Below are 57,671 nucleotides of genomic sequence, written 5' to 3'. Positions count from 1 at the left end.
TTTGGCGCCGCCAACTTGGATCACTTTTAAACTAGTCAGATCATGTTGGCTGGCTGATGCATGCTGTAACCATAATTGCAGGGCAGGTGGCACAAGCGCAGTGTGCGTGATGGCATAGTGCTCAATCAGGCTAAAGCACACAGCTGGGCTTGGATCGCTGGCTAAGATCACCGTGCCGCCAGCAATAAACACACCTAACGCCCCCGGTGAGCTTAATGGAAAGTTATGTGGTGCAGGTAGGGCGCACAAATAGCGTGTCTCTCCATCTAGCTTGCAGATCTCTTTACTGGCAACCACAGAATATAGATAGTCATTATGGGTGCGCGGGATCAGTTTGGGTGTGCCTGTACTGCCACCAGATAGCTGGAAAAATGCAACGTCTTCAGGGTTGAGATCAGGGGCTTCGAAAGCATGCTTATGCAAATAACCCTGCTTAAGTTCACTATTGCCTTTGCTGTGATCTGTGATGATCTTATTCAAACAAGCAAAGCGATTAAATAATTCATGCGTGAACTGCTCATCACCAAATAAAGCGTGTGCAGAGGAGACGATCATGGCTTTGGGCTGCAAAATCTCACAGTAACTTTGTAATTCTGTGCGCTGATGATTGAACAGAGCGCATACCGGGGCAACGCCCAGTTTGATCAAGGCAAAGTAAGTGATGTAGAACTCTATGCAGTTAGGCAGTTGCACGACAGCAGTATCACCTTTTTGCAATCCCTGTTGAGCGAGGTAGCCTGCAAGATTATCACTGTAAGTATTTAGCTCAATGTAACTAAGCTGGCGCTGACCATCCGCCACGGCAATGCCTTGGCTATTATTCTCAAGCTGATCAGATAAAATACTGGTCAGCGGTTTATCTTGCCAATAACCTTTGGCTCGGTACTGTTGAGCCAGCTCAGCTGGCCACGGAGTATATTCAATACGCATAATATTACTTGTTAAACTGAGTATAAGCTTGCTGAACAGACAATGCGTTCAGCATGGTTTTGAGTTTCGCCTCTGTCTCTAGCCATTCAGAGCTAGGATCAGAGGCGGCGACAATGCCAGCACCTGCGAATAATTTGGCAACATGTGCTTTGAGCTCTCCACATCGGATCACTACCACCCACTCACCATTACCGTGCTGATCGCACCAGCCGATGATCCCAGAGAAGAGGTCTCGACCATGACCTTCAAGATCCAGAATATGCTGATAAGCAGGCTTAGTGGGTTTGCCACACAGTGCGGGAGTAGGGTGCAATTGATTGGCAAGATCTAAAATATGGGTGGTGGGATCTTTTAAATGGCCTGAGATCACCGTCGATAAATGCCACATGGTGGCGGTGTGCAGCAATGAGGGCTCTGCTGGGATCGATAAGTTGTCGCACACAGGCTCCAATAATTGACGCATGTCATCAATCACGACGGCGTGCTCGTACCTGTCTTTCTTAGAATTAAATAACGCTGAGCGTCGCTGTGCTTCGACTTTGCTGCACGGATCTCTTGGGATAGATCCTGCTAATGGGTTACTGGTTACCGTTTCATCTTGTTTTCTAAGTAGTAGTTCAGGGCTGACGCCCATCAGCACAGAGTCATGTTCCGTTGGAAATGCAAAGTGATAACCTGACTGGCTTTGTGTCAGTAATTGATTTAACACATGTTTGCCATTGATAGGGTGTTCGAAGCCGAGCTCAACCTGTTTGCTGAGTACGATTTTTTCTAGCAGACCTTTGTCAAACAGGTGCTTTGCTTCTGATACGGTTTGCTCAAAGTGTGCCCTGTCTTGAAGGTACCGGATCTCGGTAAGCTTATTTTCTTGATGATTGCTATCAGTAGTTTGGGTATTTAGCCACTGACTGAATACGCTTTTATCCCATTTGGCAACTTGCTTGGGAATGATGAACTGTGCTGTTTGATATTTGCAAAAAGGCAGAACGCCAAAGGCAATCACGTTCTCGCTGTCGTCTTGGTTTGCTTGTAATTGTGCTTTTAGCTCATTGACTAAATAGTCTGTGTTGGCGATGGGGAGATTAAAACGATGTTTAATGCCATGGCCAAGCAAACAGCTTTCACCGGAAACAAATAGACAATCTTGATCTAGGTGGAACTCACCCAAAGACTGAGCCTGCGCTAAGTTAGATATTTCGCCTGCATGCATAATTAAACCTTTTTGCGTTGTCATTAAACTGCTGCCGATAAAGCGGTCAGCCGTGAATGTGTGTTAAAGACGTGTCAATCACAAAAAGATTTAGTGCTCTGGTGCATTGCGACCTGTGCCTGTCATTTGGGCAAGGTATATTGAAAATAAATTTTCTATTAAAAACGCTTTATGATCAGTAGGATAACTCTTAGGTACTGGTTTTGTCGACGAGCTGGTTTTTACAGATGATAGGAGGGAATATAAATCTGCTCTTTGCTGTGAATTTTTACGCTGGCTTGTCGTCCTGTATCTAGTCCTAATCTTGAATTAACAAAAGAGAAGTAACGTGCTTGCTAATCTAATTCGCGCCACCTGGTGGCGATTTATGGCAACAGCCATTACCAGTACTTTGTTTGGCTTAGCCAGTGTTGCCTTAGTTGCGCTGATCAATGAAATCATCAATAGCTCGCCTGATGCGCGCACTGAGCAGTTTACCTACTTTGCTATTTTGGCTGTGGTTGGCGTCGTATTACAGCTTTGTTCCAAAGTATTCGCAGAGCAACTGACTGAGCAAAGTCAGGCGACTGTGCGTAGTCAAGTGGCTGAGCATGTGGTGAATGCCGAGTTTAATGATGTTGAGGCGCAAGGCGCTGGTAAGATTAAATCTTGCTTAACCGAGCATAGCTTACGTGTGTCAGAGTTTTTCCAACGCCTACCGGGTATTTTGACCAACGCCATGATAGTACTTGGCAGCTTTGCGTATATGGCTTGGTTAGATTGGCGGGTGTTTATTTTTGCAGTACTTACTTTAATAGTGGGCTCAATTGGTTACAGCTTAGCTAATGCGACTGCGTTTAAAAAAGTCACCGAAGCTGCAAAGATTCAAGACGCTTTATACGATCAATTTGATTCTATTTACGATGGTGCAAAGGAACTCAAACTACATAAATCAAAGCGTCGTATTTTTGTTGAGCAGGTGATTGGTGACACGATTTCATTGTTGCGTAAACGTCGAGTGCAGGGGGCGACCATCTATCATTATGCGGCTTCTTGGGGCGGCTTTAGTATTTTTGCATTTATTGGTGGCACCTTGTATTTCCTTGCAGGTCAAAGCACGGATGAAACCAAGGTAATGTCGGGATTTGCACTGTTGTTTTTATACATGCTTACGCCGCTTGAAGTGATGCTAGCGGCGATCCCAAAAGCGGCCGCAGCCAAGGCCTCTGCTAATACGATCACTGAAATGAGGGCGCAGTTACGTTTAATTGCTCAGCAATCGTCATCGTCGCTCACTGAGTTTAAACAGATTGAACTAAAAGCGCTGAGTCACGGTTATTATCATGAGCAGAGTGACGAAGTGTTCGCACTGACACCAATTAACTTAACGTTAAATCGCGGTGAGATCATTTATCTGGTTGGTGGTAATGGCAGTGGTAAGACGACGTTTGCTAAGCTTCTGTGTGGATTATACCCTGCAAAAGAAGGTGACTTGTATGTGGATGGTAATCACGTCAATGATGCGCAGTTAGATGGTTATCGCCAATTATTTAGTGCTGTATTTAGTGATTTTCATCTCTTTGATAGGTTATTGGACTGTCAGGATAAGGTGCTACAAGAGAAAGGCAATAAGCTGATCGAAAAGCTGAATTTACACCATAAAGTGGCGATTAAAGACGGTGCATTTACCACCCAAAAGTTATCTCAAGGACAGCGTAAACGTCTTGCTCTGGTGGTGACTTATCTGGAAGACCGACCATTTTATATCTTTGATGAATGGGCTGCTGATCAAGATCCCGTGTTTAAGGATGTTTTTTATAAAGAGTTACTGCCTGAATTGAGTGCAAAGGGGAAGACCGTTTTTGTGATCACCCATGATGATAAATATTTCCACTTGGCAGATAGGCTACTGCGAATGGAAAATGGGTGTTTGACAGAAGCGAAAAGTGATCTGGCAAATCAATTGGCGATGTAAAAAGGCTTATAGAGTAAATAAAAACGATGCAATCGCATCGTTTTTATTTTCTGAGTCACTTAGCCGAGATGCACACACTCGGTGAGCACCATTTCATCGCTACTTTGGTAATACACAGTTATTTCGGTGCCAACAGGTAAAGTTGGGTGCAAACTGGCCGTTAAGGCAAAACGCAAGTGCTTAACATCGTGGTCAATGAGCTTTGCAGCATCAAAACCAAAGAATTTTTGCACCACGTTATACAGCGCCTTATAAATACTTTCTTTTGCAGAAAACACCAAAGTCAGTGGTTTTTGATGATCTTGCCCCAGTGCTGCAAAAGCCGTCGCTTCATCATCCCGTAAAATTTGGCTACGCAGCTCATTTTCTTGTTTATCAGACATCATATGTTCTATGTCAATGCCAAGGCCTAACACGTCCACTTTGTCTGTGGTGATTGCCATTGCGACCCCTTTGCTGTGAGTGATTGAGCCATTAACCCCTTCAGGCCAAATAGGCGCGCGACTTTCGGCGCTTTGTACCACATAATGAGGGCGTCCAAGTTGCTGTATTGCGTTGGCGGCACACACGCGCCCTGCAAGGTACTCGGCTTTTCGCTTTGCCACGGCACGGCCTAACTTACTGGGTAGAGGTTGGTTAAAATGCGCAAAGTCAGCGTCCTGATATCGCTCTGGACTAAATGCCATGCAGTGATAAGCAAAAGGCAATTGAGGTTGAAATGGTGACACGGGCATAATGTGCATGTAAGACTCCTTGGCTGAACCGCCTTAGTGTCTCTGATCACCTTCGTGGATGCAAGCTAGGTAACTGACAGATTAAACTCAGTTTTTACTAGTCTTCACTTTCATAGGCGATACAACTGGGGTACTGCAGCACAATAAATTGCGTGGTTTTTGGATAGTAAAGCACGCACTGCTTTTCGCGAAGTTGTAGTTCAAACGCGCTAATGGGGAGCGCTGATAATTCGGTATAGCTCATACCTGCCGTATTTTTAACGGCAGATTGACCATACGATAACAGCAGTTGTGGTGTGTGAGTAAAAACATCAATAGCGAGGGTTGGTGCACTCCCTCCTTTTAGTTTTACAATGGCATCACCGAGTTCTTGTAGTACAGTGGGGGTAACCTCTGTGAGCAGTGCTGGTTGTATGTTATTAGTATCATGGCTATTGCTACAGGCACTGATAAACAGTGCCGTTACAGTACTTATGAGCAGTTTTGCGTTCATCACTTATCCATTTTTATATCTGTATATATAGCACCGTGTTTAAGCGGCTGGAAAGGAACAGTAAATGGCGCAACGTCGTTCATAGTGTCTGGCGCTGTGGCTGTTTGCGAATAAGATGTACGCCCTTGACGCTCAGGGACAGGGCAGTTGCCTGTGGCGATATGATGCAGTGCCCCAGCAAATAGCCTTTCACTTTTATCACCCAGATCTTTACTAAAATCATCATCTAGACGACAGCCTGGTACTTGGGCATCAAGGCCTGTTTCGCCAATCACGCTGGCCTGTGGTGTAATGATGAAACCATCTTCGTAATCACCAAACCCTTTTGCGTTAGCGGATTTGTTTTGAATGGTATAGTACACTGTGCCGCAGTTCTGCTCAGGAACAAACCCAAACGGCTTACCTCGAGTGTCGTCACCAATTAAGATAACTTCAACATCGATACCACGCAGTGCGTTAATGACACTCTCACTGGCAGACGCTGTGTCACCAGTTGCGAGTATGTAAACACGCTCCATCTGCGGCGATGGAAGTTGGTCGTTATTAAATCTAAGCGTTGTCCAGTTAACAGACTGATTGATAAACTCAAGCGGCTCATTTTTACTACTTTGCTTATCATTATGAGTTTTGATAGAGAAGTTACGGCCATTGGACTGGCTGCCTGCTATCATGTAACTGAGCTGTGATGCTTGAATGACAATACCACCGCCATTGTAGCGCATATCCAAAATGAGCTCGTCGACATTTTCTTGGTTAAATTTTGCAAATCCGTCAATTAAGTCATCCTGTGCACTCGCAACAAATTGATTAAATTGCATATAACCAACTTGCTTGCCGTGATGCTCAAATATTTGGGTGTTTTTCACTGGCACAAGTTCGAGATTTTGTGCCGTCATCGTAATCACTTTTTCCTGCCCACTACGGTCGAGCAAAGTGAGTGTAACGACTTGATTTGGTTGCGGCGCAAAGGCGGTGAGAATTTGTTCTCTGTCTTCGTTTGTGAAAGTTAAAAAATCTATGTCGCCTACCTTAAGTAGTCTGTCACCGCGCTGCACACCGGCATCGGCGGCTGGGGTATTATCATTCACATAAGCCACATAAGCCATACGAGATTGTGGAATAGTCCATGAAAGGCCAAAACTTGCGGAGACGCCGTCTTGTGATTCTTTTTTATAGTCTTCATAACTTTCACTGAAATGAAATTGATCTTTGTCTTGACCACTGGCCGTTTTCTGGAATGTTTTTAATTGAGCAAAGTAAGCGGCAACGGTTGAGAAAGTATTTGGATCATTATCAATCACCTCGTCATACCAAAGATAGGTTTCATGACTAAATGAACGCAACCACATTTTTTCATGCATCATGGTGCCAGCAACATCAGGGTATGCGGTATTCTCAAATGGGTCAATGCCACTGCGAGGCGATTCACAGCGGTGTGCAAACTGCGAAGAGGGAGAAAATTGACCAGCTTGCCAAGTCGGTGCTGTGGTATCAGGCGTGGTTGGTGTGTTTACTGTGTTGGTACCACCAGAGCCGCCACAACCCGTCATTAGGGTTGATGTGAGTGCCATGCCAAATGCGAGGTATAACGTGTTATTGCTCAATCTCATATCTATTCCTAACTATTTACCACACTGCTCTAAATGACTAGACCTGAATTAACGTGTGATGCTTTCAGTTGCACTTGCAATATTAATATTAGAACCAAACTATCAATTGCGGCTTTGGATTACAATTTAATTGGCGCCTGTTACCAATTTAAATACACAGAGATGAAAATTTTTATGTTATTGGGCACGTTGATGCCCAATTTGGGACCAGGCCTCGAATAACTTTTGTTGTTTGTCGCTGATCGCCAAGCCATAGGTTTGCTGCATATAAAAATAGGCGTGTGCAATTTGCTTGCGGGCTGCTGGAGGGGGCTCAATAACGCGTTGCTTAAAATTAACCTTCACTGCGCAATTGCCATGTCTAAAGGGTGTATCTGGCAACATACCAAAACGATAGTTACTGCGATCCCCATTTATTTCCCCAATTGCAGGGGCCAAGTTATTAGGATCGGCCTCCATACGACGAAACAGGGCGTTGACTTTACGACAGTTGGCGCGACCTCCCTCCTGCCAACATTGCAGTTGATGGCCGAACTCCCATGCTGGCACTATGTGTTCCCATTCAATTCGGGTTGCACGGCTGTTGGGCTTGCCATTGCGTGTAATTGGTTTTCTTGGCTGATAACCGCATTCTTGTGTTATTGGGATGAGCTTTTTTCCCTGTTGGGTGATACCACATCCGCAATATAACGTCTTAGCTGTATCACTGAGCTGCGAAGAGAGATGTTTTTTTGTCTGATAGAAGCTGGTGAAAGTATCTGCCGCCGCTGGATGTGAGTAAAACAGTAAAAACAGCAAGCAACTTAATGGTACAAAGGGCATGTCTCTCACCTCAGGTGAACGTCGAAACTGCCCTTAGATTATCCTATTTTTCTGCTCAATTGTAGTTAGTTAGGTTGACGGCGTCTGCGTCGCCAAGGGGGCGATTGCAATAACAAGATAAACCCTGAAATACAAAACAGTACGCTGGTAGCAGAGAAAGAAATGAGCAGTGGGTTATTAAAGTCATCTCTTTCGTCATAGTCCATGATGTGCAGCATCCAAAAGAAATCAAAAATGCGCCATATTGTACTGCGCACAGTGATCACTTGACCGCTATCACCGTCAAGGTAGATAGTTGTGCTAACGCTGTCAGCAAAAACAACTTGCCAAATATCTTTTCGATATTGCACTTCTCTTGGCCCTTCTACCAACAATGTCGCGTGTGCAATTTGGGCCTCGCCTAGATAATGCGCTTTGGCCTGTTGTTCAATTGCCGTTTGGCTGGGTGCTTGAAACAATGCACCTGTTTTACCATCAAAATAAGCACTTGTATGACCATTTAATTTGATGATTGGGGTATCTAAAAAGTGTGTGTATTCAATGCTCTTAAGCCCTCCAACTTGTTGTTTTAGGCTGTCTAAGCTTGCGCTGTAATGCAATGCATTGAAAGGGTTGTCTAGCTGTCTATTGGCGAGGTGCTTGCCATGTACCATTTCTAACGGAATGGCACTCATTACAAGTCCACCAAGTAGCCAAGCAAATATTTGCAGAGCCAGTAAATAACCAAGGTATTTGTGTATTTTTCTGGCGGGTTTTAATGCGGTTTTGATCATTGCTCTGTTTTTTAGTCAAAATTGCTGATAGCTTATTGAAATTGGCGTAAAATCCACAGTGACAAATTGTCGCACCCAAAAGTATGACTTATTGTGTACATTGCAAATGTCTATGCTAGCGTGCAGACAGAGTATAAACATAGGGCCTAAGGTCCGCTCAAAGCAAGGTAACGCATTCGCAATGTCAGAAATCCAATTTTTAAATGTCGACTTAGAATTAGAATCCAAACATGACATCTCCGCTTTGGTTGCAGATTTGAAGCGCAATGCCGTTGTATTGCACTATGACAAAGATGAGTATCGTGAGCTTGCGCGTATTGAAGCCAGTGTTGAAGTGAGTAGTCCAAATAAAGCGATAAATCATCTTTGTGAACTCATTGAGTCATGTTCAAAAGCGGCGCTCAAGCAGTGGCTTAGTTGTAAAAAGCGTACATTTGATATTGGGTTTGTATCCGGTGAAGCACCAAAATGTTATTCACAAGCAATTGATGTAGATACTTTATTAAGGATCTCTGCGATTGGCGCAGGGATTGAAATTACCCTTTATCCTATCGAAAAATAACCCCTCTTTGCTACTGGGCCTCACCGTTCGAGGCCTGTTTGATCACTGCTTACCACATCCATGCTTACTTCCAACTACACTACAAAATTTTTTTAATATAATAAAATCAATTTCTTAGGTGATCTATCTATCATGGTGATGGCTTTTACGAGAGTTAATTTTAATGAGACCAAGCTCAATGCGGTTAATTATTATCCATAATGAATTATTGCTAAAAGATTTATTATCTCAGAATTCATAAAGCCAAAGTTTTATCCATAAAATTCATGCATATAGTAAAAAATTAAAATTTTACATGTTAATTCATTATTAATTTCTTGATAAATTAAGTGGGCTGTTTTAATGTGGCTATGCGAGTAAACACACTTTAATCGCTGCTTTTGAGTAAACACACGGATTATTTCAAGGAAATGTTATGCATAGGTTACTAAAATTAGCCTCAGTGACTATAGCTATGGCTTTAATGAGTGGAAAAACACTAGCACAAGCGCTTGATGCACAGTCAAGTTTAGAATCTTCGTTGCATTCAGTTGATAAGTTTAATACTGCAAGTTTTCAGGTCGCCGACATTAAACGCGTTGTTGCTAAAGCCGTTGCCCGAGATATTATCAGTCACGAGCAGGCTTGGTTAGGACAGTTAAATAGTTTCAATAAACTTAATCTCTCAAGAATGATGCTCTCCAGTAATGTGTCAGCACTTGGCTCACAGGCCAGTGGATTGACGCGTCAATTGAAAGGCTTACCAAGTGGCGGTGATCAGGTTTATCAAGTCCGTTTAGCCGATGAAGCCATGCTGGATGCTTGGCAACAAGGTCAGTCACCTCTAGTTGCATTTGCGCCTCGCGGTGAAGATACACAGTGGCTACATGTAGAAGCTTTTGATAAACATGGCCAGCTCCATTTACTCGATGCGACACGATTACCACAGCAGCCAGTATTGGTGGTTGAACTTGATAAGCAAATCGTTCACAAGGCGGGGATTGCGGTAATGCGTGAGGTGTTTACTCAGCACCAAGCCCAGCATTCTTCCGTGAATGGCACTGCGGTACTCAACTCATTACACGCTGATACAGCTATTTCTACTTCAGTGATCAATCGTATTCGGCTCAATGATGACAAAGAGCCTTGGATATCCGGAGCGGCAGAAGTCTATGCGATAGTTAATGGCGTCAGCCCAAGCAGAGATGAACCTGTGCTCGATGTTGTCGATTTGCCGTATCTAGATCATGATGGACAAGACTATACGCCGAACCAAATTTTAATTCATTGGGAACGTTATCGTTGGCAAGCGGCTGATGTTTTGCTGATGGAACACGACGATAATACTAACTACCAAGAATTGGCAGTGGCTTTTTTAGATGTGGTCACTCAAGCGATGAAATTGATCCCCAACCCCAAAGTGCAGGGCTATGCCATTATTCCTCAGTTAACCAATGAACTGATCAAAGCGATGCCGAGCCACTGGTTTAGCAATGATGATGACTATGTTGATGTGTTTTACACCCTATTTGAAAACCACAGGTACTCCAATTTAATGGGGGCCAGCAACAATGCCAAAATGACTTTATCTCCCTTAACGATAGAGCCTAGGTAAGTGCGCTTTTAAATCGCAGCGGTGGTGGAAGATCGATTCGATTTATAAGTTAGGAACACGGTTACCTTACCTACTTTAACACTCACGTAGACTCTGCGCTGAGTATGTTATGCGGCCTAATGGAATGGGCCGCTTTTTTCTTTTTTTATGTTTACCAAATTAGGTCGACAAATTCAGGGTGATCCACATAAGGGTTGCGATTGCCTTGATATTCATAGGCCGCTTGATTACGCGCGCGCTCTATCTCATCGACAGGATCCTGCTGATGCCAACGTTTAAGCATAGTAATCACCCAAGTTTCATAGACAAGCCCTGACGTACCATTGAGCACATCACTGCCGTAACTTGATTTGGTGTGCCAGCTGGCAATGACATTTTCATAGCGCGTCGCCATATAGAAATAAATTCGCGCAAAGTCACCTTTGAAAGTATCAATGGGCTCAAATACCGTACCGCTATAGCCAATGCCTGATGCGCTCCCGACTTTACTGCCATTAGAAGAGGTGTAGCTGGCATTGCCTACTTCACCAAATGGAAAGCTATTGCGCTTAGCATTTACATAGCCATCGGAGGCAACAATATGGTGTACGTCTGAGTTCATTGGCTCCACTTTGCCACCAAACCAACTTTTTGGGAAAGAGTGTTCACGGTTATAGCAGTCTCCTTCACCACGATAACTGCCACACTGATCGCCCACCGCAACAAAATTAATGGTATCAGAACTTGTTGGCCGCTCAGAATAACGATCAAGTACAGAGTTATCTTTTTCAAAATAGCGGTCGCGTTCATGTTGGTCGATGAAGGACCATAAAGCACCATAGCCTTGGTTGTTGTGGTTTTTAATGATGGCGTGTAGCTCTGACTTGAGGGCAAGACCAGTTAAGCCAGCGGTGGTCGCATAATAGCCTGTGGGGTCTTGGCCGTTGCCGCCGTCATTACCTAGGGTAAATTGCTTTTGTTCTTGGTTGGTAAATTGCCCACCAGATATCAGGATTTGACCATTATGGAAAAACTCGTAACGGCCATTGCCTTGTGAGCAGCAAATCCCATCACCGTAGCTATCTAAAATCGTGAAGGTATAGGTATCATCGGTTAAACACAGGGTCTCTGTGATGGTTTGATTATTACTGTAACCACTGCCATTTTTTATGACTTGTCCAGCTTTGTTTGTAAGTTGCCAGCTGGTTTCGCTCGCGTAGTTATCTGTTTTGAGTGTAAAGCTTACCGTATTGTGTTGGCAGTTTGCTGGTGGGGGAGGTGGTGGCGGTGTCGTTGCAGTGCCTGTGCTGTAGTTGTCGACATACACGACTTCGCTACCGTCAAACCCAGTGATATCGTAAAACCGCAAGCCAACTTCAATGTTTTTTGAAGTACTTGCCTTGTATTGATAGTTTATTTGTTGCCATTGAGCTGTTAGCTGTGGGTTTGAATATCCTCGATAACCATCAACATATAGACGGGCTTTCACTCCCCCTTCGGTGTGATAAACCCAGGTGCTGAAGTCATACGTTTGCCCTGCAACAACGGCAATGCTTTGGCGGAAATCTGTATTGCCTTGTGTTGCAGTATTAACGGTAATAGCGGCTGCTGTTTGTCCAGCTTGAACAGGCGTTGTGACTGGGGATGTTGTGATCCCAGAATCAATGGTAGACCAATTACTCGGTCTATCGTATTGCCATTGTTCAAAGTTTCCGTTATTGATTTGCGCTTGGCTTCCTGCACTAAAAATAGTAGCTAAAACAGCTGGTTGGTAATATTTTCTTATTGTCCTATAAATTTTCATTATGTTCTCTTATTGTGTTGGGCTGATAAAACACGGAAGAAGAACTGCACCCCCGTTAGTAAAATGTTAATAAAAAACAGATCAAAAAATAAACACTTCTTTTAATCTGTTTTCGTTGGTGTTTTTTTCTTTTCATAACTAAAAGGAATAACAAAGCAGATACTGTTCTTTTTGTTGAGGGATAGGAACAGTATCCTGCATGCTATTAAATGACCTGCACACTAAAGTGCCAGAGCAAGTAAATCGAAATGGGTTACGGGGAATAAACAATGTTGTTAAGTCAACTGAGTGCTGCGGCAAGTCCGCTTTCACAAGAACAACTGCAAAAGTTACAGGGGTTAGTGGCTGAACTAAACCCTATTCAACAAGCTTGGGTGAGTGGTTACTTGGCTGCAAATGCCAATACTGCGGCGCTTGGTGGCGTGCTTGGTCAAGCTGCGGCACCTGCGCAAGATGCTGCGCCATTAACTATCTTATATGGTTCGCAAACAGGCAATGCGAAGGGCGTTGCTGCTCAGCTAGAGGCACAGGCTAAATCACGTGGCCTAGATGCTAAGTTAGTGAACATGGCGGATTATAAGCCTGGCAACTTAAAGAAAGAAAAATTCATTGCTGTTGCTGTGTCAACGTACGGTGAAGGTGAGCCGCCAGAAGACGCTGAAAATCTACATGAGTTTTTAGTCGGCAAAAAAGCACCTAAATTAGATGGCGTTAAAATTGCGGTGCTAGGCTTGGGCGATTCAAGTTACGAATTCTTCTGTCAAACGGCCATTGATTTTGAAGAGCGTCTACAAAAGTTAGGTGCTGAAAGTGTCGTTGCACGTGCTGATTTAGACGTTGACTATGAAGAGCAAGCTGAGGCGTGGATTGCATCAGCACTGGATGCATTTGAGCCAGAACTCAAAGCGCAGCAAGCTGCTGGTGGCGCAACAAATGTTGTGAGTGCCCCGTTTGGTGCACCGCAAGCTGCACATAGCCAGTATACAAAGCAAAATCCATTTACCGCTGAAATTTCATCGGCGGTGAAAATCACCGGTCGTGATTCAACCAAAGATGTACGTCATATCGAAATTGATCTTGACGGCTCTGATATTAGCTATCAGCCAGGCGATGCATTAGGTGTGTATTTCTTAAATGATGAAACACTGGTTGATGAGGTACTTAGCACATTAAATATTGACCCTCAGAGCGAAGTAAAACTGGGTGATGACACCTTCAGTGTGCGCGATGCACTGATTGAAAAACTTGAACTGACTCAGTCATATCCTGGGTTTGTTGAAAAGTATGCGACGGCCACTGGGAATGAGGAATTGGCTAAGCTAGTAACAGACAAAGCAGCGCTGCGTGAATATTTAGAAGCGCGTCAAATCTTTGATGTTATCAAACAAAACCCAAGCGAGATTGCAGCGCAAACATTGGTTGAGTGTTGTCGCAAACAACAAGCGCGCTTGTACTCTATCGCGTCGAGCCAAGCTGAGGTGGAAGAAGAAGTTCATCTCACGGTTGGTTTAGTCGAATTTGAAGCATTTGGCGAGCAGCATTTTGGCGGTTGTTCTGGTTTCTTAGCGCATCGCGTTGAAGAGGGCACGAAAGTGAAGGTGTTCAGTGAGCACAATGATAACTTCCGTTTGCCAAGTGATGATAACACACCTGTGATCATGGTTGGTCCAGGTACAGGTATCGCGCCATTTAGAGCATTTTTACAAGAGCGTGATGCGCGAGAAGCTGAAGGAGACAATTGGTTGTTCTTCGGTAACCCGCACTTTACACAAGATTTCTTATACCAAGTAGAAATTCAAGGGTATGTGAAGTCAGGATTGCTAAGTCGAGTTGATTTAGCATTTAGCCGGGATCAGGCAGAAAAAATTTACGTTCAAGACCGCTTACGTGAAAAGGGCGAAGAAGTTTTTGCTTGGTTAGAAAAAGGAGCACATTTCTATGTGTGTGGCGATGCTACACGTATGGCCAAAGATGTGCATCAGGCGCTGTTAGACATCGTGAAAACCTATGGTGGCAAAGATGATGAACAGGCCGAGCAGTATTTGAAAGAGTTGCGTAGTGCTAACCGTTACCAAAAAGACGTCTACTAATAGACGTCATCACGCACTTTTACCGTCACTGTATAGAATTTAGGAAAAACCATGAGCAATCAAGATTTTAAGCCCAATAGTAAGCACGATCCTGAGGCGAAATTTGCTGATAACGAACGTTTAAAAACAGAAAGTCAGCACTTACGCGGTACCATTGAAACCGATTTAGGCGACCAACTAACTGGTGGCTTTACTAAAGATAACTTCCAGCTGATCCGTTTCCACGGTATGTATCAGCAGGATGACCGCGATATTCGTGCTGAGCGTACCAAGCAGAAGCTAGAGCCGTTGCACAACGTGATGTTACGTGCACGTATGCCTGGCGGTATTATTAAGCCTGAGCAGTGGCTTGCCATTGATAAGTTTGCAGAAGAGAAAACGTCTTACGGCAGTATTCGTCTGACAACACGTCAAACATTCCAGTTCCATGGAGTGTTAAAGCCGCATATCAAAGAAATGCACTTAACCTTGCATGATGTGGGTGTCGACTCAATTGCAACTGCGGGTGACGTAAACCGAAATGTATTGTGTACAACGAACCCAGTAGAGTCAGAGCTTCACCAAGAAGCGTATGAGTGGGCTGCGAAGATCTCGGAGCACTTACTGCCAAAAACACGTGCTTATTTAGAGATCTGGTTAAATGGCGAGCGCAAAGATTCAACAGAGCTAGAGCCAATTTTAGGGTCTACTTACTTGCCTCGTAAGTTTAAAACCACGGTCACTATCCCACCGAATAACGAAGTGGATGTGCACGCGAATGACTTGAACTTTGTTGCGATTGCTGAAGAAGGCAAGTTAGTTGGCTTCAACGTACTTGTTGGTGGTGGTCTTGCAATGACGCACGGTGATGTGAACACCTACCCGCGTCGAGCTGATGACTTTGGCTTTATTCCACTTGAGCATACGCTAGCAGTGGCAGAGCATGTTGTTGGTGTGCAGCGTGACTGGGGTAACCGCGTAAACCGTAAAAACGCAAAAACCAAATATACACTAGATGCATTTGGTATTGATGCGTTTAAAGAAGAAGTAGAAAAGCGTGCTGGCGTTAAGTTTGCTGAGAGTCGTCCATATGAATTTACTCACCGTGGCGATCGCTTCGGTTGGGTTGAAGGTATCGATGGTAAACACCATCTGACGTTATTCTTACAAAGTGGTCGTATACTTGATTACCCAGGCCAACCACTGAAAACAGGTTGTCGCAAGATTGCAGAGATCCACAAAGGTGATTTCCGCATGACTGCAAACCAAAACTTAATCATCGCGGGCGTGGCTGAAGAAGACAAAGCTGAAATAGAAAAAATTGCCCGTGAGCACGGCTTAATTGATGACACGCATACCGAACAGCGTAAGAGCTCAATGGCGTGTGTGGCACTTCCTACTTGTCCACTTGCGATGGCAGAAGCGGAACGTTACTTACCTGAGCTGATAGAAAAAACAGAAGCGCTATTAGCAAAACACAGCATTCCAAACGATGACATCATCATGCGTGTGGTGGGTTGTCCAAATGGCTGTGGCCGTGCGATGTTGGCGGAAGTGGGCTTTGTTGGTAAAGGTCCAGGTAAATACAATGTGTATCTTGGCGGTAACCGTGAAGGTACGCGTGTTCCTAAGCTTTATCTAGAAAACGTCAGTGAAGATGTTTACCTTCCTGCGCTAGATGAGTTGATAGGTCAGTGGGCTGCTGAGCGTCAAGCGCAAGAGTGCTTCGGTGATTTTGTGATCCGCAAAGGTATTGTTGCGGAAGTTAAAGTTTCAAAAACAGATTTCCACGCTTAATAATAAGGGCCCGATAGGGCCCCATAATAGGACAAGCTATGAGCGAATTTAAGCAAATATTAACCCTAGATAAAGCAACACAGCAGGCATTGCTTGCTGATGCGAATGGCATGCTGGCACAAAAAAGTGTCGAAGAGCGTGTTGCTTGGGCGCTTGAGAATCTGCCAGACACCCATATGCTGTCGTCAAGTTTTGGCATTCAAGCAGCGGTGATGCTGCACCTCGTATCACAGCAAAAAAATGATATTCCTGTGGTCTTAACTGACACCGGTTACCTATTCCCAGAAACTTATCAGTTTGTGGATGAGTTGACTGAAAGGCTGAAGTTAAACCTCAAAGTTTATCGCAGCGAATATAGTCCAGCTTGGCAAGAAGCTAAATTCGGTAAGCTGTGGGAGCAAGGTGAAGAAGGTATTAAACACTACAATACTTTGAATAAAGTTGAGCCAATGACACGTGCACTGCAAGAGTTGCAAGTTGGTACTTGGTTTAGTGGCCTTCGTCGTCAGCAATCTTCGACGCGCTCTGATAAGCAGATCCTAGAAATTAGCCGAGGTAGTGTAAAAGTTTACCCTATCATTGACTGGCATAACCGAGATGTTTATCAGTACTTAACTAAGCATGATTTACCTTATCACCCGCTTTGGGAGCAAGGGTACGTGTCTATGGGCGATGTGCATACGACACGTAAACTAGAGCCAGGTATGACGGAAGAGGAAACTCGCTTTTTTGGTCTTAACCGTGAATGTGGTTTACACATTGATGGTGATGGCATCTAAATGCTTTATGAGCCGCAGCATAGGTTGCGGCTTTTTTGTTGGCTTTTCAAAACCACGCAATTCTACCTGCCATTTTCAACTCATTTTCTATTGATAATTTTTTGCCCAATTGTCAAACTGTGCGCAATACCAAGCTATACTTTACAAGTGTGGCCTCAAGTGAAAAAGGAGTGCCGAAATGAAATCCGCAAGTTATATGTTAATTATGATGATGTTAGTTGGACTGGCGTCATTATTTATCATCAAGCGTCCTGACGGTAAACCCTATCTCAGTATCGATATGATTTTTGGCAAAGCACAGCAAGAAGCAAATGCGTTGTTCGATAAATCAAAGCGTGAGCTTAATGATGCGGTCAATAGTGCAAAAGGGATGATGGATGGTGAAGCGCCTAAAGCGTCACAGGCGACCATTTATAAATGGCAAGATGCGAAGGGAAACTGGCACTATTCAGATAGAGCAAACACCCGTGTTAATAGCCAAGTCCATACTTTGGACCCGACGAAAATAACCATTATGGCGGCCGAGAATACCGATATTTTGAAGGAAAAAGCACAGAATACAGACGGCTTAGAGGGTAAAAACGGTATTAATAGCATGAACCCCAGTGAGGTGAAAAAGCTGGTGCAAGATGCGCAAAATGTACAAAAGCTAATGGATCAAAGAGCGAAACAGCTTGATGATACATAAAATCAAAATGATGATAAAAAAGGCGACATAGATGTCGCCTTTTTTATGCAGCAATAAGCTGATCTGCGACAGATTGAGCCAGAGAGAGACTGGCTGTCAATCCAGGCGACTCAATGCCAAATAAATTAATAAGGCCAGGAATGCCGTGAATATGCCTATCTTCAATGATGAAATCTTGTGACCCTGTTGTTTGTAACTTAGGTCTTATTCCCGCGTAATCAATTTGCAATTTACTCTTTTCAACCTGCGGCCAGTAGCGCTGTATGGCTTGATAAAACTTATCTAAAGCGCTGTTATCTATTACGTAATCAATGGCGTCGATAAACTGAGTATCTGGTCCAAAGCGTAACTGGCCTGCTAGGTCAATGGTGGCGTGTATACCGAGTCCATGCTGCTCTGGCACAGGATAAATCAGGTGCTTAAATGGATGTGCCCCTTGGTAGCTAAAATATTGTCCGCGACAATAGTGAATAGGCGGTATCTTTGCACTGCTTAGCCCTTCAATTTTTGCCGCATTGTGCTGCGCAAATAGGCCGCCTGCGTTTATCAAGTGGGTGCAGCTGAGCGTGAAGGTTTGACCCTCACAATTGAGTGTTACCAAAAACCCCTGCTGTACTGGTGTGGCGCTGATAAATTGTGTATTTGTTACAAAGTGCCCTTGGTTTTGCTCCAGTTGACCTATCAAGGAGAGCATCAACTGATGACTGTCGATAATGCCGGTTGAGGGTGAAAAGAGCCCTTCTTTGGCTTTTATCTGCGGCGCTTTTTGTTGCAACTCTGTTTGGCTTAGCCAGTATAGGTCGTCTACACCATTTTTCTCGGCTTGCAATATGAGCTTTTCCAGAGTCTGTATTTCAGCATCGTTTTGCGCTGTGATGACCTTACCGAGCATTTTGACCGGCACGCCATAGTCTTTACAGTGCTGATAAAGTTGCGCTTTACCTGCGACACAATGGCGCGCTTTTGCACTGTCGGTGGGGTAATAAATACCAGCGTGGATCACTTCACTGTTACGACTGCTGGTGTGCTCTCCGAAATGTTTTCCTTGCTCAACCACGAAGACTTCTTGATGTTGGCTAAGCTTAGCAGCAATGGATAAACCGACGACACCAGCACCAATGATCAATGTATCAATATGGTCCATGATGTTTAGATACTTCGCTGCTTATCTGGACGCTCAATCACAGCAGCAGTCATACGTGACACACAGCATAACTCGCCTTTAGCATTGGTGATTTTCACCTCCCATACTGAGGTGCGTTTACCTAAATGCAGTGGCTTTGCTATGGCGCGCAATGTGCCGTTTCGAGAGGCTTTTAAATGATTGGCATTGATCTCTTGGCCGACACAGTAAAAGCGCTCAAAATCAACGACAAAGTTTGCCGCATAGCTAGCGACTGTCTCAGCTAAAGCAACATTGGCACCGCCATGCACCATACCGATTGGATTGTGGTGATGGACGGTCGCAGGCATGGTGGCCACTAAATAGTCATCGCCAATTTCATCGATTTCGATGCCAAGGGTGGCCATTAATGAGCCTTTACCGTGTAAGCCTTTATCTAGAGATTGGCAAAGTTCCTTGGTAATGGGTTTAAACCAAATGCTCATTGATTGAGAACTCCTTGTTATCCAAAAGAAATAGGTTTACGGCCTGTCTTACTGTCGACCTGCCCCTGTTTTTTACGCTTTTTATTCCCGCTTTTACTTTTATTTGCTGTACTTTTTGTGGCGGCTTTAGGCGCTTTAGGTGGTGTTACAGGCTCGGGAGGACGTGGATTGGGGATTGCATCTTCAGCGAGCGTCAGCATAAAGATCTCACCATCAAAGTGCAGTGTATCACCAGAATAGATCTTCCTGCGTTTTTGTGTGCACAATTCATTATTCACAGCAATGTAGCCGAGAGTGATCAGCTGCTTGGCTTGTCCGCCAGTTTCTGCGAAATCGAGTACTTTGAGTAAATTACAAAGCTCGATGGGTTCTTCTTCAAGTTCAATTTCAACGTATTCTTGATTCATATCACAACTCATAATGCGACTTTGCGACAGTATACCGCGCAGTTAAGATGAATGACGAAACTTTTTCGTGATTGTTGTGGTCTTTAATGTAATTGCAGCATTTGGTGTGTATTTTGCTTGCAACTTTGATTGATTCCATTTTGACAACACAGGGAGATCAACCATGGGTATTCGCTCTAAACTAAAAAAAGAGCTGATGAATTTGGACGCACTAGGTTTAATGACCGCCGATGACGTGCGTGCTTACCTTAATGTTCACCTTAAGATTGCGCGTGATAAGTTCTCGCTGATCTCACGTTTCAACACGCATCACAGCCAAGTCCAAGCGGGTTTGCCGAGCACTGAAAAGGCGTTGAAATTTGAACGTCATAGATTATTTAAAGATGTGCTTTACCCAAAAACGGCGGTGCAAAAGTGGCTTGCGCAAGCCAGTTAGACATGCGGATGAGTATGACCTTAAGGTGCACCAAATTTGGTCATAGGGTGCACTCGTTTGTGTCGAATATCACAACACAGCCTCAAACGGCAGGTACTTTATTGGCTTTTTGTGTGTACTCTAAACTTAAGTTGATGTTTTCCAATGCCGGCTTGAAGGGCAGTTGATAGCCTTCGATGGCGACCACAGGAAATTCATTCAGCAGCTGCGCATACATTTTTTGCGTTTGTGGGAGCAATAAAAAGTCGATAAATGCCAATGCATTCTCTTTGTTTGGGGCATGTTTCGCGATGGCTGCCGTGGTGGTAGAAACGGGCGTTGTCCCATTTGCCATTTGCAAAAAGTGCATTGCAAGTTGCGAGGCAATTTTCACTTCCTGCTTATTATTCGACTGTTTCATCATATGCCAGTAATAATGATTTGCCAGTGCATATTGGCATTGTCCTTTAGCCAGTCCACGTAGCTGATCTCTATCGCCACCTGAAGGGCGCTTTGCTAGTAGTTTATTGGCGTTTTTTATCCATTGAGTATCTTGTTCACGATTGCCTGATAGTAAACTGGCAAACAAGGTTTTGTTATAGCTATGACGCCAATCTCTAACACAAAACTTGCCCTGCATTTGAGGTTCACTGAACTGCGCAAAGTAGGTCGGAATAAATGAACTGGGTGTGTCGTTTTTTCGGGTGAATAGTGCACGGGTTCGCATGGAGAGGCTCACCCAGTGCTGATCTGGATCTTTAAACACATCAGGCAGAACAGACCAACCTTTTAACTCTGTCATTGGCTGCAGTAGCGCGCGATGGGCACTAAGTTGCACCAAATCGGAGCTGAGAATAACATCTGCTCGAGACTGTGCACCGTCGGCTTTTAGACGTGAAAGTAAAAAGTGAGACTTGCCATTGACCAAGTTTACTTTGACCCCACTGTGTTGTTCAAAAGCTTGCAGCATTGGCTTGATAAGTTCGTACTTGCGGAACGAATAGACGTTAAGCTCGTCATCATTGGCTAAAACTTGGGTACTTAGTAGCAAAAACGGGTAAAAACAACAAAGTTTACTTTTAATCATCGCAAATAAGAATTATTATCAAGTAGTGCAATGGTACAGTGTTATGAGCGGATGTCTAGAGTAAAAAAGTGGGAAAAATTCTTTCAATCACCAATTAAGTTTGGCGGTTGGATTTACAGCATATACTTGTTCGTGATCTGCTATATGGCCGTGATTTTCCACGATCATTACACTCAGCGCAGTCACCATCAGCTTGAGCAGCAAGTGTCGCAATATCAATCTAGAATGGGTGAGCAACTGCAGCGTTTTGCTCATTTGTTATATTCGATAGAAGCTTATCTAAGGGCAACGCCAGAGATCACGCCGGAACAGTTTTATCATTTAGCCCAATCTCAATTAGCGGGTTTAGAGCTTGAGTTAAGTTTGGAATCCTACGCCATTATAGAGCGGGACCAAGTTGCTGAGTTGGAGCAACAATATCGTGAATTGGGCTTTTTCGACTTTACGGTACACTTGCCGTACACGCAAAGCATTCGCTACTTAACCATGGTAAAGACCGCGCCAGTGTCTGAGTTTGGTCATTTGCTAGGAAGTGCCGTAGCGATATCGGATACGCTATCTGAGCGTCTAAAAAACAGTGAGCTACAAGCAGTGAATTGGCCGATGTCTGATCGTTGGAGCGTTGTTATTGAGCAATTTCACAGTGTCAGTATCGCGAAGGCATTGGGTATAGGCTTTGAGCTACAACACTTATTGGAAGGCTTATTCAGTCAAGTTTACCAAGACAATGGCCATCAAGTTAGAGTACTTTCTGGGGATAAATTACTGTTTACATCAGATTGGCAAAGCCATCATCAATTATCCGATAAGCAACCGGGTATCATTGAAAATATGGACTTTTTTGGTCATCAAATTGAAATTCACCTCTATACGCAAGAACAGCTTGAGCCTTCATTTTTCAATAATTATTCGCTGATCATCGCCATGGTAGTATTAATTGCGGCTGCGCTGGGGTTGATGGTGTTGTTTCAAGTACGTTATTTATCAAGACAGCATCAAACAGTGAATACACTTGTTGAAGAGCGCACGGCAAGTTTGGCACAGGCGAACGATCAATTAAAACATGCCTCTGATAAAAGGCTATTTGCACTGCAACAGCAAATTGTTGCTGAGCGCAAATATAAAAGCTTATTTGTTAACAGTAGTGAAGGCTTATTTGTATTGGATAAACATGGTGTGCTGGTTGATGCGAACCCCGCTTTTAAAGCATTGCTCATCGGTCAAGCGTCGCCATTTAATGGCCTTAAACTCAGTGATTTAATGCTTGATAGTGACTTTGCAGCGACGTGGCGCAAGATGGTCTCAAGGTTTGAGCAGCACGATGAATTGGAGTGGCTAGCGGGTTCAAACCATTCTAGTGGTGTTTGGTTGCGACAGACTGGCTCATGGATCTGTCATAGTCATGACACCATCTATGAAGGCCGTGTGACAGATATTACGCAGATCAAGCTATTTAATGAGCAGCTCAAATATAAGGCTCAACATGATAGCTTAACGGATTTGCTAAATCGGCAGACTTTTTTACAGTTGGTTGAAACTTGCCGAACCCGCAACTCGGGTCAATTTGTTTTACTCTATATCGACCTAGACCGCTTTAAATTGATCAACGACACATTGGGTCATCTTGCTGGTGATAAGTTGCTGGTTGAATTTGCTGCTCGGATGCGAGAACTAGTTGGCAGTTATGCGGATATTGCGCGTTTAGGTGGCGATGAATTTGCTGTATTGCTTGATGCTAATGCATTGCAGGCGCCTTTAGAGCTGCTGCTTGAAGATATTTTAGTTGCCGTGCGAGAGCCATTTAATTATCAAGGGAGCAAGCATTCGGTCAGTGGCAGTGTTGGTGTGCGTCGTTTTACGGCGCCTTGTCACAATTATGAAGCAGAGAAGCTATTACATGATGCCGATGTGGCGATGTATGAAGCGAAAAAGCGCGGTAAAAATGACTTTCATATCTTTACCTCGACCATTGCTGATGAAGCTGCTCGTCGTTTATTGATTGAGCGCGAATTACAAACGCTGAATATGGACACTGAGTTGTCACTGCGATTTCAGCCTATTTATTGTCAGCTCGGAAAATCCATTGTTGGGTTTGAAGCACTCCTGCGTTGGCATAGTCCAAAGCTTGGTATCGTCAGTCCTGCAGAGTTTATTCCAATTGCTGAAGAGTGCGCGCAAATTGTTAAATTAGGGCATTGGGTTTTTTCTCGTGCCATGCAGTGTGTGCAGCGCTTTCCCAATAAACGCATTTTTATGAGTGTGAATGTCTCGCCTTTACAATTGCAACATAAAGGGTTCATGACTTGGTTACTGCAACAATTTAAGCAGACAGAGTTAGACCCTACACAATTTAAAATTGAACTCACTGAATCGGCGATGATGGCGCAGGAAAATAGCTTGATTGCGCCACTGCAAAAATTGCATGAGATGGGTTTTGGTATTTATATTGATGATTTTGGAACAGGTTATAGTAGCTTGTCTCGCTTAAATGTATTGCCTGTAGATGGTTTGAAGATAGATCGCGCATTCGTAAACGGAATTGAGAACGTGGGGAATCCACGCCAGTTGATTGAGGCTATTTGTGCCATCGCTAACAGCTTCAACCTCACAGTGACAGCAGAAGGGATAGAGCAATCTGCGCAGTTGTCGGTATTGTCTTCTCTTTATTGTCAGCAAATGCAAGGCTATTTGATGAGTAAGCCTTTATTAGAAGAAGAAGCTTTGCATTTACTGTATCTTGAGCAGAACAAAAAAATTGCCGAGTTTGCCAGTTAATAGGTTGACCTCAACTTTGCTTTAGGTTTTATCTTGCTGCGCGAATGATAGCGCGATATAAAATTAAGCAAGATTAAAGGAGGTGTTATGACACCGTCGCAATTGGCACTGTATTTATCTAAGTTAGGGTTAGAAACACCTAAGAATTGTAATTTAGCGTTTGTTGAACAGCTGATAAAAGCCCACCTCGCGCGGTTTAGTTTTAGCAGTATCAATGCGATGCAAGATAAACTATTAAGCTTAGAGTTTGATGTTGTATTTGCTCGTGTGGTTGAAAAAGAGCAGGGCGGTTACTGTTTTGAGCACAATAAAATCCTGATGCTAGCATTGCAATCGCTGGGTTTTGATGTTTCTCCTTTGCTCGCCAGAGTCTTACTAAATGGCAAATGGGACAATCCTCGCTCACACCGCGTGACGTTGCTTAAATACAACCACAGTGAATATTTAATTGATGTGGGTTTTGGTAGTAAAACGCCACGTATTTTAATACCCATTGATAATACTACTGATGTATGCGATGAAAACGCCGTTTACCACATTGAGCGTAGTGCACAGCGCGCAGTACTGACGCTCACATCTCCTAAATCAATGCCCTTGTATGATGTTGAATTCTCAGAGACCTTTGAAAGTGATTGCGATGTGGCGCACTTTCATTGTCATCAGCATCCAGACTCACTGTTTGTAAATCACTTAGTCTTATCACGGATGACGAAAACAGAACGCCATACGCTAAATAACCTGTTATATGTGTATCGCAATGAGGAAACTGCAGAGGTTCACGAGACCTTGATTAAGGATGTTGCGCAGTTAAAGGCGATTATCAAAGAAGCGTTTTTATTGATTATCTCTGAGCATGAAATCAACTGGGTGTATGATAAAGCAGCTTTTAATATGTCAGAGATGCACTAAGCAGCTGCTTAGTGCATCTAGGTACTTAGGTTTTGTTCATTTGCTCTATAAAGGCGGTGGAGTCGGCAATTGAGCGATTCATATCTGTGATCAGCCCCTGAATATCACGCTTTAAATTGGTAAACTCCCCTCTGATTGCCGCAATGGCTTGCGCATTGAGGTTGTGCTTTAGATATAAGACATTGTCTTTCATGGAGTCGAGTACGGGTTGCATTTTTGACTCGCTTTTGCGCATTGAACGCAGCAATTTGTCATATTGCCTTTGAGTTTGTCGCAGTTTTTGCTCGCTACTGCGTCTTAACTTTGGATTGCTAAACTGTTCAAGTTCAGTTTCCCATTCTTCGAATAAGGCATCGGCAACAGACTCTACTTTATCAATATTGTCAGTGACAGATTGTGCCGCTTTTTCACTCGCTTCAAAGTCACTATTCAATTGCTCGTAGACACTTTGTAACTCTCCACCATCAAAATCAATGAGAACAGATAAGCGCTCAAGTGCGTTTTGAAACTCTTGTTGAGAGGTTTGTTGAGATTGTTGCGTGTCTTCGACGCGATCAACAAGAATATCACGTTTATGTACACCAACCTGCTCCCACGCAGAATAATAAGCATTTTGCGCACTTTTACAGCCACTCAACAAGGCGCAAGCGGCAATCAAAGCGTAAATTTTTAGGTATTTTAGGGGCATACTTTATCCTTTTACTTAATAGGGCTACTTTAAATTATGAAGTGGATTGGTAAGATGTGCAAAGCAATCATCAATGTATAAATAATTATGAAACAACATTGGCCACAAATAAAAGCGCAAGCGCGCGCAGTTTTAGATGCGCAGCCCAGTTGGTGGCGGCGTTTTTTCCAGCGCTGCAAAGAAGATCAGCTCACTATTAATGCCGGTTACTTGGCATATGTCACCTTACTTTCTCTGGTGCCGCTTATCGCGGTGGGGGTTGCAATTTTCACTGCATTCCCTGGATTTGAGAATACCCGGTTGGCAATCGAAAACTTTATTTTTACTAATTTTGTCCCGACTTCTACTGATACCATAAAGGCGCATATCAGTGCGTTTGCCGGAAATGCAAACCAAATGACCGCAGTGGGGATTAGCTTTTTGGCTGCAGTGGCATTGCTACTGATCCGCAATGTGGACAGTGCGTTAAACCGTATTTGGCGCGTTGAGACTAAACGTCCGCTGATGATTTCATTTGCGATTTATTGGATGGTACTCACGCTTGGGCCTGTGTTACTGGGAGCCAGTATCGGTGTTACCTCTTATATTGTGTCTTTGGTATCGTTCGCTGATCAAGGGATCCCTGGTTTTAGTGGTTTGCTATTAAAATTACTGCCTTATGTAATTTCAATGGCAGGCTTCATTATGCTCTATACTTTAGTTCCAAATACACGTGTGTCGTTTAAAGCCGCGATACCGGGCGCATTATTTGCTGCCTTTTTATTTGAGCTGACGAAAAGAGGGTTTGCCATGTATATCAGCCACTTTCCGTCATACGAGGTCATATATGGTGCGCTGGCAACTATTCCTATTTTATTTGTGTGGGTGTATTTATCATGGATGGTGGTGTTATTAGGCGCTGAGTTTACAGCTTGTTTAGCCGAACATCATGAACAGGAGAGCGACACACCTCAATCATGAGGTAAATCCATGACCCTACTGTATCAGCCAACAGAGCCGCTGCGCAGTTTTCATTTACCGCTTTCTCACGGCCACCAAATGCACGTTGAGGAGTATGGTAACGCCGCAGGCGTTCCGCTGTTAGTTTTGCATGGCGGCCCCGGAGCTGGGCTGCATAGGGCAGCTCAAAGCTATTTTAATCCAAAGCGCTACCGAATTATTTTGTATAGTCAAAGGGGATGTGGCAACTCTTCCCCTCAATCCTTAGAGCACAACCACACCGCATTACTTGTTGATGATATTGTGACGCTATTGGATTATCTCGACATTCCACGTTGTGTTTTCGCAGGTGGGTCGTGGGGCGCGACGTTAGCCTTGTGGTTTGCAATGCAACATGTTCATCGCGTATCCGGGGTGATCACTTGGGCGAGTTTTTTCTCGACCTCATCAGATATCGCTTGGTTATATGGTGACACAGGCGCGGGAGCTCAGTTTTATCCAGAGCGCTTTACTCAGTTTTCACAGGGACTCGCCTCACATCAGCAGGTATTATCTCATTATCAACAGCAGTTATTTGGTGACGATGAATTATCACGGCACAAAGCGGCGCAGCTTTGGCATGATTGGGATATGCAATTAAGCGTGGAAACACAATTGCAGCGGTATCAACTTCCCTCACCGGTACATATTGTCGCCCAAGCTAGATTAATGGTGCATTACATGTCTAATCAATGTTTTTTAGAAGATGAAGCGCTATTTAAGCATGCTCATAATTTAAAAGCTTTGCCTATTTGGATGATCCACAGCCGCCATGATTTAGTGTGTCGTTTTGCTATGGCACAAAAATTTGCCGCATCATTGAATGCTCGGCTACTTATTTTAGAAGGCGTTGGGCACTGCACGTCAAATCAAGTATATTCGGAGGCTATTCGCCGTGCGGCAGACTTACTGCTGTGCAAAATTGATAAAAACAGAGGTTAAAGTGCAAGGATTAATTCAAAGGGTCAAGTGTGCGAAAGTTGAAGTTGATGGAAAAGTTGTTGGAGAAATTCAGCAGGGCATTTTACTTTTGCTCGGTGTTGAAAAAATCGATGAGGAGCAAAATGCGGATAAATTGCTGCATAAAGTCAGTAACTACCGAATTTTTACCGATGATGCAGGCAAGATGAATTTGAGTCTTAAAGACATTGGTGGTGAATTATTGGTGGTTTCACAATTTACGTTAGCTGCCGATACGAAAAAAGGCATGCGACCCAGCTTTTCTTCAGCGGGCACGCCAGAGCAAGCAAAGCGACTTTATGAATATTTTGTTGAACAGGCAAAAGCGCTTGGTATTACGGTGGCAACAGGACAATTTGCTGCGGATATGCAGGTGAATTTGTGTAACGATGGGCCGGTGACATTTAATCTATCTGTCTAGCGTTCAACCACGATAATATGATTAGCATAGCCGGGCACTTGATGTATATGTGGCTTTTTTCCGAAGTTGATAATGAGCAAGTGCTCTAGCTGCTTTAATTGCGATTCGTGCTCTGCAATAAAGTTGATAAATAGTACGCCCTGCTCCGACAGCTTATTGCGTAGTAGGGTGTAAAATTTGTGCTGATATAAAAATCGTGGTGCATCTAATTCACTGAATAAATCTAAAATAATCCAATTAAAAGGACGACTATGCTCAAGTTCTAAGACTTTGTAGGCGTCACTGCAATTGACTTCACTGATGTGATCCCCGCCAAAGTAGCGCTTATAGCAGTGTATGATGTCGGGATTGTTCTCGACAGAAATGACCTGACAGTCTTGGTGCACGCTATGCAGATAGTCTCGAATAGCACCGGCCCCTAGCCCTAATTCAAGTACTCGGTCTGGTGTCGGGTATTTTTGCCATAGGTCATCCAACACTTGCAAATGAGGGAAAAGCAAGTGCTCCGGGTGATTCAGTTCAACGATTGACTGTAACGTATTGTTTATCAATAGCCAACGAAGCGTTTTTTCTTGTCGAACTTGTATGCTCGTTTTTCCGTGCTTATGCCAATATAACAAGTGGCCAAGCTCGTGGCTTTGGGCGACAAAATCGTTGCTGACGGTTCCTGATTCAGTTAAAAAATCTTGCATAGTTCCATCAGCATAGACAAGGATTGCGGTAATTCCACTGTGTTTAGATGATTTTACACAATTAGTCGATGATTTTGTGTTGAACATTTCCTGTTCAGGATTTTTCTTGTAAGGTAGAACACAAAAATGGCACGCGCATGGGTGTGCATCAAAAGGAGTAAATATGTTTCCAGTCATTTCGCCGCAAAGTAGCCAAGATTGGCAAGACTACTATCAATTGCGTTGGCAGGTACTCAGAGCACCTTGGGATCAACCAAGAGGCTCAGAGCAAGACGATTTAGAGCAAGATGCTGAGCACAGGTACATCAAAAACAATGAAGGCGAAGTGCTGGCAGTTGCGCGTTTACACTTTAATAATCACCTTCAAGCACAAGTGCGTTATATGGCGGTGGGCGAAGGGCACCGTGGTCAACACCTAGGTAGCCGATTGCTACATGAACTGGAAAAGATTGCTTGGACGCAAGATGCGCAGGAGCTGGTGTTGTTTGCCAGAGAGCGCGCTTTGGCATTTTATGAGCGTCATGGCTATGAAGTGGTTGAAAAAGCGCACCTTGCTTATGGTGATGTACAGCACTGGAAAATGGTCAAGCAAAAGCCATCAGAACCAGGTTGGTTCAGACACCCAGATTGGACGCAAGTATTACAAGATACGTGGCGTGAGTCTATTCCAATCAGTGATGCTATGGGCATTAAAGTTGAAAGTTACACTGATTGGCAGTTCTCGGCAAAAGCGGACTTGAAAGCCAACTTGAATTTGCACAACTCTATGTTTGCAGGATCGGTTTATAGCATGGCGACCCTGACGGGGTGGGGCGCAACATATCTGGCGTTAAAAGAGCTTAATCTCGAAGGTGATATTGTGCTTGCGGACGCTGAAATTAAATATCTTAAACCGTTAACGACAGCGCCAGGTGCTACGGTGACCTTGTCTGAGTGTAGTGGCGAATTGTCAGAGCTTGAGACTGAAGGAAAAGCTAAGTACACGGTACCAGTGAATGTGTACGATGGTGATGTCTTAGTGGCGAAGTTTTGCGGTGTGTTCTTTGTGAAGCGTTAGAAAAAATATATCCGGTCAAGTGCTTCTTGACCGGATTGATACGGTTTAGAGTAAATCTGTGATGGCGATACCTAGGCCCAGTCGTTGGATGTGGGCGTTGTAATCGATGAGGCTTTCTCCATATCCGTTGAAGTATTGTGCATAGCCACGAACGCGCCCTGAAATAGGGAATGACCAATCTAGTTGAACGGCACCACGGTTATCTCCGCCAGCGTTGTTACGCAGCATCATGCCCACTTCGTGATCATTGTTAAAGCGATAGGCACCGCTAAGTTCAAAATAGCCCATATACTTGTGGATATCTGGATTATCATCGCCTTTTGCTAAGTTATCTGCTGGCTTTTCATCTTCAGGTAATCTATACCAAGGTTTGAAGCTAAAAACGAAACCGTCATATTCCCAAATGAAATTAGCATAGATACGGTTCCATGAACGTGAGTTAGGCTGGCTTCTGCCATTTGACTGGTGTGAAATGCCCAGTACAAAAGCCATCTCATCGCCCCATAAAACATTTTCATCATCTAAGAAGTTCACCCAGAATATTTCTGGCTCATAGTTGGTTTCTCTAAAGGGAGATGAAATGTCTTTGTTATAAACCTGCCAATACGACTGTAGCGTGACGCCCATATAAATGGCCTGATCTTTATCTTCGAAGTTGTGATAAATCGGCAGCTTTAATGAAATTTGATATTTTGCTTCAACGTTATCCAGCGGCTCGCCTTCTTTATTGGCTTTATCAGCAAAGCCATCAAATGGGCGGTTATTGGGGTTTTTGATGTATGACACCGGCAGAATATAATTTCTATGGTGCGGGGTCAGCACATTGCGGTTCTCTTCAGTGACCCGCTCTCTTGCCATGCGTTTGTCAAGTTGGCTCAGTGCACTCACTTGCTGCTCACAATACTCGCGTACCTCTTTAATTGTACGGGTATCATCACCAGAAATAGCTTGATTTAAAATACATTGATTGAGGGCAGCGACCTCATCTTCTGAGGCACTTGCAGCCTGTGTGCTTTGGGCACAGAGAGCCAAAAACAAGGTTGCTGAGAGCTTAGTAAAGTCCATATTTAATTCCAACAAGAAAGAGAGTTTCCAAACAAAACAGACAGGTTATTTCGTGCGCAATAACCAAGATTCATTGGCCGCTATAGTATAAGTAAGTGGTGCAAAAGCCCAGCATAATCAACACAAAGGTGGCAAAGCGGAAGCAGAGTGCTCATACAGAGCACTCAAATGAGATTAGGCGTCGAGTCTTGAAACGACAAAGTATGGATTAAGGTAAGACTCTTTTTGATTATACGTCAGTGGCGAGCCATCGATTTGGCTAACAGTTGCACCGGCTATGCTTGCCACCGCGTGGCCTGCACCTGTGTCCCACTCGCTGGTTGGGCCAAGTCGAGGGTAAATATCTGCTTCGCCTTCAGCCACTAAACATAGCTTAAGCGAGCTGCCTTTGGGCACCATTTCCACATCATCAAACTGTGCAAGATAGTCAGCTAATTCAGTTGATGGGTGTGAGCGAGAGCCTACCACTTTGATGGTGCCTTGATTTGGCTTCTTAGTTACTTTGAGCTCAATGCGGGCTTCGCCGCATTCTCTAAATGCGCCAATGCTTTGTGCAGCTAGGTAGCAAATGTTCAGTGCAGGGGCAAATACCACCCCCATGGTTGGTTTACCCTTCTCAATCAGAGCAATGTTTACAGTAAACTCGCCATTCTTTTTTATAAACTCTTTAGTGCCATCGATTGGGTCGACTAACCAATAGCGTTGCCAAGTTTGGCGTTCTTGCCAGCTGATATTGGCACTTTCTTCGCTTAAAATGGGAATCTCAGGCGTTAAGCGCGAAAGGCCTGCGGTAATGACTCGATTAGCAGCCAAATCAGCTTCTGTCACTGGGCTATCATCATTTTTAAACTCGATGGCAAAATCTTTGGCATAAATTTGCATAATTTCTTCGCCAGCGAGGCGAGAAAGCTCGACGAGTTCTTCGAGCAGGTCGGTATCATTCATAGGTTATCCTTGCTACTGGATGATATTCTTATCTTTTAAGTAATTTATCAGTTGCTGGACGGACTGCTCAAGTGAATTCTCACCTGTGTTCAACCTTATTTCAGGGGCAACCGGTGGTTGGTAATCAGAATCGATACCCGTGAAATTCTTGATTTCACCTGCACGGGCTTTTTTGTATAAGCCTTTCGGGTCACGTTGTTCACACACTTCCAGCGGTGTATCTAAAAAGACTTCGATGAATTCACCGTCTTCAACGAGATTTCTTACCATATCTCGCTCTGCTTGGAACGGCGAAATAAACGCGGTTAGTACGATAAGGCCTGCATCAACCATGAGCTTACTAAGCTCACCTACTCGGCGGATATTCTCAACACGATCTGCATCACTGAAGCCGAGATCTTTACATAGACCGTGCCTTACATTATCGCCGTCTAGTAAGTACGTATGCACACCACTTTGATGAAGAGCACTTTCAAGGGCATTGGCCACAGTACTTTTCCCTGAACCAGAAAAGCCAGTGAACCAAAGGATCACAGGTTTATGGCCTTTGAGCTCACTGCGATGTGTTTTTTCAACGGCATAATTATGCCAAACAATATTTTTATCCATGAAGCTATCCATTAAAAGGGAAAGACCAATGGGATCAAGGTCAGGACGGTAATAGAATAAATAATTGATAGCGGAACGCCTACCGTAACATAGTCTTTTATGCGGTAGTTTCCGGCACTATACACCATCAAGTTTGTTTGATAACCAAAGGGTGAAATAAAGCTGGCTGACGCGCCAAATGCAACAGCCATAATAAAGGGAAGTGGGTCTACGCCAAAACCAATGGCTAGTGCATAAGCCACTGGAAAAGACAATGCAGCTGCTGCATTGTTGGTGATAAGTTCCGTAAACACCACTGTCATTACAAAGATGGCGATAAAGGCACCATAAGGCCCAAAGTCTCCGAGTAATAAAAAGAGGGCGTCAGAGAGCTGAGCAGCCAAGCCGGTTTCTATCATTAATTTGGCAAGGCCAATTGCGCTGCCGACAATCGCCAGTAACTCAATAGGAAAACGGCGTTTCATTTCGTTCACCTTGATGGTGCCAAGGGCAACCAGTGCAAGTAGCAGCACCATCAGCCCTTTTACTAAAGGCACGATGTCAAAGATCCCCAAGCCAATGACCGCTGCAAATCCAATTAACACATGGCCAGATTGCTTTTTAGTTAAATGCGTTTGTAAATCTAGTCCTGAGATATACACAAACTCGCGCTTGAGATCCGGCAGATTATAAAAGTCACTGCCAGGCGCCAGAATGAGTGAATCACCGGCTTGCAACTTCACTTTACCAAGGCCGCCTTGTAAGCGGTCATGACCACGGCGAATGGCAATAACGGCGGCATGAAACTGCTCGCGAAAACGGATTTCTTTAATGGTTTTACCAATATATTTGGATGACTGACTCACCACGACTTCGACCAAGTGTTCCACGTCTTTTTCGTGTTTATCATGAACCACCTGAAGGCCGTCAAAGCGACGTAATAAAGGCACTGATTTTATGTCGCCAACAAAGAGTAAAACGTCTCCTTGGCAAATTTCTTGTTGTGGGGTGACAGCGCAAATGCGTCGCTCACCGCGGATAATTTCTGCTAGGAATAAGTCTTTTAAATCACGCAGTCCATTTTCTTCAACAGTACGACCAATCAGCTTTGAATGTGCAGCGACTTTGCCTTCTAAATAAAAGGGCACTACTTCTTGGTCTTCGGTACCGTGATCAGGCAGAAACTTAAGTAGTAATAGTATGGTCATTAAACCCACGACAAGTGCGCCAATGCCCACTAACGTGAAATCAAAAAAGCCCAGCGGAGCCATACCAGCATCAACGGCAAAGCCATTGACGATTAAATTTGTTGATGTGCCAATGAGGGTTAATGTACCGCCTAAGATTGCGGTATATGACAATGGCAAAAGTAATTTAGAGGGCGAATGTGTTTGGCTCTCTTTGATGGTACTGATAAGCGAAGCCACCACCGCAGTGTTATTCGTAAAAGACGATAAAAACGCAGTAGAGAGGCCAAGTTTCATTACTGATTTGGATAAGCTGCCACTGGCAAGTGTGCTGGCAAGCTTTTGTACCAAGGTGGTTTTTTCAATGGCAATAGAGACTAAGATCAGTAAAACAAGGGTGATCAAAGAGGGGTTGGCGTAGTTCACCAACATAGATTCCAACTCGATTAATCCGGTTAAATAACTCACGCCAATGGCGCTGACGAATAACCAAGCTGGATTGAGTCGTGTGCCAAATAAGCACACAACTAAAGCGAGCATAATGCCTGTTAAGATGATCTGATCAACTAGCACGTTTTTCTCCCAATAACAGGCATAAATCCACTTACTTCAACTTACTGATGTCAAGCGCTTGCCAGTGTGGGAAGTGCTTACGTACCAATGCGTTGAATTCAAGTTCAAAAGCACTGAACTCAGTGGTTGTTGCAGACTCTTCAGCCAGTAAAGCTTCAATCATACCTGCACCAATCGTCAGATTGCTGATACGGTCAATCAGGATGAATGAGCCTGTTTCGTGGTTGCTGCGGTAGATATCTGCCACAATGCTTTCCGTTAGCTCAAGCGTGACAATGGCAATTTCATTCAATTGCAGTTGTTCAGCTTTGCCTTGCTCAAGCGTGTTCACATCAATGGTGTGATCAATCTTGCGCACAATGGCTGAGGTATTTTTACTACCCAACTTGAAGTTGTAGTTTTTACCCAATACAAGCGGCTCTTCGTGCATCCACACAAGTTTTGCTTGGATCAGGTTAGTCACTGAAGCTGTTGAGTCTGCAGGAACAATTACGTCACCACGACTAACATCAATTTCGTCTGCCAATGTAATTGTAAATGCTTGACCAGTCTGCGCTTGCTCTAGGTTACCATCAAAAGTGACAAGCTCTTTGATAGTTGAAGACTTACCCGATGGTAGGACTTTAACAGCCTGACCTGTACTTAATGAACCTGATGTTAGCGTGCCTTGGAAGCCACGAAAATCTAAGTTTGGACGTACCACATACTGTACTGGGAAGCGCGCTTCAAAAGCATGGTTTGCTTCAGCTGCTGGAGAGTCTTCCAGTAGCTCAAGTAGTGGCTTATCAGTGTAGTAAGGCGTCTTTTCAGAGCGTGTTACTACGTTGTCGCCTTTAAGAGCAGACATTGGGATAAACTTGATATCTGAAACATTCAGTTGCTCAGCAAACTGCAAGTAATCTGCTTTGATCTTCTCAAAAACCGCTTCGTCAAAATCAACGATGTCCATTTTGTTGATAGCGACAACAAACTGCTTGATGCCTAAAGAGTCACAAATAAAGCTATGACGTTTAGTCTGTACCTGCACACCGTAACGAGCATCAACCAAGATAATTGCTAGGTCACTCGTTGAAGCACCGGTAACCATGTTACGGGTATACTGTTCATGTCCAGGGGTGTCAGCAATGATGAACTTACGCTTTGCCGTTGAGAAATAACGGTATGCAACGTCAATGGTGATGCCTTGCTCACGCTCAGCTTGTAGACCGTCCACAAGTAGTGCTAAATCTAGCTCTTCACCGGCGTTACCGACTTTTTCGTTATCTTTGTGAAGTGCAGCAAGCTGATCTTCATAAATTTGATGGCTGTCATGTAGCAAGCGGCCGATAAGTGTCGACTTACCGTCATCAACGCTACCACAAGTCATCATGCGTAATAAGCTCTTGTCTTGTTGGCGAGACAGATAGGCCTCAATGCCCAGTTCTCTTACTTCATTTGCTGTCGACATTAGAAATACCCCTCGCGTTTTTTCTTCTCCATAGAGCCCGCAGAATCGTGGTCAATGACACGACCTTCACGCTCCGATGATGTGGATAGCAGCATTTCTTCGATGATGCCGGTTAATGTATTGGCTTCAGATTCAACGGCACCTGTCAGTGGGTAGCAACCTAGTGTACGGAAGCGAACAGACTTCATTTCTGGCACTTCACCTTCTTCTAGTGGCATACGCTCATCATCAACCATGATCAATGTACCGTTACGCTCAACCACAGGGCGCTTATCTGATAAGTACAGCGGGACAATTTCGATGTTTTCTTGATAGATGTATTGCCAAATATCAAGCTCTGTCCAGTTAGATAGCGGGAAAACACGGATACTTTCGCCCGGGTTAACTTGGCTGTTATAGGTATTCCAAAGCTCTGGACGCTGATTTTTAGGATCCCAGCGGTGGTGCTTATCACGGAATGAGTAGACACGCTCTTTAGCACGTGATTTCTCTTCGTCACGACGTGCGCCACCGAATGCTGCGTCAAAGCCATACTTATCAAGTGCTTGTTTTAAACCTTGGGTTTTCATCACGTCAGTGTGCTTGGCTGAGCCGTGTGTAAACGGGCCGACGCCCATGGCAATACCTTCAGGGTTCTTATGAACAATCAGGTCAAAGTTATATTCTTTTGCCAAGCGGTCGCGAAACTCAATCATTTCACGGAATTTCCAGTCTGTATCTACGTGTAGTAGTGGAAATGGAATCTTCGCTGGGTAAAATGCTTTACGAGCCAAATGCAGTAACACTGAAGAGTCTTTACCAATAGAGTAAAGCATCACTGGGTTATCAAACTCTGCAGCGACTTCGCGAATAATCTTTATACTTTCAGCTTCAAGTTGCTGAAGGTGGGTTAAAGCCATTGTTCGTCGTCCTACTGTTAATTAAATTAATTCTATTAAGCTACTTGGGTAATAGGCTGTGCAAAGCTACTGATTTGCTCCGTTTGCCCAAACCATGCTAATTCTTCGTGTAGTGCAGCCACCTCACCAATGATCAACAGTGCGGGTGATTGAATATTATGCTGCTCTATTTTTGCTGCCAATTCACCGAGTGTGCCGCGAACGACACGCTGTGACTGACGTGTGCCATTTTCAACAATGGCAATCGGTGTTTCAGGAGCTCTACCATGTTCTAGTAGCTTTGCCTGAATATGCGGTGATTTAATCACACCCATGTAAACAGCCAAGGTTTGGTTCGATTGCGCAAGACCACGCCAATCCAACTCTTGACCATCTTTTTTACAGTGCCCAGTGACAAACTGAATAGCTTGTGCATGGTCTCTGTGTGTTAATGGAATACCTGAATATGCACTACAACCTGCCGCTGCGGTGATACCAGGGACAATTTGATATTTAACGCCGTGTTTAGCCAGTACTTGAACTTCTTCGCCGCCGCGGCCATAAATAAATGGGTCACCGCCTTTGATACGGCATACCTTTTTACCTTGCTTGGCGAAGTTCACCAGCATTTGGTTAGTATCTTCTTGCTTAACACTATGGTGCCCTGCTTTTTTACCGACACAGACTAAATCCGCATCGCGTCTCACTAGCTCCATAATTTCATCAGACACTAGGTAGTCATAAACGACAACATCAGCTTGCTGCATAAGTTGCAGTGCTTTAATGGTCAGTAACTCTGGGTCGCCAGGACCGGCACCGACCACATACACCTCGCCTTCTGTCGCGCTAGGTTGCGTCAGCATGTCGTTAAGTTGTTGCTGTGCACCTTGCTCATCGCCCACTTGGACTTTACTGACGACACTTGAGTCAAACACACGCTCCCAAAATTGACGGCGGTCTGAAAAAGTATTGAAACGCGCTTTAACTTGATCTCTAAAATCCCCAGCGAGCTTTGCCAATTTACCTGTATGGTGCGGGATCAAGGTTTCTAGTTTTTCTCTGATCCTGCGCGCTAATACAGGTGCTGTACCGGCACTTGAAATGGCGATAGTGATAGGATCCCTATCAACGATAGACGGGAAGATAAAACCACATTTAGGTTGATCGTCTACCACATTAACGAAAATGTTTTGCGCATTGGCAGCATCAAAAACCGCTTTATTAACCGCTTCATTGTCGGTTGCGGCAATGATTAGCATCATGCCCAATACGTGGTGTGTATCAAAATATTCATTAACGAGTGTTAGAAGGCCTTGATCAGCCAGCTCGACAAGTTCAGTACAAAAGTCAGGGGCGACAACAGTGACATTGGCGCGTGCTTTTAAAAATGCTTGGCATTTTCGTAACGCGACGTCACCGCCACCGACGACCAATACCGGTTTATCGTCTAACTTAGTAAATATCGGTAAGTATTGCACAAACATTCGCCCCTAAATGCATAACCTTGATTTAAGCCAACTCAAATGACTTAGTAGGTGGGCAGAATATAACGCCCTTAAAAGACGAAAAAATAATATTAACCCAAAATATATAACTAAAAGTTATATACAGCCTTTAATTTTGGTTTAAGGCTTATATTTCAAGGCTTAGAGCCTAAAATGTATCCATATTAGCAACTTATAGCGATTGGTTATGAGATATAATTGAACGATTAGAGTCGTCCAAACTATATTTTCAGAGAGCAAAGCATGTTTTTGCGGACAAATGTCCTGTAGGGGCGGCGTGTAATTGATTTTACTGGGAGCATACGAGTAAGACTGTTTGATAGCTATTAAACCATGGGGTGGTTTGAAGTTTTAAGGAGACGTAATGAGTACACAGCAGCAAGCTACGGCGAGCGATGCGATACGCGTGCTTGAACTAATGGATTTAACTTCGCTTAATGACGATGATACACCGCAAAGTATCATTGCGATGCTGGACAGTATAGATGCAAATATAGCATTGCCCGCCGCGGTATGTGTATATCCGCAATTTGTAGCGCTATGTAAAGCGGAGTTGGCATCACGGGGTTGGCAAAGTATCAAGGTGGCGACGGTCACGAATTTCCCTTGTGGTGAGCAACCACTGACTCAAGTGCTCGCGCAAACACAACAAGCGATTGACGACGGTGCTGATGAAATAGATTTGGTGTTGCCTTATAATCAAGTAATAGCAGGTGATCCGGATACGCCGTGGCAATATGTGCACTCAAGTAAAAAAGTCTGTGGCACTTCTATAAAGCTGAAAGTGATTATCGAAACGGGTGTATTAGAACAACCAGAATTAATCGCACAAGCCAGTGATATCGCGATTTTAGCTGGGGCCGACTTTATTAAAACCAGTACAGGTAAAGTGCCTGTAAATGCGACTTTAGCAGCTGCGCAAGTGATGATTGAACGCATTAAAGTCAATGGTAGAGCGGTTGGCTTTAAAGCGGCTGGCGGGGTTAAGACTGTTTCGCAAGGGCTCCCTTACCTTGATGTGGCAGCGAATCTCATGGGTCATGATTGGGCTCAGCCATCCATGTTTAGATTTGGGGCATCTAGCTTGCTGGCAGATGTAAAAAAAGTGGTTAAGCAGGATTAAGTGCATCAATAAAGCGATGCATTGTATACATCGCTTTATTTTTTGTTCTCGTTAACTATTTACGACAGTTTGTCATACAAAATAGGCGAGTTTGATCTGACTAACACTTGATATTTAATCTAATTCCACCAATATCCCTTATATTGCTACAAATAATCGTGTCTGTAGCGATGAGTTTTGTGTTAAATGTGATGGCTTGTAGCTGTGTTTAATAACTGATTGAAAAACAAAAGTTGTGAAAATCGTACGATGTATAACTTTTACACTTGTTTTCAGTTTGTTCGTCAGTATAATGGGCATCCACTTTGCAGGGGCGTAGTTCCAATTGGTAGAACAGCGGTCTCCAAAACCGATGGTTGCGGGTTCGAGTCCTGCCGCCCCTGCCACTCAATACTTTTTAGTCCAAATTTAAAATAATGTGTGTTGCACTCGTCGCTTATTTATAAATTTGGATTTAATGGATTAACCCTGTCTAAGACAGGGTTGTTGTGTCTGTATTTAAGGTAAAACAATTATGAGCACTAATGTTGAAAACCCGTCTAGCTCGATGGACACGGTAAAATGGCTAGTTGCAGTTGTACTACTCACTGGCGCAGTAGTTGGTAACTATATGTACGCGGACATGTCTGCGTTAGTACGCGCAGTTGGTGTTGTAGTTGCTGTGGGTGCCGCTCTAGGTATCGCTGCGACGACTGAAAAAGGTCGTACTTTTATTGCTTTTGCAAAGGAATCTCGTATTGAGGTTCGTAAAGTTGTATGGCCTACGCGTCAAGAAGCAACGCATACTACAATTATCGTGATGGCAGCAACTGTAGTAATGGCACTTATCCTTTGGGGATTAGATGGCTTGCTATTCCGTGCTGTTGGCTTTTTAACTGGATTGGAGATCTGATCCCATGTCGGATGAGAACAAAGAAAAGAAATTACGTTGGTACGTAATTCAGGCGTTTTCTGGTTTTGAAAAGCGCGTTGCTCAAACTATTATTGAGCACATTAAAATTGAAGGCTTAGAAGAAGACTTCGGTGAAGTACTAGTACCTACAGAAGAAGTTGTAGAGATGCGTGCTGGTCAAAAGCGCAAGTCTGAGCGTAAATTCTTCCCAGGTTACGTCCTTGTTCAAATGGTGATGAACGACGCGACTTGGCACTTGGTGAATAGCACACCACGTGTAATGGGCTTTGTTGGCGGTACATCTGATCGTCCTGCACCAATTAGTCAGCGTGAAGCTGATCGTATTCTTAACCGTCTTCAAGAGAACGCTGAAGCACCTAAGCCAGCGACGCTGTTTGAGCCGGGTGAAGTGGTTCGTGTTATTGATGGTCCATTTGCAGACTTCAACGGTGTTGTTGAAGAAGTGGATTATGAAAAGAGCCGCTTAAAAGTATCTGTACTTATCTTCGGTCGTTCAACGCCGGTTGACCTTGAGTTCGGTCAGGTAGAGCAAGATACTTAATTTGCAGTATTTTTGTACTATTGCAAAAAATAATTGAAAAAGGCCGCTGATTAAACTATAATCAGCGGCCTTTTTGTAGGTAGAATACGTCTGCCACGAAAAGAAAGAATTTTTTAATCGGGAAGCCGTTTGAGTACGCGTCCTCGCGCGCACAAGGCTAAGACCCATTTAACGAGGTTATTAACATGGCTAAAAAAGTTGAAGCTTTAATCAAGCTACAAGTTGCTGCTGGTATGGCTAACCCTAGTCCTCCAGTAGGTCCTGCACTAGGTCAACACGGTGTAAACATCATGGAATTCTGTAAAGCGTTCAACGCACGTACAGAGTCTATCGAAAAAGGTGCACCAGTTCCTGTAATCATTTCTGTTTACAACGACCGTTCATTCACTTTTGATATGAAAACTCCACCTGCATCTTACCTTCTTAAGAAGGCTGCAGGTATCAAGTCTGGTTCTGGCCGTCCAAACACTGAGAAAGTTGGTACTGTAACACGTGCACAACTAGAAGAGATTGTTGAGACTAAACGTCCTGACCTTACTGCTGCTGATATGGACGCAGCTGTACGCACGATTGCAGGTTCTGCACGTGCAATGGGCTTGAATGTAGAAGGGTAATTGAGAATGGCTAAATTAACTAAGCGTATGCGCGTAATCCGCGAGAAAGTTGACGTAACTAAAGAGTACGAAATCAACGAAGCTGTTGCTCTTCTTAAAGAACTAGCTACTGCTAAATTCACTGAAAGTGTTGACGTTGCTGTAAACCTTGGCATCGACGCTCGTAAATCAGACCAAAACGTACGTGGTGCAACTGTACTACCACACGGTACTGGTCGTGAAGTACGCGTTGCTGTATTCACTCAAGGTGCTAACGCAGACGCTGCTAAAGAAGCTGGTGCTGATTTAGTAGGTATGGAAGACCTTGCTGAGCAGGTTAAGAAAGGCGAAATGAACTTTGACGTTGTTGTTGCTTCTCCAGATGCAATGCGCGTTGTTGGTCAACTAGGTCAAATCCTAGGTCCACGTGGTCTTATGCCTAACCCTAAAACTGGTACTGTAACGCCTAACGTTGCAGAAGCAGTTAAAAACGCTAAAGCTGGTCAGGTTCGTTACCGTAACGACAAGAACGGTATCATCCACACTACAATCGGTAAGGTTGACTTTGACGCGAACCAGCTTCAAGAAAACCTTGAAGCACTTATCGTTGCTCTTAAGAAGGCGAAGCCTTCTCAAGCGAAAGGTACTTACTTGAAGAAAGTAAGCATCTCAACGACTATGGGCGCGGGTGTTGCTGTAGACCAAGCTACTCTAAACACGCAACTAGCGTAATTTAGATTTTAGCGTTTACATGGCGTAAAAATTAGACTATAATTTTGCGCCATTTCGTTGAGAAGTCACTTCCAACGAAGCAAAGAATTCGGGTTGAAGCGCATAATTTCGAACTGTTGTTTATCAAATTTGGTCTACAATAAAATCGATAAATTGCGTTTCCGTCCAAGACCGTAGGTGTAACCTAGTTACTTAATCTTCCTACGTAGACGGTGTGAATCCCAGCTAGATTTTTCCTAATCTTCTGGTTCTCGCCGTAAAAAGCAGCTCATAGTCATTTGACTGTGAGTAAAGTAGAACTGGGGACTTGTTCCCATATTAACCAGGAGTAACACCCATGGCTTTAAATCTTCAAGACAAAAAAGCAATTGTTGCTGAAGTCAACGAAGCTGCCAAAGGTGCTCTATCTGCAGTAGTTGCAGATTCTCGTGGTGTAACAGTAGATGCTATCACTGCGCTTCGTAAAGAAGCTCGTGAAGCAGGCGTATGGATGAAAGTTGTCCGTAACACGCTTGCAAAACGCGCTGTTGAAGGTACTGATTATGAGTGCCTTAACGAATCGCTAGTAGGCCCAAGCCTAATCGCTTTCTCTTCAGAGCACCCAGGTGCTGCTGCTCGTATCTTTGCTGATTTCGCAAAGAAAAACGAGTTGTTCGAACTGAAAGCGGCTGCATTTGAAGGCAATGTTGTTGACGTAGATATGCTTGCTAAGCTACCTACTTACGACGAAGCTGTTGCACGCTTAATGAGCGCTATGAAAGAAGCGTCAGCTGGTAAATTGGTTAAAACAATTGAAGCTGTACGTGTTCAGAAAGCTGAAGAAGCTGCTTAATCGCACCTTTTACTCTTTCACCAATAAATTTTTTGAACCTCATGGGTTCGTGATTAATTAGGAAACTTAAAATGTCTGTAACTAAAGACCAAATCCTTGACGCGATTGCTGAAATGTCAGTAATGGAAGTTGTTGAACTAGTTGAAGCAATGGAAGAAAAATTCGGCGTAACTGCAGCTGCTGCTGTTGTTGCTGCTGGTCCAGCTGAAGCTGCTGAAGAGAAGACTGAGTTCGACGTAATCCTAGCTGGCGCTGGCGGTAACAAAGTTGCTGCTATCAAAGCTGTACGTGGTGCAACTGGTCTTGGCCTTAAAGAAGCAAAAGCTCTTGTTGAGTCTGCTCCTGCGCCAATCAAAGAAGCTGTTTCTAAAGAAGAAGCTGAAGCACTTAAGAAAGATCTTGAAGAAGCTGGTGCTGAAGTTGAGATCAAGTAATCTAGCATACGCTAGGTTCGCTGCCTGAGAAATCAGGCAAGGGCTGGTGATTTTTTAATCACCGGCCCTTTTGCGCTCTAGAGCGAAAGTATTACTATTGCGCAATAAAAACCTAAATTCTTCAAGTTTTTCAATAATTTAAACCTTTTGGGAAACTGTTGGGTTTAGGTAGACAATTTAGATGTTGTTATCATGGCTTAGATGCCAATGAATGCTGTTCTGCATGAACAGGTTGGGTCAAAGATCAGCAAGCTGAGGAACCCCATGGCTTACTCTTATTCTGAAAAGAAACGTATCCGTAAGGATTTTGGTAAACGTCCACAAGTTTTGGATATACCTTTCCTTTTGCAAACGCAGTTGGAATCGTTTAAAAAATTCATTACGCCGGACGCGGATGGCGATACTGGATTGGAAGCTGCATTCCGTTCTGTATTCCCTATCAAAAGCTACTCGGGCAATTCTGAACTTCAATACGTGAGTTACCGTATCGGAGAACCAGTATTCGATGTAAAAGAATGTCAAATTCGCGGCGTGACTTATTCTGCTCCACTTCGCGTTAAATTACGTCTTGTGTTAATGGACAAAGAAGCTCCAGGCACAGTCAAAGACATTAAAGAGCAAGAAGTTTACATGGGCGAGATCCCGCTCATGACAGACACAGGTACTTTCGTTATTAACGGTACCGAGCGTGTTATCGTTTCTCAGCTACACCGTTCACCTGGTGTATTCTTTGATAACGACCGCGGTAAATCACACTCATCGGGTAAAGTGCTTTATAACGCACGTGTTATCCCTTACCGTGGTTCATGGTTAGACTTTGAATTTGATGTTAAAGATAACCTTTTCGTTCGTATTGACCGTCGTCGTAAGCTACCGGCTTCAATCATTTTACGTGCACTAGAGTACACAACAGAGCAAATTCTTGATCTGTTCTTCGAAACGACAAGCTTCGAAGTAGTAAACGGTAAAGTGATGATGGAACTAGTACCATCTCGCCTACGTGGTGAAACTGCTGCATTCGATATTAAAGATGCAGACGGTGAGGTATTGGTTGAACAGAGCCGTCGTATCACAGCTCGTCACATCAAAAACATCGAGAAAAAAGGCATCACGCAACTTGAAGTACCACATGAGTACATCATTGGTCGCGTAGTTGCTAAAAACTACATCGATGAGTCAACAGGTGAGATCATTGCTGAAGCGAATGCTGAATTATCGCTAGAGCTAATGGCTGAGCTTGTGAAAGCGGGTCACACTAAGATCGATACGCTTTACATCAACGAAGTAGACAGCGGTGCGTACATGTCAGAGACTGTTCGTATTGATTCTTCTTCAAACCGCCTAGAAGCATTGGTAGAAATCTACCGCATGATGCGCCCAGGCGAGCCACCAACGAAAGATGCTGCTGAAGCATTATTCGATAACCTATTCTTCTCTGATGAGCGTTATGATCTATCAACAGTAGGTCGTATGAAGTTCAATAGCCGTGTTGGTTATGATTCAGATACAGGCCCAGGCACACTGAGCAAAGAAGACATCGTTTCTGTTATGAAAGTCCTTATCGACATTCGTAACGGTAAAGGTGAAGTGGATGATATCGACCACTTAGGTAACCGTCGTATTCGTTCTGTTGGTGAAATGGCTGAAAACCAATTCCGTGTTGGTCTAGTACGTGTTGAGCGTGCTGTACGTGAGCGTCTAAGTCTAGGTGATCTAGATAACGTGATGCCACAAGATTTGATCAACGCTAAGCCGATTTCTGCAGCTGTTAAAGAATTCTTTGGTTCTTCTCAGTTGTCACAGTTCATGGACCAAAACAACCCGCTTTCAGAAGTAACGCACAAGCGTCGTATTTCTGCATTAGGTCCGGGTGGTTTGACACGTGAGCGTGCAGGCTTCGAAGTTCGAGACGTACACGTAACGCACTACGGTCGTGTTTGTCCAATCGAAACGCCTGAAGGTCCAAACATCGGTCTAATCAACTCATTGTCAACGTATGCTCGTACAAACGACTATGGTTTCCTAGAGACTCCATACCGTAAAGTTGTTGACGGCATCGTTACTGACGAAGTTGATTACCTATCTGCAATTGAAGAAGGTCAGTTCGTAATCGCACAGGCGAATACAAACTTGACTGAAGAAAATCAGTTCGCAGAAGAGCTAATTCCATGTCGTCATAAAGGTGAATCAACCTTTATGCCTAGCGACAGCATCCAGTATATGGATGTATCTCCACAGCAGGTTATCTCTGTGGCAGCGGCACTTATCCCATTCCTTGAACACGATGATGCAAACCGTGCATTGATGGGATCGAACATGCAACGTCAAGCAGTACCAACACTACGCGCTGATAAGCCGTTAGTAGGTACAGGTATCGAGCGTACACTTGCAAAAGATTCAGGTGTAACAATCGTTGCTAAGCGTGGCGGTGTAGTTAAGTACGCTGATGCGAGCCGTATCGTTGTTAACGTTAATGAAGATGAGCGCGTTCCAGGTGAAGCGGGTATCGACATTTACAACTTAACAAAGTACACGCGCTCGAACCAAAACACATGTATCAACCAAAAACCAACTTGTATGGTTGGTGAGCCAGTAGTACGTGGTGACGTACTTGCTGATGGTCCTTCAACGGACTTAGGTGACTTGGCACTTGGTCAGAACTTACGTGTTGCGTTCATGCCTTGGAATGGTTACAACTTCGAGGATTCAATCCTACTTTCTGAGCGAGTTGTGCAAGAAGATCGTCTAACCACGATCCACATCCAAGAGCTACAGTGTATTGCTCGTGATACGAAGCTTGGTCCAGAAGAGATCACAGCTGATATTCCTAACGTAGGTGAGTCTGCACTTGGCAAACTAGATGAGTCTGGTGTTGTTTACATCGGTGCTGAAGTGAAAGGCGGCGATATCCTAGTAGGTAAAGTAACACCGAAAGGCGAAACGCAGCTTACACCTGAAGAAAAGCTTCTACGTGCAATCTTCGGTGAAAAAGCGTCTGACGTCAAAGATAGTTCTTTACGTGTACCTAACTCTGTATCTGGTACTGTTATCGACGTTCAAGTATTCACACGTGATGGTGTTGAAAAAGACAAGCGTGCACTAGAAGTTGAAGAAATGCAGCTTCGTGAAGCGAAGAAAGACTTCAACGAAGAGTTCAAGATCCTTGAAGGCGGTATTTTAAACCGTGCGCGTAAGTTACTTGTTGAATCTGGTCAAAATGAAGATGCAATTGCACTTCTAGGTGCTGAAAAGCTATTGACTCAGAGCCTTGCTGATGAAGCACAACAAGCAGAACTTGAGCAACTTGCTGCACAGTACGATGAGCTTAAAGCTGAATACGACAAGAAGTTTGAGAACAAGCGTCGCAAGATCACACAAGGTGATGACCTAGCGCCGGGCGTACTTAAGATTGTTAAAGTTTACCTAGCTGTTAAACGTCGTATCCAACCAGGTGATAAGATGGCTGGTCGTCACGGTAACAAAGGTGTTATCTCGACAATCGTACCAGTAGAAGATATGCCTTACGATGAAAGAGGTCGTACGGTAGACATCGTTCTTAACCCACTAGGTGTACCATCTCGTATGAACATCGGTCAGATCCTTGAAACGCATATGGGTCTGGCAGCACGTGGTATCGGTGAGCGCATCGAAGACATGATGAAAGAACAAGCGGAGCTTTATGAGCTACGTGATTTCATCAAGAAAGCGTATGAGCTTGGTGACTGCCGTCAAGAAGTAGACATTGCTAGCTTCTCTGATGACGAAGTTCGTCGTCTAGCTAACAACCTTAAAGGTGGTCTACCAATCGCGACGCCAGCATTCGATGGTGCTAAAGAAAGCGAAATCAAAGAGTTACTAGAGCTGGGTGGTTACCCATCAAGTGGTCAGGTTACGCTTTATGATGGTCGTACTGGTGATGCGTTTGAGCGTCAAGTAACTGTTGGTTACATGTACATGCTGAAACTAAACCACTTAGTAGACGACAAGATGCACGCGCGTTCAACGGGTTCTTACAGCCTAGTTACTCAGCAGCCGCTGGGTGGTAAAGCACAGTTCGGTGGACAGCGTTTCGGTGAGATGGAGGTATGGGCATTAGAAGCATACGGTGCTGCCTATACACTACAGGAAATGTTGACAGTTAAGTCGGATGACGTAAACGGTCGTACTAAGATGTATAAGAACATCGTAGACGGTAACCACAAGATGGAACCGGGTATGCCTGAGTCATTCAACGTATTGTTGAAAGAAATCCGCTCGCTAGGTATCAACATCGAGTTGGAAGAAAGTTAATCCGACCGGCAGCTCTACTGAGCTGCCAATCCGGACTGTAACTGTAAAGAATGAAGGGGTGAGCAATGCTTGCCCTCAAGATTAACTCCGACAGGAGAGCTAAGGTGAAAGACTTACTTAAGTTTCTGAAGCAACAAAATAAGACCGAAGAATTCGATGCAATTCGCATTGGTCTTTCTTCGCCAGACATGGTTCGCTCATGGTCATACGGTGAAGTAAAGAAACCTGAGACAATCAACTACCGTACTTTCAAGCCTGAGCGTGACGGCTTATTCTGTGCCCGTATCTTCGGCCCAGTAAAAGATTACGAATGTTTGTGTGGTAAATACAAGCGATTAAAACACCGTGGTGTTATCTGTGAGAAGTGTGGCGTTGAAGTTACACTAACTAAAGTGCGTCGTGACCGTATGGGTCACATTGAGCTTGCAAGCCCAGTTGCGCACATTTGGTTCCTTAAATCACTACCGTCTCGTATCGGCTTAATGCTTGATATGACACTTCGTGACATCGAACGTGTACTTTACTTCGAATCTTTCGTAGTAACAGAGCCTGGTATGACAACGCTTGAGCGTGGTCAGCTATTAGGTGAAGAAGAGTACCTAGATGCACTAGAAGAGCACGGTGATGAGTTCGAAGCTAAGATGGGTGCAGAAGCTGTACTTGATCTACTTCGCGAACTAGACCTTGGTCAACTAATCGCAGAAATGCGTGAAGAGTTACCTACAATTAACTCTGAGACTAAGCGCAAGAAAATTACTAAGCGTCTTAAGCTTATGGAATCTTTCCACCAATCAGGTAACAACCCTGAGTGGATGATCATGAGCGTGCTACCAGTACTTCCACCAGATCTACGTCCACTAGTACCACTAGATGGCGGTCGTTTTGCGACTTCAGATCTGAACGACTTATACCGTCGTGTTATCAACCGTAACAACCGTCTGAAGCGTCTATTAGACTTGGCTGCACCAGACATTATCGTACGTAACGAAAAGCGTATGTTACAAGAAGCGGTAGATGCATTATTAGATAACGGTCGTCGTGGTCGTGCGATCACGGGTTCTAACAAGCGTCCACTTAAGTCGCTTGCAGACATGATCAAAGGTAAGCAAGGTCGTTTCCGTCAAAACCTTCTTGGTAAGCGTGTTGATTACTCAGGCCGTTCTGTAATCACAGTTGGTCCAACGCTTAAACTTCACCAGTGTGGTCTTCCGAAGAAGATGGCACTAGAGCTATTTAAGCCATTCATCTACGGTAAGCTAGAGCGCCGTGGTATGGCGACTACCATCAAAGCTGCGAAGAAGATGGTAGAGCGTGAAGTACCAGAGGTTTGGGACGTACTTGATGAAGTGATCCGTGAACACCCAGTTCTATTGAACCGTGCTCCTACACTTCACAGACTTGGTATCCAAGCATTTGAACCGGTACTAATCGAAGGTAAAGCAATCCACCTACACCCATTGGTGTGTGCGGCGTATAACGCTGACTTCGATGGTGACCAAATGGCGGTACACGTACCGTTGACATTAGAAGCACAGCTTGAAGCACGTGCACTAATGATGTCTACAAACAACATCCTTTCACCTGCAAGTGGTGAGCCTATCATCGTTCCTTCACAGGACGTTGTACTAGGTCTTTACTACATGACGCGTGATCGCATCAATGCGAAAGGCGAAGGTATTGCGTTTAAAGACCCGAAAGAAGCTGAAAAAGCATACCGTACAGGTAGCGCAGAGCTTCACGCACGCGTTAAAGTTCGTCTAACAGAGACTATTGTTGACGAAGAGACTGGCGAGCGTTCGGAAAAAACTCACGTTGTTGATACAACAGTAGGTCGTGCGATCCTTTCATTGATCATGCCAAAAGGTCTACCGTTTGAGCTTATCAACAGAGCACTTGGTAAGAAGCAGATCTCTGGTCTTCTTAATGAGTGTTACCGTCGCCTAGGTCTGAAAGACACTGTTGTGTTTGCCGACCAAGTGATGTACACAGGTTTCCACTATGCGATGAAGTCAGGTGTATCTATCGGTATTAACGATATGGTTATTCCACCTACTAAGACTGAAATCATCGAGCGCGCTGAAGCTGAAGTTGCTGAAATCAACCAACAGTTCCAGTCTGGTCTTGTAACAGCAGGTGAGAAATACAACAAAGTTATCGATATCTGGTCACGTGTTAACGAAAACCTTTCACGTGAAATGATGGCGAACTTATCGAAAGACACTGTAGTGAATGCACAGGGTGAAGAAGAGCAACAAGACTCTTTCAACTCAGTATTCATGATGGCCGACTCGGGCGCACGTGGTAGTGCAGCTCAGATACGTCAGCTAGCGGGTATGCGTGGTCTAATGGCACGTCCAGATGGTTCAATCATCGAGACGCCAATCACAGCTAACTTCCGTGAAGGTCTAAACGTACTTCAGTACTTCATCTCGACGCACGGTGCACGTAAAGGTCTTGCCGATACCGCACTTAAGACAGCGAACTCGGGTTACCTAACTCGTCGTCTAGTAGACGTTGCACAAGATTTGGTTATCAACGAATCAGATTGTGGTACGTTAGAAGGTCTAGTAATGAAGCCGCTAATCGAAGGTGGTGACGTTGTAGAACCACTTCGCGAGCGTGTTCTAGGTCGTGTTGTTGCTGAAGACGTATGTAAGCCAGGTACTGACATCGTACTTGTTGAGCGTAACGTAATGCTTGACGAAAAACTGTGTGACCTTTTAGAAGAGCACTCAGTAGATGAAGTTAAAGTACGCTCTGTAATCACTTGTGAAAATGATTTTGGTGTTTGTGCATTCTGTTACGGTCGTGACCTTGCACGTGGCCACATCATCAATCCAGGTGAGGCAGTCGGTGTAATCGCTGCTCAGTCAATCGGTGAGCCAGGTACACAGCTTACGATGCGTACGTTCCACATCGGTGGTGCGGCATCAAGAGCATCTGCTGAAAACAGCGTACAAGTTAAAAACAACGGTAGCATGAAGTTACACAATGCAAAATATGTATTGAATACTGATGGCAAGATCGTTGTAACTTCACGTTCGACTGAAATCACGGTTATCGATGAGCAAGGTCGTGAGAAAGAGCGTTATAAAGTACCTTACGGTGCGGTTCTTTCTGTACAAGACGGTGCTGAAGTTAAAGGTAATGATATTGTTGCTACGTGGGACCCGCATAGTCACCCAATCGTTATCGAGCATCAGTCAAAAGTATCGTTCAGCGATATCGATGACTCAAACACAGAAGCACAGACTGATGAGCTTACTGGTCTAACGCGTGTTGTTGTTAAAGACTTAGCTAAGGTGAATGCAAAAGAGCCTAAGTTAATCATTGAAAACGAAGAGCGTGGCCTACAAGAAATTCGTCTACCTTCATTCACCACGATTGAAATCACAGACGGGGCAACTGTTCAGCCGGGTGACGTATTAGCACGTATCCCGCAAGAAGGTTCGAAGACTCGTGATATCACCGGTGGTCTACCTCGAGTTGCTGACTTATTCGAAGCACGTAAGCCAAAAGATCCTGCAATCCTTGCAGAGATCACAGGTACTGTGAGCTTCGGTAAAGAGACGAAAGGTAAGAAGCGTCTAGTGATCACGCCTGAGCAAGGTGATGCTTACGAAGAGATGATCCCGAAATGGCGTCAGCTTAACGTGTTCGAAGGTGAACAGGTTGCTAAAGGTGAAGTTATTGCCGATGGTCCTGAGTCTCCACATGACATCCTACGTCTACGTGGCGTGACTGATGTATCAAACTACATCACGAACGAAGTTCAGGAAGTATACCGTCTACAGGGTGTAAAGATTAACGATAAGCACATTGAGACGATCGTTCGTCAGATGCTGCGTAAGTGTATCATCATCGACGGTGGTGACACTGAGTTCCTAGCAGGCGAGCAAGCTGAAGTTGCACGTGTTAACATTGCTAACCGTGAACTTGAGAAGCAAGGTAAGATCCCAGCGAAGTTTGAAATTCAGCTGATGGGTATTACTAAAGCGTCACTAGCGACTGAGTCATTCATCTCAGCAGCATCGTTCCAGGAAACAACACGTGTCCTAACTGAAGCAGCTGTAAATGGTAAGAGCGACGAGCTACGTGGTCTGAAAGAAAACGTAATCGTTGGTCGTTTGATCCCAGCAGGTACTGGTTTTGCGTATCACCAAGAGCGTATCAACCGTCGTAAAGAAAGCGAACTACCAGCTGAAGAGCAAACAGTAAGTGCAGAAGAAGCGTCACAAGCGCTAACAGATGCACTTAATGCTGACCTACTAGGTGGCAATAAGTAAGCTCTAAAGACGACATAGTCGATATTTAAAAGGCCGCCCAATAGGGCGGCCTTTTTGATCTTGCGCACAAATAAACTTGAAGCAAAGAATATAGGTGTCATCTTGATGTCTCATAAAACTGTCAATATCTAGCGTTTTGCACTGTTTCTGATTGAGGGATAGCTAACGGATAATGGTCTGACACGGTTGAATCGTGGTTGTGCTATTTCATGTTATCGGTTTTTTGAGATTAGGCACATTGTCAGTGAGTGGGTGTAAAAAACCACAAAATCGACGAAAAGTAGCGCTGTAAAATGGATTTTTATTGACAGGTTAATCTTTGCTCATTAAAATTCGGCCACCCATTTATTCGTTCCATTAAAATGGAAGGAAAATTTGGGTCGATTTTATTTTTTCAGTAGTAATTTTAACTAATCAGGAGCTATTTAATGGCAACTATTAACCAGCTAGTACGTAAGCCACGTCGCAGCAAGGTTACAAAGAGCAACTCTGCTGCTCTTAAAGCTTGTCCTCAAAAGCGTGGTGTATGTACTCGTGTATATACAACTACACCAAAGAAACCAAACTCTGCATTACGTAAAGTAGCGCGTGTTCGTCTTACGAACGGTTTCGAAGTAACTTCTTACATTGGCGGTGAAGGCCACAACCTTCAAGAGCACAGTGTAATCCTTATCCGTGGTGGTCGTGTTAAAGACTTACCAGGTGTGCGTTTCCACACTGTACGTGGTGCGCTTGACTGTGCGGGTGTTAACGATCGTAAACAAGGTCGTTCTAAGTACGGTGCAAAACGTCCTAAGGGCTAATGGTTCTCCGTTAGTAAGGCCAAGCACTTAAGTTTTAATATTGAATAATTTGTTTTGGGTATTCGTTGAAAAAAACGAACCTGAAGATATCGGAGAGATAAAATGCCTAGAAGACGCGTAATAGGTCAACGTAAAATTCTTCCAGATCCGAAGTTCGGATCAGAACTTCTTGCTAAATTCGTTAACGTAGTAATGTTAGACGGCAAGAAATCTACTGCTGAAAAAATCGTATACGGTGCGCTAGACGTGGCTGCTGAAAAATCAGGCAAGTCGCACCTAGAAATCTTTGAAGCTGCACTTGAAAATGTACGCCCTGCGGTTGAGGTTAAGTCTCGTCGTGTTGGTGGTTCTACATACCAAGTACCAGTTGAAGTACGTCCAGTTCGTCGCAACGCATTAGGTATGCGTTGGTTAGTAGACTCTGCACGTAAGCGTGGCGAGAAATCAATGGGTCTTCGTCTTGCACAAGAGATCCTTGACGCTGCGGAAAACAAAGGCACTGCGGTTAAGAAACGTGAAGACGTTCACCGTATGGCTGAAGCGAACAAAGCATTCGCTCACTACCGTTGGTAATCTGCCCAAGACCTTTAAGAGGATATTATGGCACGTACTACTCCAATTGAGCGCTACCGTAACATCGGTATCTGTGCTCACGTAGATGCAGGTAAAACCACCACGACAGAACGTGTACTTTATTACACGGGCTTATCTCACAAAATTGGTGAGGTACATGATGGTGCTGCAACTATGGACTGGATGGAGCAGGAGCAGGAGCGTGGTATTACCATCACTTCTGCTGCGACAACGTGTTTCTGGAAAGGTATGGATGCTCAGTTCCCTGAGCATCGCATCAATATCATTGATACTCCAGGACACGTAGACTTTACTATCGAAGTAGAACGCTCTTTGCGTGTACTTGATGGTGCAGTTGTTGTTCTTTGTGCTTCATCAGGCGTACAACCACAAACAGAAACTGTTTGGCGTCAAGCCAATAAATACGAAGTTCCTCGTATGATCTTCGTTAACAAGATGGACCGTACTGGTGCAGATTTCTTGGCAGTTGTGGATCAGGTGAAAGACCGCCTTGGTGCGACACCTGTGCCTATTCAGTTACCAATTGGTGCTGAAGACGAATTTAAAGGTGTTATTGATCTCATCAAAATGAAAGCCATTAACTGGAACGAAAGTGACCAGGGCATGACTTTCACTTATGAAGAGATCCCGGCAGAACTTCAGGATCTAGCTGAAGAGTGGCACTCTCACTTAGTTGAAAGTGCAGCTGAAGCGACTGAAGAACTAATGGACAAATATTTAGAAGAAGGTGAGTTGAGCGAAGAAGAGATTAAATCTGCGATTCGTCAACTAACATTGAGCAACGAAATTGTGCCAATGTCATGTGGTAGTGCATTCAAAAACAAAGGTGTTCAAGCTGTGCTTGATGCTGTGATTGAATTCATGCCTTCACCAACAGAGGTTAAAGAGATTCAGGGTATCCTTGAGGACGACTCTGAAGCTACTCGTCCAGCAAGTGACGACGCGCCGTTTGCGGCGTTGGCGTTCAAGATTGCGACAGACCCGTTTGTTGGTACATTGACTTTCTTCCGAGTTTATTCTGGTACAGTTGGTCAAGGTGACTCTGTCTATAACCCTGTTAAGGGCAAGAAAGAGCGTTTTGGTCGTATTGTTCAGATGCACTCAAATTCGCGCGAAGAAATTAAAGAAGTTCGCGCCGGTGATATTGCTGCTGCGATTGGACTTAAAGACGTTACCACTGGTGACACGCTTTGTTCTCAAGATTCAGTGATCACACTAGAGCGTATGGAATTTCCAGAGCCAGTGATCTCAGTAGCGGTAGAGCCGAAAACAGTCGCTGATCAGGAAAAAATGGGCATTGCGCTAGGTAAACTAGCAGCAGAAGACCCGTCTTTCCGTGTTGAAACTGACGAAGAGTCAGGTCAAACGATCATCTCTGGTATGGGTGAACTTCACCTAGATATCATTGTTGACCGTATGAAACGTGAATTCAACGTTGTATGTAACGTTGGTAAGCCGCAAGTGGCATACAGAGAAACCATCCGTGGTTCTGTAGAAGCTGAAGGTAAGTTCGTACGTCAATCTGGTGGTCGTGGTCAATATGGTCACGTATGGCTGAAATTGGAACCAATGGACTTTTCTGATGAAGACGCACCAACTTACGAATTCGTTAATGAAATCGTAGGCGGTACGGTTCCTAAGGAATATATCCCAGCGGTTGATAAAGGTATTCAAGAGCAAATGAAACAAGGTGTGCTTGCGGGCTATCCTCTGTTAGGTGTGAAAGCGACGTTATTTGACGGTTCTTTCCACGACGTTGACTCAAATGAAATGGCCTTTAAGATCGCCGGTTCAATTGGCTTCAGAAATGGTGCTTTAGAAGCGCAACCAGTGCTTTTAGAACCTGTTATGAAAGTTGAAGTCACTACCCCTGAAGAAAACATGGGTGACGTAGTAGGCGACTTAAATCGTCGTCGCGGCATGATCGAAGGCATGGAAGACGCTTTTGGTGGTCTTAAGCTTGTCAATGCACAAGTACCACTGTCTGAAATGTTCGGTTATGCAACTGATTTACGTTCTGCAACGCAAGGTCGTGCTTCGTACTCAATGGAATTTTCCAAGTACGCAGAAGCGGCGAAAAACGTTGCCGACGCAATAATTGCAGCTCGCGCTGTTAAGTAATTTTAGTTCGGTCCGGTCTTAGGGCTGGACTTTAATTTCTTTATAGGAAATTTTAAAATGGCAAAAGAAAAGTTTGAACGCGTAAAACCGCACGTTAACGTTGGTACAATCGGCCACGTTGACCACGGTAAAACAACTCTAACAGCAGCAATCACTAACGTACTTGCAAAAGTATACGGTGGTGAAGCACGTGACTTCGCTCAAATCGATAACGCTCCAGAAGAGCGTGAGCGTGGTATCACAATCGCAACTTCACACGTAGAGTACGATACTCCAACTCGTCACTACGCACACGTTGACTGTCCTGGACACGCTGACTATGTTAAAAACATGATCACTGGTGCTGCTCAGATGGACGGCGCGATCCTAGTAGTTGCTGCAACTGATGGTCCTATGCCTCAGACTCGTGAGCACATCCTACTTTCACGTCAGGTTGGTGTACCTTACATCATCGTATTCATGAACAAATGTGACATGGTTGATGACGAAGAGCTAATCGAACTAGTAGAGATGGAAGTTCGTGAACTTCTTTCTGAGTACGATTTCCCAGGTGATGACCTACCACTAATCCAAGGTTCAGCGCTTAAAGCACTAGAAGGTGAGAAAGAGTGGGAAGACAAGATCGTTGAGCTTGCAGAAGCACTAGATTCTTACATCCCAGAGCCAGAGCGTGACATCGATAAGCCATTCATCATGCCTATCGAAGACGTATTCTCAATCCAGGGTCGTGGTACAGTTGTAACTGGCCGTGTTGAAGCTGGTATCATCAACGTGAACGACGAAGTTGAAATCGTAGGTGTTAAAGAAACTACGAAGACAACTTGTACGGGTGTTGAAATGTTCCGTAAGCTTCTAGACGAAGGTCGTGCTGGTGAGAACATCGGTGCACTTCTACGTGGTACTAAGCGTGACGAAGTTGAGCGTGGTCAAGTACTATCAGCTCCTGGTTCAATCCAGCCGCACACTAAGTTCACTTCAGAAGTATACGTACTTTCTAAAGATGAAGGTGGTCGTCACACTCCTTTCTTCAAAGGTTACCGTCCACAGTTCTACTTCCGTACAACTGACGTAACTGGTGACATCCAGCTACCAGACGGCGTAGAAATGGTAATGCCTGGTGACAACATCAAGATGACTGTAGAGCTAATCTGCCCAATCGCGATGGACGAAGGTCTACGTTTCGCTATCCGTGAAGGTGGCCGTACAGTTGGTGCTGGTGTTGTAGCATCAATCATCGAGTAATAGTTACACGTTAACTAATTCGATATACGAATAGTAAAAAGCCGCTCAATGAGCGGCTTTTTTTATGTTTTTTTTTCTGTCTGAGCTGTGGTTAAAACGGCTTATTTCACCTTGCGTAAAAAGAGCGTGTTCACTTCGTTCACTGTCGCTAGCCTTTTACACTCCTCTTGCGCGAAAAGAGTGTCAGCGCTTCGCGCTGTGTCACAAACCTTTCGCACGATATTCACCTTGCGTAAAAAGAGCGAATTCACTTCGTTCACTGTCGCTAACCTTTTACACTCCTCTTGCGCAAATAGAACGGTCTCGCTTCGCTCGTTGTCGTTACATTTTGCACTACGTCACCCTGAACTCGTTTCAGGATCCATATTTTGCTTGTTTTATCTCAGTTGCTGCGTTTCTGGAGGTGCACTGGTTATCTTCGGTTAACGGCTCACTTCACCTTGCGCGAAAGAGTGTCAGCGCTTCGCGATTTGCCATAAACCTTTCGCACGATATTCACCTTATGCAAAGTAAACGTGCTCGCTTTGTTACTTTTCGTTAGTACCTTGTACTAGGTAGCTTGGGTAAAAGTAGGGCCATTCAACAAACATATAAAGATCATAAACTATATAGCAAGTAAATCATCTTTAATTAGAGGATTAATTGATGATCTAATTGATCTCAGATGAATGCCTTGCATGATCTTTTTTAATTTTTGTATGTTAAATATACAAAAAAAGGTGGTTTGGTCTGTTTTTTGTTCGAAAGGCGTGTTTTTATAAGTTTTTTATAAAAAACACTTGATCCAAATTCAGATCTCCCTATAATGCGCACCCACTGACACGGCGGGATGCGAGAGAAAACGCAAACCAAAGTGAAGGATAAAGCCAAACTGAAAGCTTAATTGAAAATAAATTAAATTTTCTAGTTGACTTTAAAAGTGAAGCGGTTAATATGGCGCTCCACTTCGCAGCAACGCTGCGGTAACTAACCAAGGGTTAGTTAAACTGTTCTTTAAAAATATGAAGCAATCATCTGTGTGGGCACTCGTACAGATTGAGTTCTAACAGCTCTTGATTCAGGAGCAAAAGAATTAGAGTCTCAATTTCTTATGAGTGACTATATAGTCAATTTATACAGAATTCATTGAGCACGAATCTTCGGATTCAAAAAAACTTTTAATTGAAGAGTTTGATCATGGCTCA

48 protein-coding genes, 1 tRNA gene and 1 rRNA gene (2 of these 50 cut by a window edge) are annotated in these 57,671 nt (G+C 44.1%); 29 read left to right on the top strand and 21 right to left on the bottom strand.

Annotated elements, in window-relative coordinates:
- A protein-coding gene (locus tag AC2CZC_RS05285) for a (2,3-dihydroxybenzoyl)adenylate synthase (RefSeq protein WP_484584068.1) crosses the window boundary here: on the bottom strand, window positions 1-930 show its 5' portion. 669 nt of this gene lie to the left of the window's left edge; 930 of the gene's 1,599 nt are visible here — the first part of the coding sequence; it begins with the start codon at window positions 928-930; its stop codon lies beyond the left edge, outside the window.
- A 4-nt stretch (window positions 931-934) separates the two neighbouring features.
- Window positions 935-2,164: an isochorismate synthase gene (locus AC2CZC_RS05280; protein ID WP_484584067.1), complete on the bottom strand. Its 1,230-nt coding sequence runs from the start codon at window positions 2,162-2,164 to the stop codon at window positions 935-937.
- Between the two features lie 304 nt (window positions 2,165-2,468).
- On the opposite strand from AC2CZC_RS05280, the gene AC2CZC_RS05275 reads away from it, so the two are divergent.
- Complete coding sequence (locus AC2CZC_RS05275; protein WP_484584066.1) at window positions 2,469-4,094, top strand: cyclic peptide export ABC transporter; 1,626 nt, start codon at window positions 2,469-2,471, stop codon at window positions 4,092-4,094.
- Window positions 4,095-4,153: 59 nt separating this feature from the next.
- Here the strand turns inward: AC2CZC_RS05275 and AC2CZC_RS05270 are convergent, their stop codons facing one another.
- The 5 genes from AC2CZC_RS05270 to AC2CZC_RS05250 form a co-directional block, all read right to left on the bottom strand.
- Window positions 4,154-4,837 carry a 4'-phosphopantetheinyl transferase family protein gene (locus AC2CZC_RS05270; protein ID WP_484584065.1) on the bottom strand — a complete coding sequence of 228 codons (684 nt, stop codon included), beginning with the start codon at window positions 4,835-4,837 and terminating at the stop codon, window positions 4,154-4,156.
- Window positions 4,838-4,925: 88 nt separating this feature from the next.
- Entirely contained in the window at window positions 4,926-5,321 is a 396-nt protein-coding gene (locus tag AC2CZC_RS05265) for a hypothetical protein (protein ID WP_484584064.1), read from the bottom strand.
- Complete coding sequence (locus AC2CZC_RS05260; RefSeq protein WP_484584063.1) at window positions 5,321-6,931, bottom strand: S41 family peptidase; 1,611 nt, start codon at window positions 6,929-6,931, stop codon at window positions 5,321-5,323. Before AC2CZC_RS05260 ends, AC2CZC_RS05265 begins: the two co-directional genes overlap by 1 nt.
- 177 nt (window positions 6,932-7,108) lie before the next feature.
- On the bottom strand, window positions 7,109-7,753 hold the full coding sequence (locus tag AC2CZC_RS05255; protein WP_484584062.1) for an endonuclease: 645 nt from the start codon (window positions 7,751-7,753) through the stop codon (window positions 7,109-7,111).
- A gap of 65 nt (window positions 7,754-7,818) precedes the next feature.
- Entirely contained in the window at window positions 7,819-8,526 is a 708-nt protein-coding gene (locus tag AC2CZC_RS05250) for a hypothetical protein (protein WP_484584061.1), read from the bottom strand.
- A gap of 181 nt (window positions 8,527-8,707) precedes the next feature.
- On the opposite strand from AC2CZC_RS05250, the gene AC2CZC_RS05245 reads away from it, so the two are divergent.
- Together AC2CZC_RS05245 and AC2CZC_RS05240 are read left to right on the top strand one after the other, a co-directional pair.
- Window positions 8,708-9,088: a hypothetical protein gene (locus AC2CZC_RS05245; RefSeq protein WP_063361578.1), complete on the top strand. Its 381-nt coding sequence runs from the start codon at window positions 8,708-8,710 to the stop codon at window positions 9,086-9,088.
- Window positions 9,089-9,503: 415 nt separating this feature from the next.
- Window positions 9,504-10,682, top strand: a complete 1,179-nt coding sequence (locus AC2CZC_RS05240; protein WP_484584060.1) for a DUF3103 family protein — start codon at window positions 9,504-9,506, stop codon at window positions 10,680-10,682.
- Window positions 10,683-10,833: 151 nt separating this feature from the next.
- On the opposite strand, the gene AC2CZC_RS05235 is transcribed toward AC2CZC_RS05240, so the two are convergent.
- Window positions 10,834-12,465: an HNH endonuclease signature motif containing protein gene (locus tag AC2CZC_RS05235; protein ID WP_484584059.1), complete on the bottom strand. Its 1,632-nt coding sequence runs from the start codon at window positions 12,463-12,465 to the stop codon at window positions 10,834-10,836.
- A gap of 269 nt (window positions 12,466-12,734) precedes the next feature.
- Here AC2CZC_RS05235 and AC2CZC_RS05230 point away from each other — a divergent pair, with 269 nt between their 5' ends.
- From AC2CZC_RS05230 to AC2CZC_RS05215, 4 genes are all read left to right on the top strand, one after another.
- Window positions 12,735-14,555: an assimilatory sulfite reductase (NADPH) flavoprotein subunit gene (locus tag AC2CZC_RS05230; protein WP_484584058.1), complete on the top strand. Its 1,821-nt coding sequence runs from the start codon at window positions 12,735-12,737 to the stop codon at window positions 14,553-14,555.
- Window positions 14,556-14,606: 51 nt separating this feature from the next.
- Window positions 14,607-16,331, top strand: a complete 1,725-nt coding sequence (gene cysI / locus AC2CZC_RS05225) for an assimilatory sulfite reductase (NADPH) hemoprotein subunit (RefSeq protein WP_484584057.1) — start codon at window positions 14,607-14,609, stop codon at window positions 16,329-16,331.
- Window positions 16,332-16,369: 38 nt separating this feature from the next.
- Complete coding sequence (locus tag AC2CZC_RS05220; protein WP_063361573.1) at window positions 16,370-17,110, top strand: phosphoadenylyl-sulfate reductase; 741 nt, start codon at window positions 16,370-16,372, stop codon at window positions 17,108-17,110.
- 178 nt (window positions 17,111-17,288) lie between these two features.
- Window positions 17,289-17,798 carry a DUF4124 domain-containing protein gene (locus AC2CZC_RS05215; RefSeq protein WP_484584056.1) on the top strand — a complete coding sequence of 170 codons (510 nt, stop codon included), beginning with the start codon at window positions 17,289-17,291 and terminating at the stop codon, window positions 17,796-17,798.
- A 43-nt stretch (window positions 17,799-17,841) separates the two neighbouring features.
- Here AC2CZC_RS05215 and AC2CZC_RS05210 read toward each other — a convergent pair whose 3' ends face one another.
- The 3 genes from AC2CZC_RS05210 to AC2CZC_RS05200 are packed head-to-tail and all read right to left on the bottom strand — an operon-like array spanning window position 17,842 to window position 19,813.
- Window positions 17,842-18,942, bottom strand: a complete 1,101-nt coding sequence (locus tag AC2CZC_RS05210; protein WP_484584055.1) for an NAD(P)/FAD-dependent oxidoreductase — start codon at window positions 18,940-18,942, stop codon at window positions 17,842-17,844.
- A 5-nt stretch (window positions 18,943-18,947) separates the two neighbouring features.
- Window positions 18,948-19,406, bottom strand: coding sequence for a PaaI family thioesterase (locus AC2CZC_RS05205; RefSeq protein ID WP_484584054.1), 459 nt, complete (start codon window positions 19,404-19,406; stop codon window positions 18,948-18,950).
- Window positions 19,407-19,423: 17 nt separating this feature from the next.
- A complete protein-coding gene (locus AC2CZC_RS05200; protein WP_284022942.1) occupies window positions 19,424-19,813 on the bottom strand; it encodes an RNA-binding S4 domain-containing protein in 390 nt (129 codons plus the stop codon).
- A 163-nt stretch (window positions 19,814-19,976) separates the two neighbouring features.
- Between AC2CZC_RS05200 and AC2CZC_RS05195 the strand changes: the two genes are divergently transcribed.
- Window positions 19,977-20,249, top strand: a complete 273-nt coding sequence (locus tag AC2CZC_RS05195; protein ID WP_046354610.1) for a hypothetical protein — start codon at window positions 19,977-19,979, stop codon at window positions 20,247-20,249.
- 82 nt (window positions 20,250-20,331) lie between these two features.
- Here AC2CZC_RS05195 and AC2CZC_RS05190 read toward each other — a convergent pair whose 3' ends face one another.
- Window positions 20,332-21,315, bottom strand: a complete 984-nt coding sequence (locus AC2CZC_RS05190) for an extracellular solute-binding protein (RefSeq protein ID WP_484584053.1) — start codon at window positions 21,313-21,315, stop codon at window positions 20,332-20,334.
- A gap of 51 nt (window positions 21,316-21,366) precedes the next feature.
- Between AC2CZC_RS05190 and AC2CZC_RS05185 the strand changes: the two genes are divergently transcribed.
- The gene (locus AC2CZC_RS05185) at window positions 21,367-24,090 is read left to right on the top strand and encodes a putative bifunctional diguanylate cyclase/phosphodiesterase (RefSeq protein WP_484584052.1); all 2,724 of its coding nucleotides are present in this window, start codon (window positions 21,367-21,369) and stop codon (window positions 24,088-24,090) included.
- 87 nt (window positions 24,091-24,177) lie between these two features.
- On the top strand, window positions 24,178-24,999 hold the full coding sequence (locus tag AC2CZC_RS05180; protein WP_484584051.1) for an arylamine N-acetyltransferase family protein: 822 nt from the start codon (window positions 24,178-24,180) through the stop codon (window positions 24,997-24,999).
- Window positions 25,000-25,024: 25 nt separating this feature from the next.
- Here the strand turns inward: AC2CZC_RS05180 and AC2CZC_RS05175 are convergent, their stop codons facing one another.
- Window positions 25,025-25,687, bottom strand: coding sequence for a DUF2959 domain-containing protein (locus AC2CZC_RS05175; RefSeq protein ID WP_484584050.1), 663 nt, complete (start codon window positions 25,685-25,687; stop codon window positions 25,025-25,027).
- An 87-nt stretch (window positions 25,688-25,774) separates the two neighbouring features.
- Between AC2CZC_RS05175 and AC2CZC_RS05170 the strand changes: the two genes are divergently transcribed.
- The 3 genes from AC2CZC_RS05170 to dtd are packed head-to-tail and all read left to right on the top strand — an operon-like array spanning window position 25,775 to window position 28,046.
- Window positions 25,775-26,647 carry a virulence factor BrkB family protein gene (locus AC2CZC_RS05170; protein WP_484584049.1) on the top strand — a complete coding sequence of 291 codons (873 nt, stop codon included), beginning with the start codon at window positions 25,775-25,777 and terminating at the stop codon, window positions 26,645-26,647.
- Window positions 26,648-26,656: 9 nt separating this feature from the next.
- Window positions 26,657-27,607 (top strand): alpha/beta fold hydrolase, encoded by a 951-nt coding sequence (locus AC2CZC_RS05165; protein ID WP_484584048.1) that lies wholly within the window; start codon window positions 26,657-26,659, stop codon window positions 27,605-27,607.
- Window position 27,608: 1 nt separating this feature from the next.
- On the top strand, window positions 27,609-28,046 hold the full coding sequence (gene dtd, locus AC2CZC_RS05160; protein WP_484584047.1) for a D-aminoacyl-tRNA deacylase: 438 nt from the start codon (window positions 27,609-27,611) through the stop codon (window positions 28,044-28,046).
- Here dtd and AC2CZC_RS05155 read toward each other — a convergent pair.
- Window positions 28,043-28,738 (bottom strand): spermidine synthase, encoded by a 696-nt coding sequence (locus tag AC2CZC_RS05155; RefSeq protein WP_211036752.1) that lies wholly within the window; start codon window positions 28,736-28,738, stop codon window positions 28,043-28,045. The genes dtd and AC2CZC_RS05155 overlap by 4 nt on opposite strands.
- Window positions 28,739-28,901: 163 nt before the next feature.
- On the opposite strand from AC2CZC_RS05155, the gene AC2CZC_RS05150 reads away from it, so the two are divergent.
- Window positions 28,902-29,795 (top strand): bifunctional GNAT family N-acetyltransferase/hotdog fold thioesterase, encoded by an 894-nt coding sequence (locus AC2CZC_RS05150; RefSeq protein ID WP_484584046.1) that lies wholly within the window; start codon window positions 28,902-28,904, stop codon window positions 29,793-29,795.
- A 45-nt stretch (window positions 29,796-29,840) separates the two neighbouring features.
- Here the strand turns inward: AC2CZC_RS05150 and AC2CZC_RS05145 are convergent, their stop codons facing one another.
- The 7 genes from AC2CZC_RS05145 to cysG form a co-directional block, all read right to left on the bottom strand.
- Window positions 29,841-30,860: a phospholipase A gene (locus tag AC2CZC_RS05145; protein ID WP_484584045.1), complete on the bottom strand. Its 1,020-nt coding sequence runs from the start codon at window positions 30,858-30,860 to the stop codon at window positions 29,841-29,843.
- A gap of 174 nt (window positions 30,861-31,034) precedes the next feature.
- Complete coding sequence (cysQ, locus tag AC2CZC_RS05140) at window positions 31,035-31,805, bottom strand: 3'(2'),5'-bisphosphate nucleotidase CysQ (RefSeq protein ID WP_484584044.1); 771 nt, start codon at window positions 31,803-31,805, stop codon at window positions 31,035-31,037.
- A 12-nt stretch (window positions 31,806-31,817) separates the two neighbouring features.
- Complete coding sequence (cysC, locus tag AC2CZC_RS05135) at window positions 31,818-32,414, bottom strand: adenylyl-sulfate kinase (protein WP_484584043.1); 597 nt, start codon at window positions 32,412-32,414, stop codon at window positions 31,818-31,820.
- A gap of 11 nt (window positions 32,415-32,425) precedes the next feature.
- Complete coding sequence (locus AC2CZC_RS05130) at window positions 32,426-34,120, bottom strand: SLC13 family permease (protein ID WP_484584850.1); 1,695 nt, start codon at window positions 34,118-34,120, stop codon at window positions 32,426-32,428.
- Window positions 34,121-34,184: 64 nt separating this feature from the next.
- A complete protein-coding gene (gene cysN, locus AC2CZC_RS05125) occupies window positions 34,185-35,600 on the bottom strand; it encodes a sulfate adenylyltransferase subunit CysN (RefSeq protein ID WP_484584042.1) in 1,416 nt (471 codons plus the stop codon).
- The gene (gene cysD, locus AC2CZC_RS05120) at window positions 35,600-36,499 is read right to left on the bottom strand and encodes a sulfate adenylyltransferase subunit CysD (protein WP_039611464.1); all 900 of its coding nucleotides are present in this window, start codon (window positions 36,497-36,499) and stop codon (window positions 35,600-35,602) included. The genes cysN and cysD overlap by 1 nt, the downstream gene beginning before the upstream one ends.
- Window positions 36,500-36,534: 35 nt before the next feature.
- Window positions 36,535-37,956, bottom strand: a complete 1,422-nt coding sequence (gene cysG / locus AC2CZC_RS05115) for a siroheme synthase CysG (RefSeq protein WP_484584849.1) — start codon at window positions 37,954-37,956, stop codon at window positions 36,535-36,537.
- A 391-nt stretch (window positions 37,957-38,347) separates the two neighbouring features.
- Here cysG and deoC point away from each other — a divergent pair, with 391 nt between their 5' ends.
- From deoC to AC2CZC_RS05040, 15 genes are all read left to right on the top strand, one after another.
- A complete protein-coding gene (gene deoC, locus AC2CZC_RS05110; protein WP_484584041.1) occupies window positions 38,348-39,106 on the top strand; it encodes a deoxyribose-phosphate aldolase in 759 nt (252 codons plus the stop codon).
- Window positions 39,107-39,415: 309 nt separating this feature from the next.
- Window positions 39,416-39,492: transfer RNA gene (locus AC2CZC_RS05105), tRNA-Trp, on the top strand.
- A 128-nt stretch (window positions 39,493-39,620) separates the two neighbouring features.
- Window positions 39,621-39,998, top strand: coding sequence for a preprotein translocase subunit SecE (secE, locus tag AC2CZC_RS05100; RefSeq protein ID WP_023400589.1), 378 nt, complete (start codon window positions 39,621-39,623; stop codon window positions 39,996-39,998).
- 4 nt (window positions 39,999-40,002) lie between these two features.
- On the top strand, window positions 40,003-40,560 hold the full coding sequence (gene nusG / locus AC2CZC_RS05095; protein WP_023400588.1) for a transcription termination/antitermination protein NusG: 558 nt from the start codon (window positions 40,003-40,005) through the stop codon (window positions 40,558-40,560).
- Window positions 40,561-40,745: 185 nt separating this feature from the next.
- Window positions 40,746-41,174, top strand: coding sequence for a 50S ribosomal protein L11 (gene rplK / locus AC2CZC_RS05090; protein ID WP_010387320.1), 429 nt, complete (start codon window positions 40,746-40,748; stop codon window positions 41,172-41,174).
- Window positions 41,175-41,180: 6 nt separating this feature from the next.
- On the top strand, window positions 41,181-41,885 hold the full coding sequence (gene rplA / locus AC2CZC_RS05085) for a 50S ribosomal protein L1 (protein ID WP_023400587.1): 705 nt from the start codon (window positions 41,181-41,183) through the stop codon (window positions 41,883-41,885).
- Window positions 41,886-42,222: 337 nt separating this feature from the next.
- Window positions 42,223-42,717, top strand: coding sequence for a 50S ribosomal protein L10 (gene rplJ, locus AC2CZC_RS05080; RefSeq protein WP_023400586.1), 495 nt, complete (start codon window positions 42,223-42,225; stop codon window positions 42,715-42,717).
- A gap of 71 nt (window positions 42,718-42,788) precedes the next feature.
- Window positions 42,789-43,151, top strand: a complete 363-nt coding sequence (rplL, locus tag AC2CZC_RS05075; protein ID WP_023400585.1) for a 50S ribosomal protein L7/L12 — start codon at window positions 42,789-42,791, stop codon at window positions 43,149-43,151.
- Window positions 43,152-43,415: 264 nt separating this feature from the next.
- The gene (rpoB, locus tag AC2CZC_RS05070) at window positions 43,416-47,441 is read left to right on the top strand and encodes a DNA-directed RNA polymerase subunit beta (RefSeq protein WP_039611460.1); all 4,026 of its coding nucleotides are present in this window, start codon (window positions 43,416-43,418) and stop codon (window positions 47,439-47,441) included.
- A 104-nt stretch (window positions 47,442-47,545) separates the two neighbouring features.
- On the top strand, window positions 47,546-51,727 hold the full coding sequence (gene rpoC / locus AC2CZC_RS05065; protein WP_284022923.1) for a DNA-directed RNA polymerase subunit beta': 4,182 nt from the start codon (window positions 47,546-47,548) through the stop codon (window positions 51,725-51,727).
- Window positions 51,728-52,155: 428 nt separating this feature from the next.
- A complete protein-coding gene (gene rpsL / locus AC2CZC_RS05060) occupies window positions 52,156-52,530 on the top strand; it encodes a 30S ribosomal protein S12 (RefSeq protein ID WP_010387308.1) in 375 nt (124 codons plus the stop codon).
- Between the two features lie 102 nt (window positions 52,531-52,632).
- On the top strand, window positions 52,633-53,103 hold the full coding sequence (gene rpsG, locus AC2CZC_RS05055; RefSeq protein ID WP_063361551.1) for a 30S ribosomal protein S7: 471 nt from the start codon (window positions 52,633-52,635) through the stop codon (window positions 53,101-53,103).
- Between the two features lie 27 nt (window positions 53,104-53,130).
- Window positions 53,131-55,245, top strand: coding sequence for an elongation factor G (gene fusA, locus AC2CZC_RS05050; RefSeq protein WP_046354626.1), 2,115 nt, complete (start codon window positions 53,131-53,133; stop codon window positions 55,243-55,245).
- A gap of 57 nt (window positions 55,246-55,302) precedes the next feature.
- Window positions 55,303-56,487, top strand: a complete 1,185-nt coding sequence (gene tuf / locus AC2CZC_RS05045; RefSeq protein ID WP_069949079.1) for an elongation factor Tu — start codon at window positions 55,303-55,305, stop codon at window positions 56,485-56,487.
- A gap of 1,158 nt (window positions 56,488-57,645) precedes the next feature.
- A 16S ribosomal RNA gene (locus AC2CZC_RS05040) occupies window positions 57,646-57,671 on the top strand; it runs 1,507 nt beyond the window's last position.

Source organism: Pseudoalteromonas sp. MMG033, from assembly GCF_057197785.1.
Note: the sequence above shows the minus strand (reverse complement) of the source record. Positions and strands in the feature narration are given on the sequence as shown.

What these genes read in the sequence shown, in the direction of transcription:
- AC2CZC_RS05280 (WP_484584067.1), bottom strand. Translation starts at nt 2,164, where the DNA reads ATGACAACGCAAAAAGGTTTAATTATGCATGCAGGCGAAATATCTAAC.
- AC2CZC_RS05270 (WP_484584065.1), bottom strand. Translation starts at nt 4,837, where the DNA reads ATGCACATTATGCCCGTGTCACCATTTCAACCTCAATTGCCTTTTGCT.
- AC2CZC_RS05265 (WP_484584064.1), bottom strand. Translation starts at nt 5,321, where the DNA reads ATGAACGCAAAACTGCTCATAAGTACTGTAACGGCACTGTTTATCAGT.
- AC2CZC_RS05260 (WP_484584063.1), bottom strand. Translation starts at nt 6,931, where the DNA reads ATGAGATTGAGCAATAACACGTTATACCTCGCATTTGGCATGGCACTC.
- AC2CZC_RS05255 (WP_484584062.1), bottom strand. Translation starts at nt 7,753, where the DNA reads ATGCCCTTTGTACCATTAAGTTGCTTGCTGTTTTTACTGTTTTACTCA.
- AC2CZC_RS05250 (WP_484584061.1), bottom strand. Translation starts at nt 8,526, where the DNA reads ATGATCAAAACCGCATTAAAACCCGCCAGAAAAATACACAAATACCTT.
- AC2CZC_RS05245 (WP_063361578.1), top strand. Translation starts at nt 8,708, where the DNA reads ATGTCAGAAATCCAATTTTTAAATGTCGACTTAGAATTAGAATCCAAA.
- AC2CZC_RS05240 (WP_484584060.1), top strand. Translation starts at nt 9,504, where the DNA reads ATGCATAGGTTACTAAAATTAGCCTCAGTGACTATAGCTATGGCTTTA.
- AC2CZC_RS05235 (WP_484584059.1), bottom strand. Translation starts at nt 12,465, where the DNA reads ATGAAAATTTATAGGACAATAAGAAAATATTACCAACCAGCTGTTTTA.
- AC2CZC_RS05230 (WP_484584058.1), top strand. Translation starts at nt 12,735, where the DNA reads ATGTTGTTAAGTCAACTGAGTGCTGCGGCAAGTCCGCTTTCACAAGAA.
- cysI (WP_484584057.1), top strand. Translation starts at nt 14,607, where the DNA reads ATGAGCAATCAAGATTTTAAGCCCAATAGTAAGCACGATCCTGAGGCG.
- AC2CZC_RS05220 (WP_063361573.1), top strand. Translation starts at nt 16,370, where the DNA reads ATGAGCGAATTTAAGCAAATATTAACCCTAGATAAAGCAACACAGCAG.
- AC2CZC_RS05215 (WP_484584056.1), top strand. Translation starts at nt 17,289, where the DNA reads ATGAAATCCGCAAGTTATATGTTAATTATGATGATGTTAGTTGGACTG.
- AC2CZC_RS05210 (WP_484584055.1), bottom strand. Translation starts at nt 18,942, where the DNA reads ATGGACCATATTGATACATTGATCATTGGTGCTGGTGTCGTCGGTTTA.
- AC2CZC_RS05205 (WP_484584054.1), bottom strand. Translation starts at nt 19,406, where the DNA reads ATGAGCATTTGGTTTAAACCCATTACCAAGGAACTTTGCCAATCTCTA.
- AC2CZC_RS05200 (WP_284022942.1), bottom strand. Translation starts at nt 19,813, where the DNA reads ATGAATCAAGAATACGTTGAAATTGAACTTGAAGAAGAACCCATCGAG.
- AC2CZC_RS05195 (WP_046354610.1), top strand. Translation starts at nt 19,977, where the DNA reads ATGGGTATTCGCTCTAAACTAAAAAAAGAGCTGATGAATTTGGACGCA.
- AC2CZC_RS05190 (WP_484584053.1), bottom strand. Translation starts at nt 21,315, where the DNA reads ATGATTAAAAGTAAACTTTGTTGTTTTTACCCGTTTTTGCTACTAAGT.
- AC2CZC_RS05185 (WP_484584052.1), top strand. Translation starts at nt 21,367, where the DNA reads ATGTCTAGAGTAAAAAAGTGGGAAAAATTCTTTCAATCACCAATTAAG.
- AC2CZC_RS05180 (WP_484584051.1), top strand. Translation starts at nt 24,178, where the DNA reads ATGACACCGTCGCAATTGGCACTGTATTTATCTAAGTTAGGGTTAGAA.
- AC2CZC_RS05175 (WP_484584050.1), bottom strand. Translation starts at nt 25,687, where the DNA reads ATGCCCCTAAAATACCTAAAAATTTACGCTTTGATTGCCGCTTGCGCC.
- AC2CZC_RS05170 (WP_484584049.1), top strand. Translation starts at nt 25,775, where the DNA reads ATGAAACAACATTGGCCACAAATAAAAGCGCAAGCGCGCGCAGTTTTA.
- AC2CZC_RS05165 (WP_484584048.1), top strand. Translation starts at nt 26,657, where the DNA reads ATGACCCTACTGTATCAGCCAACAGAGCCGCTGCGCAGTTTTCATTTA.
- AC2CZC_RS05155 (WP_211036752.1), bottom strand. Translation starts at nt 28,738, where the DNA reads ATGCAAGATTTTTTAACTGAATCAGGAACCGTCAGCAACGATTTTGTC.
- AC2CZC_RS05150 (WP_484584046.1), top strand. Translation starts at nt 28,902, where the DNA reads ATGTTTCCAGTCATTTCGCCGCAAAGTAGCCAAGATTGGCAAGACTAC.
- AC2CZC_RS05145 (WP_484584045.1), bottom strand. Translation starts at nt 30,860, where the DNA reads ATGGACTTTACTAAGCTCTCAGCAACCTTGTTTTTGGCTCTCTGTGCC.
- cysQ (WP_484584044.1), bottom strand. Translation starts at nt 31,805, where the DNA reads ATGAATGATACCGACCTGCTCGAAGAACTCGTCGAGCTTTCTCGCCTC.
- cysC (WP_484584043.1), bottom strand. Translation starts at nt 32,414, where the DNA reads ATGGATAAAAATATTGTTTGGCATAATTATGCCGTTGAAAAAACACAT.
- AC2CZC_RS05130 (WP_484584850.1), bottom strand. Translation starts at nt 34,120, where the DNA reads ATGCTCGCTTTAGTTGTGTGCTTATTTGGCACACGACTCAATCCAGCT.
- cysN (WP_484584042.1), bottom strand. Translation starts at nt 35,600, where the DNA reads ATGTCGACAGCAAATGAAGTAAGAGAACTGGGCATTGAGGCCTATCTG.
- cysD (WP_039611464.1), bottom strand. Translation starts at nt 36,499, where the DNA reads ATGGCTTTAACCCACCTTCAGCAACTTGAAGCTGAAAGTATAAAGATT.
- deoC (WP_484584041.1), top strand. Translation starts at nt 38,348, where the DNA reads ATGAGTACACAGCAGCAAGCTACGGCGAGCGATGCGATACGCGTGCTT.
- secE (WP_023400589.1), top strand. Translation starts at nt 39,621, where the DNA reads ATGAGCACTAATGTTGAAAACCCGTCTAGCTCGATGGACACGGTAAAA.
- nusG (WP_023400588.1), top strand. Translation starts at nt 40,003, where the DNA reads ATGTCGGATGAGAACAAAGAAAAGAAATTACGTTGGTACGTAATTCAG.
- rplK (WP_010387320.1), top strand. Translation starts at nt 40,746, where the DNA reads ATGGCTAAAAAAGTTGAAGCTTTAATCAAGCTACAAGTTGCTGCTGGT.
- rplA (WP_023400587.1), top strand. Translation starts at nt 41,181, where the DNA reads ATGGCTAAATTAACTAAGCGTATGCGCGTAATCCGCGAGAAAGTTGAC.
- rplJ (WP_023400586.1), top strand. Translation starts at nt 42,223, where the DNA reads ATGGCTTTAAATCTTCAAGACAAAAAAGCAATTGTTGCTGAAGTCAAC.
- rplL (WP_023400585.1), top strand. Translation starts at nt 42,789, where the DNA reads ATGTCTGTAACTAAAGACCAAATCCTTGACGCGATTGCTGAAATGTCA.
- rpoB (WP_039611460.1), top strand. Translation starts at nt 43,416, where the DNA reads ATGGCTTACTCTTATTCTGAAAAGAAACGTATCCGTAAGGATTTTGGT.
- rpsL (WP_010387308.1), top strand. Translation starts at nt 52,156, where the DNA reads ATGGCAACTATTAACCAGCTAGTACGTAAGCCACGTCGCAGCAAGGTT.
- rpsG (WP_063361551.1), top strand. Translation starts at nt 52,633, where the DNA reads ATGCCTAGAAGACGCGTAATAGGTCAACGTAAAATTCTTCCAGATCCG.
- fusA (WP_046354626.1), top strand. Translation starts at nt 53,131, where the DNA reads ATGGCACGTACTACTCCAATTGAGCGCTACCGTAACATCGGTATCTGT.
- tuf (WP_069949079.1), top strand. Translation starts at nt 55,303, where the DNA reads ATGGCAAAAGAAAAGTTTGAACGCGTAAAACCGCACGTTAACGTTGGT.